The sequence below is a fragment of the Paenibacillus xylanivorans genome (assembly GCF_001280595.1).
GTDB lineage: Bacteria > Bacillota > Bacilli > Paenibacillales > Paenibacillaceae > Paenibacillus > Paenibacillus xylanivorans.
In genome coordinates, this window is record NZ_LITU01000036.1 from 272,904 (window position 1) to 330,574 (window position 57,671).

The 57,671-nt window shown below is 47.8% G+C and carries 56 protein-coding genes, 1 pseudogene and 3 riboswitches (1 of these 60 only partly in view); of the genes and pseudogenes, 14 read left to right on the plus strand and 43 right to left on the minus strand.

The features are described from left to right. The 26 genes and pseudogenes from AMS66_RS05325 to AMS66_RS05450 all read right to left on the minus strand — a co-directional run. Window positions 1–442 (minus strand): PadR family transcriptional regulator (locus AMS66_RS05325; RefSeq protein ID WP_053779859.1); only part of this gene is annotated, 442 nt, incomplete at its 3' end. A 112-nt stretch (window positions 443–554) separates the two neighbouring features. Next, a complete protein-coding gene (locus AMS66_RS05330) occupies window positions 555–1,772 on the minus strand; it encodes a YhgE/Pip domain-containing protein (RefSeq protein ID WP_053779795.1) in 1,218 nt (405 codons plus the stop codon). A gap of 252 nt (window positions 1,773–2,024) precedes the next feature. After that, window positions 2,025–2,969, minus strand: coding sequence for an L-serine ammonia-lyase, iron-sulfur-dependent, subunit alpha (gene sdaAA / locus AMS66_RS05335; RefSeq protein WP_053779796.1), 945 nt, complete (start codon window positions 2,967–2,969; stop codon window positions 2,025–2,027). Then, on the minus strand, window positions 2,959–3,648 hold the full coding sequence (sdaAB, locus tag AMS66_RS05340) for an L-serine ammonia-lyase, iron-sulfur-dependent subunit beta (RefSeq protein WP_053779797.1): 690 nt from the start codon (window positions 3,646–3,648) through the stop codon (window positions 2,959–2,961). The genes sdaAA and sdaAB overlap by 11 nt, the downstream gene beginning before the upstream one ends. 111 nt (window positions 3,649–3,759) lie before the next feature. Beyond that, a riboswitch (glycine riboswitch) is annotated at window positions 3,760–3,901 on the minus strand. A 4-nt stretch (window positions 3,902–3,905) separates the two neighbouring features. Continuing rightward, window positions 3,906–4,029, minus strand: a riboswitch (glycine riboswitch). Between the two features lie 338 nt (window positions 4,030–4,367). Continuing rightward, a complete protein-coding gene (locus tag AMS66_RS05345) occupies window positions 4,368–5,645 on the minus strand; it encodes an MFS transporter (protein WP_053779798.1) in 1,278 nt (425 codons plus the stop codon). Window positions 5,646–5,674: 29 nt separating this feature from the next. After that, the gene (locus tag AMS66_RS05350; RefSeq protein ID WP_160319666.1) at window positions 5,675–6,766 is read right to left on the minus strand and encodes a phosphotransferase enzyme family protein; all 1,092 of its coding nucleotides are present in this window, start codon (window positions 6,764–6,766) and stop codon (window positions 5,675–5,677) included. A 228-nt stretch (window positions 6,767–6,994) separates the two neighbouring features. Beyond that, the gene (gene pstB / locus AMS66_RS05355; protein ID WP_053779800.1) at window positions 6,995–7,750 is read right to left on the minus strand and encodes a phosphate ABC transporter ATP-binding protein PstB; all 756 of its coding nucleotides are present in this window, start codon (window positions 7,748–7,750) and stop codon (window positions 6,995–6,997) included. Window positions 7,751–7,762: 12 nt separating this feature from the next. Then, the gene (gene pstA / locus AMS66_RS05360; protein ID WP_024632234.1) at window positions 7,763–8,650 is read right to left on the minus strand and encodes a phosphate ABC transporter permease PstA; all 888 of its coding nucleotides are present in this window, start codon (window positions 8,648–8,650) and stop codon (window positions 7,763–7,765) included. 2 nt (window positions 8,651–8,652) lie between these two features. Continuing rightward, window positions 8,653–9,561, minus strand: a complete 909-nt coding sequence (pstC, locus tag AMS66_RS05365; protein WP_144424412.1) for a phosphate ABC transporter permease subunit PstC — start codon at window positions 9,559–9,561, stop codon at window positions 8,653–8,655. Window positions 9,562–9,703: 142 nt separating this feature from the next. Beyond that, window positions 9,704–10,627, minus strand: a complete 924-nt coding sequence (locus AMS66_RS05370; protein ID WP_053779802.1) for a phosphate ABC transporter substrate-binding protein PstS family protein — start codon at window positions 10,625–10,627, stop codon at window positions 9,704–9,706. Between the two features lie 620 nt (window positions 10,628–11,247). Next, complete coding sequence (locus tag AMS66_RS05375; protein ID WP_053779803.1) at window positions 11,248–12,543, minus strand: arsenic transporter; 1,296 nt, start codon at window positions 12,541–12,543, stop codon at window positions 11,248–11,250. A gap of 188 nt (window positions 12,544–12,731) precedes the next feature. After that, window positions 12,732–14,816 carry a methyl-accepting chemotaxis protein gene (locus AMS66_RS05380; protein WP_053779804.1) on the minus strand — a complete coding sequence of 695 codons (2,085 nt, stop codon included), beginning with the start codon at window positions 14,814–14,816 and terminating at the stop codon, window positions 12,732–12,734. A gap of 229 nt (window positions 14,817–15,045) precedes the next feature. Next, on the minus strand, window positions 15,046–16,089 hold the full coding sequence (locus tag AMS66_RS05385; RefSeq protein ID WP_053779805.1) for an EAL domain-containing protein: 1,044 nt from the start codon (window positions 16,087–16,089) through the stop codon (window positions 15,046–15,048). A 213-nt stretch (window positions 16,090–16,302) separates the two neighbouring features. Beyond that, window positions 16,303–18,561 carry a bifunctional 2',3'-cyclic-nucleotide 2'-phosphodiesterase/3'-nucleotidase gene (locus tag AMS66_RS05390; protein ID WP_053779806.1) on the minus strand — a complete coding sequence of 753 codons (2,259 nt, stop codon included), beginning with the start codon at window positions 18,559–18,561 and terminating at the stop codon, window positions 16,303–16,305. Between the two features lie 479 nt (window positions 18,562–19,040). Further along, a pseudogene (locus AMS66_RS05395) lies at window positions 19,041–19,456 on the minus strand (pyridoxamine 5'-phosphate oxidase family protein). Between the two features lie 402 nt (window positions 19,457–19,858). After that, on the minus strand, window positions 19,859–20,317 hold the full coding sequence (locus AMS66_RS05400) for an NUDIX domain-containing protein (protein WP_053779807.1): 459 nt from the start codon (window positions 20,315–20,317) through the stop codon (window positions 19,859–19,861). Between the two features lie 64 nt (window positions 20,318–20,381). Further along, window positions 20,382–21,149 carry a LamB/YcsF family protein gene (locus tag AMS66_RS05405; protein WP_053779808.1) on the minus strand — a complete coding sequence of 256 codons (768 nt, stop codon included), beginning with the start codon at window positions 21,147–21,149 and terminating at the stop codon, window positions 20,382–20,384. Further along, complete coding sequence (locus AMS66_RS05410; RefSeq protein ID WP_053779809.1) at window positions 21,146–22,174, minus strand: 5-oxoprolinase subunit C family protein; 1,029 nt, start codon at window positions 22,172–22,174, stop codon at window positions 21,146–21,148. Before AMS66_RS05410 ends, AMS66_RS05405 begins: the two co-directional genes overlap by 4 nt. Continuing rightward, window positions 22,171–22,881 carry a 5-oxoprolinase subunit PxpB gene (gene pxpB, locus AMS66_RS05415; RefSeq protein ID WP_053779810.1) on the minus strand — a complete coding sequence of 237 codons (711 nt, stop codon included), beginning with the start codon at window positions 22,879–22,881 and terminating at the stop codon, window positions 22,171–22,173. The genes AMS66_RS05410 and pxpB overlap by 4 nt, the downstream gene beginning before the upstream one ends. A 63-nt stretch (window positions 22,882–22,944) precedes the next feature. After that, window positions 22,945–23,535: a histidine phosphatase family protein gene (locus AMS66_RS05420; RefSeq protein ID WP_053779811.1), complete on the minus strand. Its 591-nt coding sequence runs from the start codon at window positions 23,533–23,535 to the stop codon at window positions 22,945–22,947. Beyond that, a complete protein-coding gene (locus AMS66_RS05425; protein ID WP_053779860.1) occupies window positions 23,532–24,122 on the minus strand; it encodes a DUF1572 family protein in 591 nt (196 codons plus the stop codon). Before AMS66_RS05425 ends, AMS66_RS05420 begins: the two co-directional genes overlap by 4 nt. A gap of 33 nt (window positions 24,123–24,155) precedes the next feature. Further along, window positions 24,156–24,485: a DUF952 domain-containing protein gene (locus AMS66_RS05430; RefSeq protein ID WP_053779812.1), complete on the minus strand. Its 330-nt coding sequence runs from the start codon at window positions 24,483–24,485 to the stop codon at window positions 24,156–24,158. Window positions 24,486–24,536: 51 nt separating this feature from the next. Beyond that, window positions 24,537–25,094 (minus strand): GNAT family N-acetyltransferase, encoded by a 558-nt coding sequence (locus tag AMS66_RS05435; protein WP_160319667.1) that lies wholly within the window; start codon window positions 25,092–25,094, stop codon window positions 24,537–24,539. 20 nt (window positions 25,095–25,114) lie between these two features. Beyond that, window positions 25,115–25,513 (minus strand): ribosomal maturation YjgA family protein, encoded by a 399-nt coding sequence (locus tag AMS66_RS05440; RefSeq protein ID WP_053779814.1) that lies wholly within the window; start codon window positions 25,511–25,513, stop codon window positions 25,115–25,117. 6 nt (window positions 25,514–25,519) lie between these two features. Continuing rightward, a complete protein-coding gene (locus tag AMS66_RS05445) occupies window positions 25,520–26,071 on the minus strand; it encodes a GrpB family protein (protein ID WP_053779815.1) in 552 nt (183 codons plus the stop codon). A gap of 132 nt (window positions 26,072–26,203) precedes the next feature. After that, window positions 26,204–27,310, minus strand: a complete 1,107-nt coding sequence (locus tag AMS66_RS05450) for an Ig-like domain-containing protein (protein WP_053779816.1) — start codon at window positions 27,308–27,310, stop codon at window positions 26,204–26,206. Between the two features lie 262 nt (window positions 27,311–27,572). Here AMS66_RS05450 and AMS66_RS05455 point away from each other — a divergent pair, with 262 nt between their 5' ends. Then, window positions 27,573–27,776 (plus strand): hypothetical protein, encoded by a 204-nt coding sequence (locus tag AMS66_RS05455; protein ID WP_053779817.1) that lies wholly within the window; start codon window positions 27,573–27,575, stop codon window positions 27,774–27,776. A 71-nt stretch (window positions 27,777–27,847) separates the two neighbouring features. Then, window positions 27,848–28,162 (plus strand): hypothetical protein, encoded by a 315-nt coding sequence (locus AMS66_RS05460; RefSeq protein WP_144424414.1) that lies wholly within the window; start codon window positions 27,848–27,850, stop codon window positions 28,160–28,162. 54 nt (window positions 28,163–28,216) lie between these two features. Here AMS66_RS05460 and serS read toward each other — a convergent pair whose 3' ends face one another. Beyond that, entirely contained in the window at window positions 28,217–29,515 is a 1,299-nt protein-coding gene (gene serS, locus AMS66_RS05465; protein ID WP_053779819.1) for a serine--tRNA ligase, read from the minus strand. Between the two features lie 381 nt (window positions 29,516–29,896). Between serS and AMS66_RS05470 the strand changes: the two genes are divergently transcribed. Then, window positions 29,897–31,132, plus strand: a complete 1,236-nt coding sequence (locus AMS66_RS05470; protein ID WP_053779820.1) for an MFS transporter — start codon at window positions 29,897–29,899, stop codon at window positions 31,130–31,132. 183 nt (window positions 31,133–31,315) lie between these two features. Here the strand turns inward: AMS66_RS05470 and AMS66_RS05475 are convergent, their stop codons facing one another. Beyond that, a complete protein-coding gene (locus AMS66_RS05475) occupies window positions 31,316–31,804 on the minus strand; it encodes a hypothetical protein (protein ID WP_053779821.1) in 489 nt (162 codons plus the stop codon). Window positions 31,805–31,990: 186 nt separating this feature from the next. Here AMS66_RS05475 and AMS66_RS05480 point away from each other — a divergent pair, with 186 nt between their 5' ends. The 7 genes from AMS66_RS05480 to AMS66_RS05510 all read left to right on the plus strand — a co-directional run bounded on the left by AMS66_RS05480 (window position 31,991) and on the right by AMS66_RS05510 (window position 37,601). After that, on the plus strand, window positions 31,991–32,377 hold the full coding sequence (locus AMS66_RS05480; protein ID WP_053779822.1) for a VOC family protein: 387 nt from the start codon (window positions 31,991–31,993) through the stop codon (window positions 32,375–32,377). Between the two features lie 16 nt (window positions 32,378–32,393). Continuing rightward, the gene (locus AMS66_RS05485) at window positions 32,394–33,149 is read left to right on the plus strand and encodes an NAD-dependent epimerase/dehydratase family protein (protein ID WP_053779823.1); all 756 of its coding nucleotides are present in this window, start codon (window positions 32,394–32,396) and stop codon (window positions 33,147–33,149) included. 146 nt (window positions 33,150–33,295) lie between these two features. After that, window positions 33,296–33,408: riboswitch (TPP riboswitch) on the plus strand. 227 nt (window positions 33,409–33,635) lie between these two features. Continuing rightward, window positions 33,636–34,676 (plus strand): ABC transporter substrate-binding protein, encoded by a 1,041-nt coding sequence (locus tag AMS66_RS05490; RefSeq protein WP_053779824.1) that lies wholly within the window; start codon window positions 33,636–33,638, stop codon window positions 34,674–34,676. Between the two features lie 31 nt (window positions 34,677–34,707). Continuing rightward, complete coding sequence (locus AMS66_RS05495) at window positions 34,708–34,998, plus strand: thiamine-binding protein (RefSeq protein ID WP_024632265.1); 291 nt, start codon at window positions 34,708–34,710, stop codon at window positions 34,996–34,998. Continuing rightward, window positions 34,998–35,756: an ABC transporter permease gene (locus tag AMS66_RS05500; protein ID WP_024632266.1), complete on the plus strand. Its 759-nt coding sequence runs from the start codon at window positions 34,998–35,000 to the stop codon at window positions 35,754–35,756. Before AMS66_RS05495 ends, AMS66_RS05500 begins: the two co-directional genes overlap by 1 nt. 43 nt (window positions 35,757–35,799) lie before the next feature. After that, complete coding sequence (locus AMS66_RS05505; RefSeq protein ID WP_236703201.1) at window positions 35,800–36,699, plus strand: ABC transporter ATP-binding protein; 900 nt, start codon at window positions 35,800–35,802, stop codon at window positions 36,697–36,699. Between the two features lie 95 nt (window positions 36,700–36,794). Then, the gene (locus tag AMS66_RS05510) at window positions 36,795–37,601 is read left to right on the plus strand and encodes a TatD family hydrolase (RefSeq protein ID WP_053779825.1); all 807 of its coding nucleotides are present in this window, start codon (window positions 36,795–36,797) and stop codon (window positions 37,599–37,601) included. Window positions 37,602–37,675: 74 nt separating this feature from the next. On the opposite strand, the gene nfsA is transcribed toward AMS66_RS05510, so the two are convergent. From nfsA to AMS66_RS05555, 9 genes are all read right to left on the minus strand, one after another. Continuing rightward, on the minus strand, window positions 37,676–38,419 hold the full coding sequence (nfsA, locus tag AMS66_RS05515) for an oxygen-insensitive NADPH nitroreductase (RefSeq protein ID WP_053779826.1): 744 nt from the start codon (window positions 38,417–38,419) through the stop codon (window positions 37,676–37,678). After that, window positions 38,403–39,011 carry a TetR family transcriptional regulator gene (locus AMS66_RS05520; RefSeq protein WP_053779827.1) on the minus strand — a complete coding sequence of 203 codons (609 nt, stop codon included), beginning with the start codon at window positions 39,009–39,011 and terminating at the stop codon, window positions 38,403–38,405. Before AMS66_RS05520 ends, nfsA begins: the two co-directional genes overlap by 17 nt. A 230-nt stretch (window positions 39,012–39,241) precedes the next feature. Further along, entirely contained in the window at window positions 39,242–40,402 is a 1,161-nt protein-coding gene (locus tag AMS66_RS05525; protein ID WP_053779828.1) for a YhgE/Pip domain-containing protein, read from the minus strand. Between the two features lie 334 nt (window positions 40,403–40,736). Beyond that, window positions 40,737–43,265 (minus strand): heavy metal translocating P-type ATPase, encoded by a 2,529-nt coding sequence (locus tag AMS66_RS05530; RefSeq protein WP_082350576.1) that lies wholly within the window; start codon window positions 43,263–43,265, stop codon window positions 40,737–40,739. Between the two features lie 161 nt (window positions 43,266–43,426). Continuing rightward, a complete protein-coding gene (locus tag AMS66_RS05535; protein WP_053779829.1) occupies window positions 43,427–43,627 on the minus strand; it encodes a copper ion binding protein in 201 nt (66 codons plus the stop codon). A 48-nt stretch (window positions 43,628–43,675) separates the two neighbouring features. Then, on the minus strand, window positions 43,676–44,077 hold the full coding sequence (locus AMS66_RS05540) for a metal-sensitive transcriptional regulator (protein WP_053779830.1): 402 nt from the start codon (window positions 44,075–44,077) through the stop codon (window positions 43,676–43,678). A gap of 157 nt (window positions 44,078–44,234) precedes the next feature. Beyond that, window positions 44,235–44,717, minus strand: a complete 483-nt coding sequence (locus AMS66_RS05545; protein WP_053779831.1) for a GNAT family N-acetyltransferase — start codon at window positions 44,715–44,717, stop codon at window positions 44,235–44,237. 98 nt (window positions 44,718–44,815) lie between these two features. Further along, window positions 44,816–45,001: a hypothetical protein gene (locus AMS66_RS05550; protein ID WP_053779832.1), complete on the minus strand. Its 186-nt coding sequence runs from the start codon at window positions 44,999–45,001 to the stop codon at window positions 44,816–44,818. 123 nt (window positions 45,002–45,124) lie between these two features. Beyond that, on the minus strand, window positions 45,125–46,015 hold the full coding sequence (locus AMS66_RS05555) for a DMT family transporter (protein ID WP_053779833.1): 891 nt from the start codon (window positions 46,013–46,015) through the stop codon (window positions 45,125–45,127). Between the two features lie 210 nt (window positions 46,016–46,225). Between AMS66_RS05555 and AMS66_RS05560 the strand changes: the two genes are divergently transcribed. Next, the gene (locus AMS66_RS05560) at window positions 46,226–47,113 is read left to right on the plus strand and encodes a LysR family transcriptional regulator (protein ID WP_053779834.1); all 888 of its coding nucleotides are present in this window, start codon (window positions 46,226–46,228) and stop codon (window positions 47,111–47,113) included. Window positions 47,114–47,422: 309 nt separating this feature from the next. On the opposite strand, the gene AMS66_RS05565 is transcribed toward AMS66_RS05560, so the two are convergent. The 6 genes from AMS66_RS05565 to AMS66_RS05590 form a co-directional block, all read right to left on the minus strand. Beyond that, a complete protein-coding gene (locus AMS66_RS05565) occupies window positions 47,423–48,181 on the minus strand; it encodes a nucleoside phosphorylase (RefSeq protein ID WP_053779835.1) in 759 nt (252 codons plus the stop codon). Between the two features lies 1 nt (window position 48,182). Next, window positions 48,183–48,854, minus strand: a complete 672-nt coding sequence (locus AMS66_RS05570; RefSeq protein ID WP_053779836.1) for a sulfite oxidase-like oxidoreductase — start codon at window positions 48,852–48,854, stop codon at window positions 48,183–48,185. A gap of 46 nt (window positions 48,855–48,900) precedes the next feature. Next, entirely contained in the window at window positions 48,901–49,824 is a 924-nt protein-coding gene (locus tag AMS66_RS05575; protein WP_024632282.1) for an ABC transporter permease, read from the minus strand. Continuing rightward, window positions 49,808–50,875 carry an ABC transporter permease gene (locus tag AMS66_RS05580; protein WP_053779837.1) on the minus strand — a complete coding sequence of 356 codons (1,068 nt, stop codon included), beginning with the start codon at window positions 50,873–50,875 and terminating at the stop codon, window positions 49,808–49,810. The genes AMS66_RS05575 and AMS66_RS05580 overlap by 17 nt, the downstream gene beginning before the upstream one ends. Next, the gene (locus AMS66_RS05585) at window positions 50,872–52,371 is read right to left on the minus strand and encodes an ABC transporter ATP-binding protein (protein ID WP_053779838.1); all 1,500 of its coding nucleotides are present in this window, start codon (window positions 52,369–52,371) and stop codon (window positions 50,872–50,874) included. The genes AMS66_RS05580 and AMS66_RS05585 overlap by 4 nt, the downstream gene beginning before the upstream one ends. 111 nt (window positions 52,372–52,482) lie before the next feature. Then, the gene (locus AMS66_RS05590) at window positions 52,483–53,514 is read right to left on the minus strand and encodes a BMP family lipoprotein (RefSeq protein WP_053779839.1); all 1,032 of its coding nucleotides are present in this window, start codon (window positions 53,512–53,514) and stop codon (window positions 52,483–52,485) included. 276 nt (window positions 53,515–53,790) lie between these two features. Here AMS66_RS05590 and AMS66_RS05595 point away from each other — a divergent pair, with 276 nt between their 5' ends. From AMS66_RS05595 to AMS66_RS05605, 3 genes are all read left to right on the plus strand, one after another. Next, window positions 53,791–55,233, plus strand: coding sequence for a hypothetical protein (locus AMS66_RS05595; protein WP_053779840.1), 1,443 nt, complete (start codon window positions 53,791–53,793; stop codon window positions 55,231–55,233). A 239-nt stretch (window positions 55,234–55,472) separates the two neighbouring features. Further along, window positions 55,473–56,105 carry a DUF5317 domain-containing protein gene (locus AMS66_RS05600; protein ID WP_053779841.1) on the plus strand — a complete coding sequence of 211 codons (633 nt, stop codon included), beginning with the start codon at window positions 55,473–55,475 and terminating at the stop codon, window positions 56,103–56,105. A 253-nt stretch (window positions 56,106–56,358) separates the two neighbouring features. Beyond that, window positions 56,359–57,671, plus strand: the 5' portion of a protein-coding gene (locus AMS66_RS05605; protein WP_053779842.1) for a bifunctional diguanylate cyclase/phosphohydrolase. Its footprint extends 520 nt past the window's final position; 1,313 of the gene's 1,833 nt are visible here — the first part of the coding sequence; it begins with the start codon at window positions 56,359–56,361; its stop codon lies off the right edge, out of view.

The window sequence follows — 57,671 nt, forward strand, 5'->3', positions numbered from 1 at the left end:
TACATAAACGCTGTGCAGGTGAAATCTGTTCGCCCAATTGCTTCATCTGGCGCTGCAGCTCGGCATACAGCAATTCTTTACGATTCAGCTCTGACCGCACCCACCCTGCGACGGTATCTTCATCCGCCAGCTCTCCGAAATATAGACGCATCAGAAAATCAGAACGGAACACTTCGGCTTCCAGGGGACTCATCAAATAGGTATTGAACTCTGTAGAACCTTCCGGTGTTAATGTATACACATTTTTGTCAGGTTTCCCTTCTTGTCTAACGGATTCCTTAGTCAACAACCCTGACTTTTCCATCTTGGCGAGTGTGGGATAAATGGTGCCAAAGCTCGCATCGAAAAAAAACGAAAAATATTGTTCAAAGTACTGCTTGATCTCATATCCGGAACATGGCTGATTGTGCAGTATTCCGAGGATGACATGCTGCGTGTTCATCGGTGTACCGCTCCTTTCGAATTCTTCTTAACGTACCACATCCTCCCTCATACGTTCAACATCATCGGGCGTTCATGGATTGGTCTACCCGGCGTACTAGAGTGTATTACCGTTATCCACGATCAGGTGAAGGTAGGTTTCCAGACAGAGCGGCAACTGTCGCAGCAGAGTTAGATTCCAAAGGAATGCCGGATTTTGCAGAACCTGAGCGTTTGATCCACGTGCACACAGCTCCCAGAACCAACGTCGCCGCCCCAATCACCACCAGGAACAGAACATCATGACTGATTCCATCGCCGCCAAGCACCAGATTCATCATGCCCTCCACCGCGTAGGTTGCCGGCAGATAATGACCGATCTGTTGATAGAAGTCAGGCATGACATCGCGCGGAATGGTTGCGCCCGATGACAACATCAGCAGAGGCAACAATGCACTGTTTAACCATGCTCCAGCATTTCCAAGCAGCAGCAAACTCAATTGCGCCATGAATAGAAAAGATAAGGTAATCAACAACTGAAATAGCCATAACATCCACCATCCATCTGCTGATGATACACCCATAACATGCATCATCCCCGCTCCAACGAGTGATACGATAAATGCAGCACCCAGGTTGATGATATTGCGTGCCCAGAAGCGTTCCCATTTCCCCGCCTTGCTACTTAGTTCTCCAGAAACTTTTTGCAGATTCATACCAAGCAGCATCGCACCTGTAAACGTAGACGTCACAATTAACATCGGTACCATGGAAAAGGAAAAGTTATGAACTGGGTTCAGCCGTTCCACCTCTGTCTCCACCCGGGAAGATAACCCCAGCGCCAGCGCATTCGCCTGATCGGTAGCCATACCCGACTGATCCAGCACTCCACGAATGCCATTTTGCTGCACTTCACGGTTCAACGTCGCTGTAACTTGTGCGGATACGTTCTGCATCACACTTTTCACGGTAGCCACGTTGGATTCATTCATCACATACTTCACCTTCACCGGTTTCGATAAATCTCCCGCCTGCTGCATGAAACCAGATGGAATCTCAATAATCATGTATACATCCCGGTCGGTTAACAGCCGTCTAGCTTCTTCCATCGATTCGGATGGTTTGATCACAAAGTTAAGACCCGCTGCAAGAGACTTCGCTACAGGCTCAGCCGCGGCCCCATCTTCATTCACAATGGTCACCGCAAGCTCAGTCATCCGTGCATTTACCTGATCGTACCCACTAAGCCAGATGGTATTAAAAAAAACTTGAAATAATACGGCCGTAATCAACCCGACAATCGTAGCTCCATTCTTCATAAACAGAAGACTCGTTTGAAAAACACTTTTCATCTTATTCATCTCCTTAAGTTGTATAACGTTATTTCAGCTTTTATATCGTATTGATATATGTCAGTTAACAATATATCTAATCGATATATAAACGTCAACATTTTTTTATTTTTCTTTGTTGGAACACCAAAAAAAAAGCCGATACGACTTCTTCACCAGGAAGAAGTCGTATCGGCTTTCGTATTAAGATGGGAGCAACATCACCGTTTATGATCCAGGCTCCACGATTTAATTCAGTTCATCCCATGGATGTTATGCCTTGGTTTCTGTATCTTTTTCAGAAAGAGACTCAGCTTCGGCTTCAGGCTCTGCACGCTTCGCCTTCGGTTTGGCAAGCTTCTCCATCATTTTCCGTCCCGTCGGCGTTTGAGCCAGCCCACCTTGGGCCGTTTCACGGTGCCTGCTTGGCATGGCACTACCCACTTCCAGCATGACATCAATGACTTCGTCAGACGGAATGGCACTTCGTACTCCGGCCAGCGCCATGTCTGCCGCAGCCAACGCGGTTACGGCACCCAGTCCGTTACGGATGATGCACGGAATTTCCACGAGGCCTGCCACAGGATCGCAGATAAGGCCCAGAGTGTTTTTTAACGCGAGACCAACCGCATGAACCACTTGCTCCGGCGTTCCTCCACGCAGCTCTACCATAGCTCCAGCGGCCATGCCGATGGCAGAACCCACTTCAGCCTGACAGCCGCCCTCGGCACCGGAGATAAATGAATTGTTGGCAATGACGTAACCGATCGCTCCCGCACAGAACAGACCGTTCACCAGATGCTCGTCACTCCAGCCAAAACGCTCCTGGGAGCTGATAAACACACCCGGAATGATGCCGCAAGAACCGGCTGTCGGTGTGGCTACAATCCGGCCCATGGAGGCATTCACTTCCGATACACAAAGGGCATACGCCATAGCTAGTGCAGAGGCATCTCCAGAGCAAGTCTCGCCTTTACGAATGTACTCGGCCATTTTTTTGCCGTCTCCACCAGTCAAACCGCTACGTGAGGTCGTATCTTCTGTCAGCCCTTTGTGTACAGCTTCCTTCATCACCTGATAGTAATCCGACATCTGCCGTACAACATCCGCTTCCGGGATATTCGTCTCCTGAACCTGCTCTTCGATCATCAGCTCGGCAATGGTTTTGGACTCTGCTGTACAGATGGTATTCAGTTCATGTAGATGTTTAAACCGCATCAGGCTCGACCCCTCTCTTTAAATCAATCACGCGAATGTCCAGCATATGATCCAGTGACCGCAGACGGTTCAGCATCTCAGGATTCGGCACACCATCCATCTCCATCGCTGTCAATGCTTCACCATCCCGGGCTTTCCGATCCACTTGCATGTACCCGATGTTCACTCCGGACGAACTGATTGTGGAGGTTACCGAAGCGAGCACCCCTGCTTTGTCCGAATGGCGCAGTACAAGTGTGGGAAACTCTCCGCTGATCTGTACACGAAAATCATTCAATGCATGCACCGATACACTACCACCGCCGATGGAAGCACCGATTAGTGAACATTGGCGGTCTCCGTGCCACAGTTCAATCTTGACCGTATTCGGATGAGGAGCAGGCAGGCCACTTGTGAAAAACTCTACCTCCATACCCGCTTCCTCTGCGTATTGCTCTGCATCCGGAATCCGTGGATCATCCGTCACATAATCAAGCAGGCCACCGATCAATGCGAGATCCGTACCATGTCCCTGATACGTGTCGGCGAACGAGCCATACAGCGTTAATCGGGCACGTTCAGGCGTGCTTCCCAACCACTGACGGGCAATTCGACCCAATCTTGCTGCTCCAGCCGTATGTGAACTTGATGGACCTGTCATGGACGGACCAATAATTGAAAAAACGTCTTTAAAACGCATCGCAAACCCTCCATTTATAATCGTCATTTTCATCCAGACCTACACCCATAATGTTCCTTTATTACTGAATGATGACATAAGAAAAGGACAGAAGAAGGCCCTAAGCCCTCTCTCTGTCCTCGATACCTGAGAGTTTCATGATAAGAAGCGCGGCGGATTGATGCATACCCTGTATTCACAGGTAATGTCCCCTGCACACCGTGCTGCTTGACCATATACCCCTTGGGTGGCGCATATCGCGCACTCTCCAGAGTTGCGTCCAACGATGGTACATTTACCTGAGAGATTAACCGCTGCGCCGGGTGCGTAGCAGCTTGCTCCTTCGGTGCCCGACAGCTGCCTTTTTACTCGGCATGCCCAGGTCTCTCCCGCTCGCTATCATTCGCTTGTATGGAACCATTCTGATCGTGTACCAGAACGATAATTGAAGTTTTTATTACTTTCTCATTAAGATTAATCGACCGGAAGATCAGTGTCAACAAACTTAACGATTTCTTTGTGAATATTTACTTTTTTCCATTTTATACACAGGATGAATCAATAAATTGTAAACTTTCATCACATGAATGTGTTAATGCGTTTCACCTCGAAAGCGTATACATTTTCTGTTTTTCTACTGCTCAATATCTGTGCTTAATACTATCTATGTTATGTTCCTCAGAACGGTCCGGGTATTCAGGCAACCATTATGTTGTACAGAATTTCCGTATTTTTTCCTGTCACCCTACCATCGACTTCGGCTTCGCCGGTTCGTCGTAATACCTGCTTCGGGAAGGAAGCATACTCGCCACCCATAATCCCAACGCAGCCAGCACCATAATCCCAGACACAACCGTATATACCATACGAAGCGACAACTGCTCTGCCGCCACTCCTGCAATCAATATGGAGGCCACCTGCAGCACACTTAATGCCAGTCCAAGTACACTGCTCATTCGCCCCATCAGATCGACAGGGATATTATTTTGATAAAAGGTAACCAGGCCCGTGTTCGCCAGTGCCGAGCACAGACCGAGCAGAATAAAGGCAAACGCCGCCAGCTCAAACGAGAATGAACAGGCGAACAGGAAATAACCCAGCGCGACCAGAAGTACACCGCCACCCATCATATGACGGATCGGCAAATGTTTGGCGAACAGCCAAACCAGCATGGAGCCTGCCAAATAACCAATCCCTGTGATACTCATTAATGCTCCGTACTGCGATTCAGGCAGGTTCATCACCTGACGGATAAATACCACTTCCTGGGCATCGAGCGACATGCCGACCACCAGAATAATTTGGAACAGGGCATATATACCGACCACGTAGCCCGACTTCCGGCTGAAGCTAAGTACAGCCCTCCAATCCTGGGCAATCATCCGAGGTGTCAGTCTGCTTCCCGTCCCTATCTTCTGTTCTCCAATGCCCAGTTTGGGAAGAAACATTAGAATCAGCGCAGAGGCTGCAAAGGAAACCGCATTGGCATAAATCGCTGCCGCCGGAGATAAATACATCAGCATCACTCCTGCAACTGCTGGGCCGGTAATAAATGCACCAGAGCTGATCAGGGCCTGCAAGGAATTGAAGCGCTTACGCCGTTCAGCAGGTACCAGCCGGGTAATGTATACCTGAGAGGAAGGGACAAATATGGATGAAGACATGCTGATCAGAAACATCACTGCGTACATCATCCATAGACTGGACATCAGTGGGAGAGTTGCTACCAACACTGCCCGTAGCATATCGGCACCAATCATCAACTGCCGCTGATCATAACGATCAATCAGGCTCCCTGACCAAAACTTAGTGCACACCGAAGCAATCGGCGAGATAATCCATAACCCTGCGACTGCCGCTGGGGACTGTGTCATATTCAATACCATCAGGTTAATCGCCACAATATATATGAAATCACCCAGATTGGATATGCCCACTCCGCTAAGTAGCAATCCGGCATGCTTCCAGCCACCAGACTGCCCCTTCGATGCAACTCGCTTTGCACGAATGTTCTTCATAGCGCTACCCACCCACTAGAAATCACAAATTATAACTCATAGAAAATACTCTCATTCTGTAGATATGGTTTGCAAAATTTGCTGCATATAAGAGGCATGCGATCTTTCATCCATTCGTACCTGGATTCATTCTCCATCTGGAATGCGAAATAGCCAAACGTAAAGATCAGCATGAATCCTTCCATTAACCGAATATCACGCTTCGTCAGTGGTCCTTTCTGCTCCGTATAACCCGATAGGAAGACATCCCGTTCCTCCCGATTGAAAATAAGAGCTGCACCTCCGGCATCAAAGAGATAGTAGCCATAACCGTATAAACAAAAATCAATCATAGATATGCCCTGATCCGTAACTAACAGATTGCCGCGGGTAATATCGCCGTGAATCACTCCCCATGTCTCAGCATTATGCGGATACGTTTCGAGTTGCCTGTTAATGTTCTCAAACGTCTCGCGAATTAGATCGAAATCTTCAGGAGTAAAGATGCCACGTCTAACGCCTTCCTCCAATTGCTCCAACATGACCAGATTCTCTTTGATCGAGCCGTAGGCAGGTCTAACTCCCGTTTGATCCAAGGCGGGGCTATCGGTATATATCTCTGGGATGATCGCCTTATCAGCATGCTGTTCACGGTCATTCACCTGCTGTCCGCTTTCAGGCTTCTGTGAACCCACCTGCGGATTGGGAGCTTCCTTTGGTCTTCGTCCATATTGATGCAACGTCTGCAACTGTACACCCATATCATGAATCTGCGCTGTTGTCAGACGTTCTCCCTGCTTGATATCCCTGCCCTCAATCCATTCCAGAACGGTACAACAGATCTCTTCTCCAGTTTGGTCCAACCAGACGGAGACCCACTCATCCGATGTATTTCGCACAGGTGTCTGCACTCGCAATGGGCTGGTAGTCCGTAATTCATGAAGTAGATTCATCTCCGCTTCAAGAGCAGGTCGTGTATGCTGGATGCCCGTCATGCTTGCAAAAGCGGCTTTATGTATACGCAGTAAATACTTCTGTCCGGTTACATCATCAACCACCTGGTACGTTAGATTTTCATTATGTCGGATAAAAGAAACAGATGGCTTTTCTATGGAATAATGCGAAATAATTTCAGTTGCCATGTTGTCTTGGAATATCTTATGGGTAGTTATGATCCACATCTCCTTCTCTTATCAAATTAAAGGTGGTGCTTGAGAATATCGTAGCATGATTGTTTTTATTTTGGCAAACTATTCCATATACAGGATTATATAAAAAAAGCATAACCCCCGAACTGCTTCGCCCGAGTGTTATGCTTCCTTCTATCTCTATAAATCTATCTCTATCTCATACTCCATCCAATATAACAATTAACCGAAACGTCCCATAATATATTCTTGTGTCAGACGATTGTCCGGGTTGGTGAAAATATGTTCCGTATCCCCGTGCTCAATCATGCTTCCCAGATAAAAATAAGCTGTATAATCCGAGATGCGTGCCGCCTGCTGCATATTATGGGTAACTATCACGATCCGCAGCTCCTTTTTGAGCTCCGAGATCAATTCCTCCACCTTGCCCGTAGATACCGGGTCAAGCGCAGATGCCGGCTCATCGAGCAGCAAAATCTGCGGATCAACCGACAACGCGCGGGCGATACAGAGCCTCTGCTGTTGTCCACCCGAGAGGGACAGTGCTGACTCGTTCAGTCTGTCCTTCACTTCGTCCCAGAGCGCAGCGCGGCGCAAGCTTTTTTCCACGATTTCATCCAGTGCCTTCTTACTCTTCGTACCACGATAGCGGGGGCCGAACGCGATATTGTTGTAGATGGACTTGTGGAAAGGATTCGGCTTCTGCCACACCATGCCAATCTTCTGGCGAAGCTTGATCACATCCGTGCCCGGCGCATTCAGATCGTTACCATCCATCCAGATATGGCCCTCTGTGCGGGACCCGACGATCTCGTCGTTCATCCGGTTCAACGAGCGCAGGAACGTGGATTTACCACAGCCAGATGGTCCAATGAGAGCCGTTACACTGGCTTCAGGGAAAGTCAGGCTGATCTGCTTAACAGCCTGAAAATGCCCATAATATATGCTTAACTGTTCCGTACCGAAAGGTATGGCCATGTTGGTTCCTCCTTATTTCGAAGCTGTCATGCGGCGGTAGACTACCCGACCAATCCAGCGTGCACTCAGATTGAACGCCAGCACGAGAAGTACAAGCACGGCTGAAGCCCCAGCTGCTACTTCTTTGGAGTCTGGGCCAATGCCTTCACTGTTCACTTTCCAGATATGCACCGCCAGCGTCTCTGCCGGACGCAATGGATTGATCGGTGATCTTGGACTCGTCGGATTCCAGTCCGTGAAGTCCAGCGGTGGACTACTCATACCCGCTGTGAACATCAGGGCTGCTGCTTCACCGAAGATCCGGCCCGACGCCAGGATCGTACCCGTGATTAGGCTGGGCAATGCCACAGGCAGCAGAATGGAAGTAATAATCTTCCATTTGGACAATCCGAGTGCAAGACCCGCTTCCTTCTGCTCTTTCGGAACGGCCCGGAACGCTTGCTCCGTTGTCCGCACCATGAGTGGAAGATTGAATATAGCCAAGGCCATGGCACCCGATAACAGGGAGAATCCGAGACCAAATGTATTAACAATCAGCAAGAGTCCGAACAAACCAATAACGATAGACGGGAATGAGGATAACACTTCGACAACCAGTCGAATAAAACTTGTAATCCGGCCCGGCTTGGCGTACTCGGCCATATAAATACCGCCGCCCCAACCGAGCGGAATGGTAATAATCAAGGTCAGAACAAGCAGGAATATCGAGTTGAATAATTGCGGTCCAATCCCGCCTCCACCTTTGAGCAGCTGTGGTGCACTGGTTAGGAAGTGCCAGTTAATCTGCCCAATTCCACGTACCAAGATGAAGCCAAGCAAACCGAGCAAGAGAACAACAATGAACAGGGCCAGAACAACGATAATGGAAGTGGCAACTTTATCTACCGTTTTAGCCTTCATTTTCATACCCGGTTCCTCCTTTCAAGCAGGCGAACCAGAATGACAAAGACAAAGGTCATCACCAGCAGGACAAGCGCCATACTCCACAGTGCATTATTATGAACAGATCCCATCGTGGTGTTACCCATACTCAGGGTGATTACACTCGTTAACGTTGAAGCTGATTCGAGCAGGGATGTCGGCACATGCGGTGCATTACCGATAACCATCTGTACGGCAAGAGCTTCACCAAATGCGCGAGCCATACCAAGTACAATACCTGTCAGCAAAGCTGGAAGAACCGTCGGGATAATGACCCGATAGATCGTTTGCCAGCGGGTTGCACCCAGGGCGTAAGACGATTCACGCAGACCTTTTGGCAGTGCAGACAGTGCATCTGCCATAATACTTGTTACGGTAGGCAAAATCATAACGGACAGAACCAAACATCCGGCTGCAATCCCGACGCCGGCTCCGCCAAACATGTTGCGCAATAAAGGAACGATAACACTGAGACCGATAAACCCGTATACAACGGAAGGGATACCGGACAGCAGTTCAATCGCAGGTTGCAATATCTTTTTACCTTTACCCGGTACTATCTCGGTCATGAAGAGCGCTGCACACAAGCTAAGTGGACTTGCGATCAGAGCAGCAAGCAATGTTGTTATGAATGACCCCGTAATGAACGGCAACGCTCCGTAGGCAGCGGGTTCCCCCGTTGGATTCCACGTTTTGCCGGATAAAAATTCGCGTAGACTTACGCCATCCTGGAAAAAGGTCGACAAGCCTTTGGACGCTACAAAATAAACGATGGAAAACATGACAACGATCAGGAAAACGACACAAATCGACGTATAGATCCGTCCCGTCCACTCTTCCCAATAATGCTTCTCTCTCAAGGGCCGGCGCGGTTTCAACTTGTTGTTCATTACCGTTCCCCCTTCGGTCTGTTCCATAACAACCATCCTTCTATAGTAGAATTCATGCAAAATATGGGATTATTTCAGAGCAAACCGCGCAAAGAGGCAGGACCTGGGTCCGCCTCTCTCGCTGTATGCGCAAGTTCAAAGATTATTGAGTCACAGTGCCTGCTGCGTCACGTTTTACTTTCATGCCGGATACTGGGATGTAACCAAGCTCCGTCACGTCGTTTTGTTGAATTTCGTCACTCAGGATGTAATCGAGGAATGCTTTTGTTGCTGCATCCGGGTCACCTTTGGTGTACATGTGCTCGTAAGCCCATACCGGATAAGTTCCTGCTTCTACGTTCTCAACTGTTGCTTCTACACCTTCGTATTTCAAAACTTGCAGGCTGTCATCCAGGTAGGACAGAGCCAAGTAACCAATTGCGCCCGGCGTTTCAGCTACGAGCTTTTTAACTGTCCCGGAGGAATCTTCCTGAATCGAACCTTGGATATCTTCCACTTTTGTTCCCAGTGCAAAGTTCTCGAATGTTGCACGAGTACCGGAGCTGCTAGGACGGTTTACGATAACGATGGCTTGATCTTTACCGCCAACATCTTTCCAGTTCGTAATTTTACCAGAGAAAATGTCGATCAGTTGTTGCTTCGTCAAATCTTGCACACCTGCATCTTTGTTGCTTACTGGAGCGATTGCTACAACAGCCACTTGGTGGTCTTTCAGTTCGCTTACTTTTGCTGCGTCATCGATTTTCTCTTCTGCAAACACGTCAGAGTTACCGATTGTAGCTTGTCCTTCGGATACTTGCGTCAGACCTGTACCACTACCTCCGCCTTGTACTTGTACCATCACGTTCTTATATTCATCAACTGCCATAAATTTTTGTCCAGCTTGCTCTACCAGAGGTTGCAGTGCTGTTGATCCAACAGCCAGAATGTTACCACTAAGTTCAGTAGCAGTTTCTCCTGTGGAACCGTTGCTTCCCTCTGTACCAGCGTCATTTTTCGATCCGCATGCTGCGAGAACCAGTACGAACGTTAAGGTCATCAAAATGAACGGCAACTTTTTAAACATGTTTTGTTTTCCTCCCCCAATTTAGTGACGGTGATTTGCTTTTATTTTTGTTCACCATCAACTCTTTATTCATTGTAGTTTCGTTATGTCATCTCAAAATCAATGTTTTGTAAACGCAATGTTAAAAATGTTGGGCTGTGAATTGAGATATACTTTTGAGAAAAGCTGCGCTGAAGGGGCCGCTCCGGGAACGGACGTTGCTTCAATCCTTATTGTGTCCAGATTTTTATCACATAATGAATAAATCGCTAATACTTTCGGGTGGCCGTTCCGGTGTTTTATCTACCCATCAAGAACAAATGATAATTTTGATCTTTTCTTACAGGGGAAATCCTTACACAGAATAAGCTTCGCTTTTACACAATCGTTCCGTTCCCTGCGCTGTATCAGCGCTGGTTGTGTCCCAGGCATTTAATCCTCAGCCTGGGGGATGGCAAAAAGAGAAGGCCAACCCTATAGAAGGCTGGCCTTTGTGTAAAAGCTTCAATGAAGAGAGAGAATTTGTTTCTTCTATAGAAGAAACAAAAAACTGCCTCATAGCCAGTGTGGAGCACCAGCGAATGGAGCAGCTTTTTACAATAAGTTGGATCATATGATGATTGCTAATGTAAAACACGATTTTACAAACCCAAAATCCATAGCCATAATGCCAATCCGGCTAAGGTGATTAATAGTGTGGGAATGGTTAAGATAATGCCTGCCTTGAAATAATATCCCCACGTAATCTTCACACCTTTGCGGGAAAGCACATGCAGCCACAATAATGTAGCAAGAGAGCCGATTGGCGTCATTTTGGGACCCAGATCGGAACCAATAACATTGGCATAGATCAGCGCCTCACGCACAACGCCTTCGGTGTGTGCACCCTGAATCGCCAATGCGTTAATTAACACGGTGGGCAAATTATTCATTACGGATGACAATACCGCTGCGATCATGCCCATCCCCACTGAAGCAGCCAACAGACCATGGTTTGCTATGGCATCAAGCCAGCGGCTCAGGTGATCGGTTAATCCGGCATTACGCAATCCATACACCACGATATACATGCCCACCGAGAACACGACAATGGACCATGGCGCTTCCTTGATTACGCGTTTCAGGTCCACCGCTTCGCTCTTTCTTGCCAATATGGCGAACAAAAGTGCTACTGCACCAACGATAACGGATACCGGAATCGGCAAAAACTCACTGGAGGCATAGGCCACGAGCAGTAGCACCAGCATGAACCAGGCGATGCGGAACATTCGTGGGTCACGAATGGCTTCCCGTGGATCACGTGCTGCAGAGATATCGTAGCGTAATGGGATATTTTTGCGATAAAACAAGAACAACATCCCAGTACTCGCCACGATGGAAAACAGATTGGGTACAATCATCCGCACCGCATATTCCACAAATGTAATACCGAAATAATCCGCAGATACGATATTTACCAAATTGCTGACCACCAGCGGCAACGACGTTGTATCCGCGATAAATCCACTAGCCATCACAAAAGCAAGCACCATACGCTCATCGAACTTCAATGCACGTACCATCGCGAGCACAATCGGGGTGAGAATTAGCGCTGCACCATCATTGGCGAAGAGAGCTGACACTGCCGCCCCGAGCAAAATGGAATAGATGAACAGCCTGCGGCCATTTCCTCCTGCCAGCCTCGCCATATGAAGAGCGGCCCATTCGAAGAAACCTGTCTCATCGAGTATTAACGAAATCATGATGATGCCGACAAAAGCCAGTGTTGCATTCCATACAATGGATGCCACGTCAGATGCATCGTTCAGACTGACAACACCACATATTAAGGCCAGCAAAGCCCCGCCCATTGCCGACCATCCGATGCCCAATCCACGAGGCTGCCAGATAACCAGCGTGATGGTCAGGACAAAAATCAGAATTGCTACATATGTCATAAAGCCTCCTGCGCCGCTATATTCATCATGTTTGGAGCATGATATGAGATTGGTCTGCCAGATATGATTACACTGCAATTCATACGCGTAAACCAGACGCTATAGTTATACAGGGCAACAAGAGAAATGTCTATCTTTATTTTCTTCTAATTTCTATAGAAACTGCGGTAAAAGATATCGTCTAATGGTTAGGACTTATCCCCATCCTTCGGTGTGTCCTCCACCATTTTGAACATACCCAACAACCCTTGTAATTGCTCCGCCATACTGTTCAGATGTGCTGAAGACGAAGCAATCTCCTCTACAGATGCCAACTGTTCCTGAGAAGATGCCGAGACGGATTCCGTATTCGCAGCAGATTCTTGGGTCACGATGGAAATATCGTTCATTGCTTTGGCAACCTTGGAAGCACCACTCTCCAATTGCTTCGTCGTTTCGGACAAATCATCCAGCGTATGAGCAGCATCTTCCACAGCCTCCCGAATCTGTGCAAAGGATTGTCCAGATGTGTTCACAGCTTGAAGTCCGTCTCCAACCCGAGTCTGAGCTGCATTCATAGCGTTCAGAGCAGCATCCATATCCTGACGGATATTATGAACCAGTTCACCAATTTGCGCTGCCGAGCTTCCCGATTCTTCCGCAAGCTTGCGTACCTCTCCCGCTACGACAGCGAACCCACGGCCAGCGTCACCCGCTCTAGCCGCTTCAATGGAAGCGTTCAGGGCTAGCAGGTTGGTCTGCTTCGAGATTGTGGCAATCACATCTACCATGCTGCCAATCTCAAGGGACCGTGCATTCAGTGACTGGATCACCGTCGCCAGTTGTTCAACCGTGTACTGAATGCTATTCATCTGCTCCACCGCCTGACCTGCAGCTTCATTACCTGAATAAGCTGCTCCAGATGTATGCCGCATGTTCGTAGTAATGGATTGCACACGCTCAGACATCATGCCAACATCTTCTGCCATTTGGCTCATTTGTCCTGATCCATCTTTTACGCTCTTCACTTGCTGCTCGGCACCCTCGGCAAGTTCCTGAATGGCCATCGTTGAGTGCTCAATGGCTTTGGTTGTTTGATCTGCACTGGCAGACAATTCTTGTGAGGAGGCAGAGACCTGCTCTGCGGTTTCCTGTACACCCAGAATCATCATGCGCAGATTGTCGACCATCCGTTCGAAGTACTTCGCCAGGTCGCCCACCTCATCTTTGCGCCTGGTCTCCAATTTCACTGTCAGGTCGCCTTTACTTACGGCTCTCGCGGATTCCTGCAGACGTTTGATTGGACGCAACATGGAACGCGTAAGCCAAATAATGAAGATCAGAGTAAGTAATGTGGCAGCCAGGATAACCATTAAAGTAGCCATCCGAATGTCTTTACTTGCATTGGTTACTTCACTTTGGAACATTGTGCCGCCAATCTTCCACCCGGTTTCCTCATTAGTAGAGAAAATCATGGTTTTGGCATCATCATTATAGATATAGCTGAACTCACCTTCTTTGCTTCCATACATTGGATCCAGCACAGTTGTCGGTTCTTGTGTACCAGCTTCCACGACTGGAGATACGATATAATTTTTGTCCGCATCCATGATGATGATATACCCTTCTTTGCCAACCTTAATGGATGCCTGTTCTCGCAGCTCTGTTAGATTCATGGACAAACCAATAACACCGGATTGATCATCAAGCGTTTTGGAGACAAAAACAACAGCAATGCCGTCCGTATTCTTGGATACAGGTGAAACTACTGTAGTACCTGGCTTCTCCATTGCGAGCTTGTACCATTCACGTTCCCGGGGATCATAAGCGGACCCTTGTGAGCTTCCCGCAGATTCCTTGCCACGGACCATGACTCCTTCTTTGTTTCCCGCAAAAATATTTAAAGCATCCGGATGTAAACCCAGATACTGTTTCAACTTCATTTCAAGCTCAGGACTTTCATTTTGTCCTTTAATCATGTCTTTCTCAATCAAACTGGCAAAATAATTGATATCATGAATCTTCGCATCCACATGTGTCCCGATGATTGAATTCGTTGTATCTACACTTTGTTTCGCACTGTCCATCAGTTGATCTTCCACCGTATGATCAGCGATAATCAGCGTAACAATCCCAATGGTTAGACTCGGCACGAGCAGAACCGCCAGGAAGGATACCAATAATTTGTTTCTTATGCTCCAGACAAAGCCTTTTTTCTTTTTCGGTTTATTATCTTTTGGCTTGGCTGGCTTGGTTGCTGCCTTTTCTTGCTCATTCCCCCGAATGTTACTCATCTTGCTTCTCCCCCTCCAAATATAAATCTGCCCTTTTTCTTTTTTTATGTAGGACCTCTCCAACCTGATTAAATAAGGTGTCTTATAGACACCACTGTAATCTGAAGGCCTATCCTATATATCGGCTGAATGAGCGTATTTATTTGATTGTAAAATTCACATGGCATGTCAAACAAGCCACTCCGATAACGCGAAGTGACCTGTTGGTACATCTAATTATTTATTACATTCAGGCAGAGGTTTTTCCGTAGGGACCTTGTGGTGGATATGCTGTTGGCTTACCAAAGTAATACCCTTGTGCCAAGTCGATACCCACGGATCGACAAAAATCAAATTCCTCGATTCGTTCGATACCTTCCGCAAGTACCCGTCCGCCAAATTGGCGTGACATTTCAACAATATCGATAATTTGCTGCTGTTTCGTTAAGTCCTGATCACAATGATCAACGAGACTCCGATCTATTTTGACAAAATCCGGCTCTAGCCGGTTCATTACTTCAATCGTCGAGAATCCGGCTCCCACGTCATCCAAGGCAACCGACATTCCATGAGAACGATATACCTCAAAAATATGCTGCAAGATGGACATATGTTGAATCTGTTCTGTTTCCACCACTTCAAACACAAAATCCTTAGGGTCTAGCGAAAGACGTTCAATCGTCTCAAATGTGTGTGTCAAGCAATATTCGGGGTTATAGATGGAGGAAGGCAGGAAATTCACGAAACGTTTGACACCATGCGGTAAAAGAACAGCACTCGTCTCAATGGCAGCAATACGTGCTGTCCGATCCAGAAAAGAATGCAATCCGGTATCCCGTGCAACTTCGAATAGTTCATATGCACTGAAGGGTCTACCCTGTTCAGTAGGACGAAGTAAAAATTCAAATCCGATAATCTGCTCCGATGCATCTACGATCGGCTGCATATGACTGCTGAATTGATGTTCCAGGATAATGGAAACCAGATCAGCATGCTTGAGGCGAGCTTCCTGCATGGAGAGATTAATCCAGCTATCGTCGTCTGCCTGGCCATACAGCGGAGTGACCTGAACCATTAACGTATCCGGCAGGGTCGCTTCAATTTTCAGGATATCCTCAATACAACGTTGTACAGATTCAAGATTCAAAAAATGCATCCAGATGAGTTCATCCGAATGTTCGACATGTCTTCCCTGCATTTGCAGTGCTTCCAGCAAAGCGGGGGAGATGGGACGCATATACAGGGTACCTTGATCCTCTATAGGATGAATTGGACTGCAGCCACTGCAATTCATGTAGAACCCCCTTGCCAGTTTGTGTTTCTATCTCATTAATGTTTACTGGTATATACCCAAAGTTTGTAAATATTATAGCATGGCGCTTCAAATTTATCTCTACTGTTTTGATGACTTCAACTATGATGGTTACTGATGCATTAACGGATCTTCATAGCATGAAGAAGACCGACAGTCTGATGACTGTCGGTCTTCATTTGCCGCTAATTCATCTTAAGAAGCGGGAATTACGATTTTTTGTCCAACTTTAAGATTGTGCACATTTGTAATTTTGTTTGCGGAAACCAGCTTGCGCCAGTCTACACCGTATTTCAAGCCGATGCGGTAAAGGTTATCTCCTTTTTTCACTACATATACCACTTTGCCGCCTGCTGGTTTCTCAGGTTGTGGCTTAGTTGTAGGTTTAGTTGGAGTTGGGTCTGGCTTCGTAGGCGTTGGAGTAGGCTCCGTACCTGTTTCTGGAGTAGTCGTTGCTTCTCCTGTCAATTTCAAGCCATACTCAGCAAAACCGTCTTTGTTTGTCCCAATGAAAGACATCGCTGGATTCGCTTCTACCAGAGCTTTGGCATCAGGCGAAGACGCAAACACCACTTCAAGATCGTTAAGTGCTGCTGCCGTCACCCCTGCTGAAGGCTTAATTGGTGCAAGTGACCAGTTGCCGTCTGCTGTCGGGTTAATCGTTTTGTTCTCACGGATGTAATCAATGATCACTTGACGGTTCTCATCCGGTGCAGCCAAGACGATACGTTTACCATCTGGGTTAGCCAGTTTGGATGAAGAAGCACGATAGTTATTCGTTGCCACGATGAATTTTTGTGCTGGATCAACCGGTTTACCATTGAAGCTCAGGTCTTTAATCCGGTTAGCCGATGCATTTACAATTGTAGCTTTGCCATCGTATTTAGCTGGCTGAGTTACATCAATTTGGTACGTAACACCATCGATAACGTCGAAGTTATACGTTGGGAAGTCCATATTGACCAACCGTTGCTGTCCGCCTTTTGCCGGGTCGATCTGATTGAATTGGCCAGCAGACCATTCCAACCATTCTTTCAGCTCAGCGCCATTAACCAACACGGCATGTACCGTATTTGGATACACGTACAAGTCAGCTACGTTTTTGATTGCGATTGTGCCTTTAGGGATATTCGTGTAATACGACGCACCTGAACGTCCGCCTGCTTTGAACGGAGCTCCTGCAGACAATACAGGAATATCTTCATATTCTGTTCCTTGCATATGTTTTTCTACATACCATTTCTGTGCATTCGTTACGATCTGAATGGATGGATCATCCTGAACCAGTGCAAAGAAGCTGTTGATTGGAGCTGTCGTTTCGCCAACTGGGCCACGCACATACTCAAGCGTACCTTCATGTTCGTCATGAACAGCATCAACGATCTCTTGATCAGCATCTACCAGAGCTTTTTTGTTAGCTGTGTCATAGATAGGGCGTGCTTCCACTTTGGAGTCTGCCACTTTCCATTTGCCGTCTACCAGTTCCAGATCCAGATCAATAATTCCAAGGTGGTCACCCCAGAAACCTGGCTCTACAGCAGGAACACCATTAATTGTACCTTTTTCAAGGTCTACACCTTTTTTACCGGCAAAATCAGCGCTCGGGAATACTTTGTGGGCATGTCCGAACAAAATGGCATTAATGCCTTCAACCTGGCTCAGATACAATACCGAGTTTTCCATCAGATCCGTTTGTGGAATATCTTCAAAACCGGAGTGAGGAATAGCCACAATAATGTCGGCACCTTCAGCCTTCATTTTAGGGATGAATTTTTTCGCAGTAGCGATAATGTCTTTGGCAATGACTTTGCCTTCCAAATTAGCGCTGTCCCACTGCATAACTTGTGGCGGTACAAATCCGATGACACCCACCTTGATGGTGTGCTCTTTGCCACTCTCGTCAGTCACTTTTTTGTCCAAAATTTTATACGGGGTGAAATAGTTCTTGTCATTTGTCTCATCGTCGTCGCCATCATCTACATAAACGTTGGCATTGATGTACGGGAAGTTCGCGCCTTCCAGCGTCATGTCAAGGAAATCCAAGCCATAGTTAAACTCATGGTTACCGATGTTTCCTGCATCATAATCAAGCAGGTTCATCGCTTTATATACAGGGTGAGTCTCACCCTTTTTGAGTGGATCAATCTTCGCTACATAATCCCCAAGCGGGTTACCTTGGATCAGGTCACCGTTGTCGAAAAGCAAGCTGTTCTTTGCTTCGTCACGAGCTTTTTTGATCAGCGTAGCCGTCTTCGCCAGACCATACTGGTCTGTCTCTTTGTCGGAATAGTAGTCGTAGTTAATCAGGTTGTCGTGAATGTCTGTTGTTTCCATGATCCGCAATTTAACCTTGGTAGCGTCCGCAGCCGATACAGGTACCGGAAATACCGCAAGCACGTTTAATGCAACCAAAGCGGCAGTCAGGCTCGATAATACTTTTTTACTCTTTCTCAAAATAACCCCTCCCGGTTATGTACATTGAATCATGCATTAGTGAGCAAACGAATAAGCGCAGAAATGCGAAAGATCTCATGGGTTGTGCGTACTGATTTTCTGATCATATGTATCAGAATTCCAGGTTAGTTTATCTCACATGAACATCTATTCATATCTGTGCGTATCGTTTACATTCCAAATCATAACGCAATGTTCAGCCATTGAAAAGCATTATTTTTTACGTTATCCGCACATACCTGACCCAGTTTACATTATCATGCGTGATTTCGACATATTTCGCATGTTTTTGGATGAAAATAGTTTACTCGTGCTGTTAAAAACGTATATTACATGTTGCTTACATCTATATCCATATTAGCTAAATTCGTTCATATCAAAAAACCGTGAAGCCTTCTGGCGTTCACGGTTGGCTATGTCTCTTTCGAATAGTCGGCACTGCCTCCTACTCTGAAAAGGTAATTTTCAATATTGATATATTACTGCTCCCACACCTGATGCTCATGATCTTTGCCAGTGTATTCAATCCGATTTGGGGTAATGTCCAGAATAACATAATTGGGATCGTTCGGGCCGTCAAACCAAGCTTTTAATTCATCATTCCATACTTGTTCGCGCAAACCTTCATTTTTCGTCACTTCGCATGTTCCTTCGATCTCAACCACTTCCTTGGATCCACCCGCTTCATAACCTAGCAAAAGGCTGACGTTCGGATTATTCTCCAGCTCCTCTACCTTGTGCGTACGGCGGTTTGTCGCCAGATGAATGTTCATTCCATCGTTAAAAAGCGCCATGTAGCGGGATTTCGGTTTACCGTTCTCCACTGGGAGAAACTACAAAAAGGGTTGTTTTCCAATGCTTTTACAATGTTTTGTTCCAATTCAGTCTGGTTCATGGGAAATGCTCCTTTCGATTTGGGGGATATTCGAAGAACCTTGTAGACGGTCGTTACGGGTACGGATCGTTCTTTCGATCGCTGTTATCCCCAGTTTTTTTTTGAAATCCTATTTCATAGGATAAAATCCGGGGATAAAGGCGAACGCTACCGCTTCTTCAGAATCGATTCCGTCCCCTCCACTACTTCCACTGTTCTTCCAAATTGAGGAGTGGGTAAGCTAAAGTTCAAAGTGAAACCTGTCAACGCCTAAACTTTGCAGGTTTCGCTTCTTTAGGTTTTATCCGCTCCGTTGCTGTGTGTAAGTACAGTCAACTTACGTTAGATGTAATAAGCCTGTACTTATAGTGTACCCACCTCACCTATGGTGAATCCGTGAACCCATTCGTAAACGTGACAGTTTTAATTCAAATCTCCCAGGTAAATGCGTGATGAATTCTTATTCTGCAACAACTCACCAATTGTTTTTGGATATAAACGAACCTGAGACAGCTCTTCAAGGGGAATCCATTCTACGGCTACCTGATGGTCGTCTGGACTGGAGCCTTCAAAAATCGTAGCTTTCGGATCTATTAACTTGCATTCAAAATAAAACTCAACCTGGTGAACATCGGCATCCCACTCGGCAAATTCGTGATTTTTTCCAATGTACTCCCGAATATGCAACAGTTCTCCCACGATTACCGCCTGTCCAATCTCCTCCAGACATTCACGGGCAACCGCATCCTTGAGCTCTTCGCCTTTCTCCTGTCCTCCGCCGGGGAAAACATAAGCTGCACCATATTGATCCTCCAGTCGGATCACCAGCAGACGTCCATCCTGTACGATGACTGCCTTTGCCGAATTACGTATCGGTTTCATGGTTATAATTTCACTCCTTACAAATTCGTATAGTTTGACCTCTTGCCTCCTGTTACTGATGCAATCATCTAGCAACTCCAGGTGCAGACAGCTTAACTCCCTCAGATTCAAGCAACGTACGTATCTCTTGAGCAAATGCAAGTGCATACGCTCCATCGCCGTGGATGCAGATCGTCTCTGCCTTTATGGAAACAAGTGTACCTTCCGTTGACACAACAATTCCATCCTTCACCATGCGCAGCACTTGAGCAAGGGCCTGTTCCGTCTGCTGAATGACAGCCCCGGCCTGACTGCGCGGTGTTAATGTCCCATCCGATGCATAGGTTCGATCCACAAAAACTTCACTCACACTACGCAGTCCAATGCGATCCGCTGCCTGTATCATTGAACTTCCGGCCAGGCCATACAGATACAGATCCGGTTGTACTTTATAAATGGCCTCGGCGATTCCCTCAGCGAGCCGATCATCTTCAGCAGCCATGTTATACAAGGCTCCATGTGGCTTCACATGATGCATGCGCCCCCCGCATGAACGGACAAAAGCATCCAGCGCGCCAATTTGGTACACAACCATGTCATAGGCTTCCCGTGCTGTAATATCCATACGTCTTCTGCCAAACCCCTGCAAATCCGGTAGACCCGGATGGGCGCCTATCGTGACCTGATGCCCCAATGCTTGCTGCACCGTTTGACGCATCGTTGCCGGGTCACCCGCATGGAACCCACAAGCGATGTTGGCTGAGGTGATCAGCGGCAGAATTGCCTCATCCGACTCCATCCGATACACCCCGTAACTTTCACCCAGGTCACAATTGATATCCACCGCGCTCATTGATGGTCCCCCATTTCTGCCAATCTCCTGCGAACCAGCTGATCGGTTAGCCTCCAATCCAACTCCTGTTCTAGGAATAGTTGCTGTGCTTCTTCGTATGTAACCCGTTCAAAAGTAACCCGTGCCCCTGGCCTAGCCTGTGCCAATATCGGCAAATCTACGCAGGCTACCTGTGCGATCACAGGATAGCCCCCAATAGTCTGATGATCGGCCATTAGTATAATGGGCTGACCATCCGCTGGCACCTGCACCGTGCCATAAGTGACAGCTTCGGACAAACGCTCCATCGGTTGACCGAGTTCCAGCTTAGCACCCTCCAATCGATAACCCATCCGATCCGATTGGAGAGAGATCACATATCGTTCTTGATGGAATCGTTCCAGGCTATCTTCATCAAACTCTGCACTGTCTTTGCCCGGCATGACACGAATGACAGGATCAGCTTGGTAGGCGGGCCATTCCCTGCTAGACAAATACCAGGCAGGTGCATCCATTCGTCGGTTGTTCTTTTCAGCGTGCAGGCTCAGACTATGCAACGTCGCTTGCACTTCGCGAGAAGCTTCCCCCACAGGCAACCTGTCGCCCACCTGTAAGGCACGCCCTTTCAGCCCACCAAAACCTGTTTTGAGATCCGTGCTTCGGCTGCCCATGACCTCAGGTACTGCGATTCCACCAGCAACCGCCATATAGGCCCGCAAGCCGGAGTGGCACCGACCAAATCTCAGCACACTTCCAGCAAGCAACACGAATGGACGCCATAGTGGAACAAACAGGCCATCCATCGTTGCCGTCAGATCCGCACCACATAAAGAGATCAGCCGATTTTCATGGAAATGAAGCTCCGGTCCCGTCATCGTCATCTCAAGCACAGCCGCATCACGGGAATTTCCAACCAGTACATTAGCTGCTCTGGCTGCAAAGGTATCCATAACCCCGCCTGGATGTATCCCATACCGGCGAAATCCCGTTCTTCCTTCATCCTGCACGGTGGATAACAGACCTGGGCGAATGACCTCAATACTCATCGTTCGCCCTCCTTCTGTTCCAGATACTCCTGGATTGATATCGACACAAAACGAACCCGATCACCCGCTACAAGCAGGCTCGGCGGATCTTCCGTCGGACGAAACAGCGCCAGCGGCGTTCGACCAATGCATTGCCACCCGCCGGGAGTCGTTACCGGATAAACTCCCGTTTGTTTGCCACCAATGCCTACAGTTCCCGCTTCAACCCGAAGCCGCGGTGTGGGTCGTCTGGGCGTAGCGATCCTCTCTGATAATCCGCCAAGATAAGGAAAACCCGGTGCAAATCCGAGCATGTGAACCAGATAATCCCCGGATGTGTGAATGGCTATGACCTCATTTGGCGTAAGCCCGTGTTCAGTAGCGACGTGTTCCAGGTCAGGGCCTAGTTCATCACCATAACATACAGGAATAATAACTGTTCTGGAGTGATCCTCCGCTGCTTCTTCCATTCTATTCAAATGATGAAGCAGCACCCTGCATACCTCGTGGTACGGAGAAATCAACGGATCATAGAACAGCGTGACCGATGCAAACGAAGGTAACCATTCGATGACACCCGGTATAGGGCTCTTTTCCAGCAAAGCACATACCGACATCACCCTGCGATGCACCGCTTCAGATATGGCATCCCCACAACGGATCATAACTCCTGTTTCGCCCAGAGGAGACAGCAAATCCTCAGTCCATGAATACGGCAGTTCGGTCATGCTATCACCCTCCTTGTCCAAGAGTTTATAATCCTTTTATCATTTTTTCTCCAAAGCCATCTTTCACAACTCCTTGGAGGAATTCAAATGTACACTGCAATTGTATAGCTCGCATTGCCAAGACTCCGTTTCCCAAGAAATCCGGGTGATCGACGTGTTGGACAGCTTTGCGCTCACATCAAGTTCAGGCACCAGACCTCGCAGTGTATTACGAAGAATGGCGCCATGACTGACAACGATCACTCTTCCATTGGGATGCTGGCGTACAATATCTTCTATCGCGGCACTGCCCCGAATCGTACCTGCATCCGCAAGCTCCCGGCCCAAATCGAGATCACTCCAATTCGCTCCCCATTGAGCTACACGTTCAGCTTCAGTCGTACCTTCCACCTGCCCACCGCCCATTTCACGCAACCTTGGGTCCATATGAATCTCCTGTATTCCCAAACGATCTCCGATGATGCGGGCCGTCTCACTTGCACGCTCCAGGTCACTTGCATAGATGGCATCCCACGTTTCCTCACTCAGTCTTGCAGCAAGTAATAACGCCTGTTCTCTTCCTTCCTGATCCAGCGGATTATCCGTCTGTCCCTGGGAACGTTTTTCTTTATTCCACGCCGTGCTTCCATGGCGAATCAATGCGATCTGTGTCATTGCTGTTCCTCACCTTTACCTTTTTCTATGCGTAATTCATCATCTGTAAAATGTTTTCGTGCCTTCGGTTTGGCAAATTTGCCACCATTATATTGATCCGAACCATTTCTCGGAATGGAAAGACTGTTCCATGAGGTTTCTTTCAGCATTTTGGCTGCATAGATAATCTGTCCCACATGATAGGGATAGTGCGCCAATTGCCGGATGATTGCCTCCATAACGGTATGTCCTTCATTGCGAATATATATAATATGAGACAGTTGCTCAGGTGTAAAAGAACGAATGGCTCCAAGCAGACAGTTCCAGCCTTCCTCCCATTTAGCGAGCAGCTCTTCTCGGGTCGAGATATCATTCACGAATTCGGCATCTCGCTCACGCCACGGTTTCTCTCCATCAGTTGTCAGTACATCCGTCCAACGGGAGAGCATATTGCCCCAGAGATGCTTCACAATAACCGCAATGCTGTTGGCATCTTCATTCCAGGATTGAAACAGCTGCTCAGACTCCAGTTGCTCCATAGCCTTCTCCCCAAGCTGCTTGTAATACAGAAATTGCTTCTCGGCTGTATCCAGAAATACCTGATTCATGTCCACGCGTTCACAACCCTTCGCAAAATGTCTTTATTCAGGAAAAGAAAATGTCCCGTCCTCATTCGGTTCAAAGGAAATAACTTTTCGTACAGCGTCCAAATTAAGTTCACCATAAATATGTGGAAAAAGTTCGTTCAACTCATACAGGTCCTCATACACCAGTTCCGGCTTCAAGTCCCTCTCATCAATACCAAGCAATACCAAATCCGTACGCCCTTGATAAAATTGAGCGGCTACCCATGGAATCTGTTCTTTGGTGGAACAATGAATGAAACCGTCCGTCTCCAGGCTATCCGGTGCATACACGCTCTGCTTGGATACCTGCTCCCATACCGCTCGGGAAATAATACTGTAGATCATTGTTCCGCCTCCTTCAATTTCTTCTATGTATCCTGCACGTCATTGGAAGTATTATAGATCATCCCGGATACGTGAGTACAATTTTTGATCTGTAAATATACCTTTGATCTTCAATTGTTTGCGCAGTAAACCTTCAACTGACATGCCCAGCTTCTCCATCACTCGTGCAGATCCGATATTGCCTGCATTACATTTCCCCTCCAGCCGATTGCAGTCCAATTCCTGAAAACAGTATTCAACAATTGGCTGCATCGCTTCTGCCGCGAGGCCTTTGCCCCAATAACTGCTGGCTATCGCGTACCCCAGTTCGGCACTCTGCATGGGTTCATTAAGATGAAAAATACCGCCTCGACCGATCAGCTTCCCCGTTTCCTTCAGAATAAAGGCCCATAGATAGACCGTTTTCTTCTCATAATTGTCCAACACTCTTTGCATATATTGAACGGAGTCGTCCAACGTCTCATGGCAGTTCCACAAACTTTGCTGACTCACCCTCGGATCGGAGGCAAACATAAAATAATCATCGAGGTCGTTAAGCGTAAGACGTCTCAGTACCAACCGCTCTGTCTCAAACTCAGGTGATTCTGCAAAAAGCTTCTCAATATTCACGTAATCCCCACTCCCCATTATCAAGCCTTCTTATTTCTCAGGAAATAACGGTCAATCCCATACACAAACAGAATGCCGACAGCATACCTCAGCAGATCCATCGCCAGAAATCCATGTCCCAAAACAAGCGCACCCAGCACCGTTGAACGCACTTCGTTCAGCCAAGGGGTCTGAATTATTTGTGAACATTCGATGGCCCAGCTGAACATCAGGCTAACTATCATCGCCCACTCTCTGCTGCGATTAATCCATAACATGCGTATCCCAAAATAGATCATCCCTGCCCACAAGGCGTCACCGAAATGCTCACGCACAAAAATCGGCAAAAGTGCACCAAAGTGCCTGGACGCCAACCCTGCCGCCATGGTTATGATCACTGCGGTGAAATAAATGAGCCTGTCTTTGCTAAATACGGTCATCACGAATTAAATGCCCTCATCGAGCACTTTTAGAATGAATTCCGTTTTGGCAGTGGTATAAGCTTCTCTATCATTCTGATTCTCATCAGCAAGCTTAACCTTCAGGGCTGCGTATACCTCAACCAGATCCGGGCGTTGTCTCAGCACGTCCCGAAACTGGATTTGGCGATCCCAACGTAACTCTTCTGGGCGCATCAGATGAAGATGTACAGCTCTCTTGCCATCTTTCACCCTGACCCAGAATCGTCTGTATTCCCGACCATCCAGTTCAGGGGGGACATAGTTCCATCCTACCGGATTCAACTGATCAGCAATCAAGTCCATGTCATCCCAGGATTGCACCTCTGCCATCAAATCAATAACGGGCTTAGCGGGCAATCCCGGAATGGACGTGCTTCCGATATGTTCGAATCTATGAATATTGAGCTGCAGTAAACGGTCTCGGAGTTGCCGGATTTCTTCCTGAGCCAGTGAGCCCCACATGGGATTAGCCTCAACAATCTGTACCGATTCTGTCGCCCACGCAGGCCAATTTTTCGGTTGCAAGTGATCTGTCATTCAGATGCTCCCTCCTTTTCGTGATTGCTTTTTAGAATTTTTTATACCTAAAAGGGGCGTATGTCTACGCCCCATCTGTTTCTGTTCACGATGATGAAAATACCTCAAATTGATATGCTCAGTGTTGAAACTTTATTTTACCGTTACCGGTATGGTAACTTTTTTATTGCCCCATTTGGCGGTGATTGAAGTTTTGCCTTTACCTACAGCCACAATCTTGCCGTCCGTTACTGTGGCTACACTTGGTTTGGTGCTGCTCCACACGGCACTGCTCGTTACTATCGTGGTCTTGCCTGTATCATACTGCGCCATCACACTCAGTGTTGTGCTTGCCTGCGGCGATAACACGAGTGTTTTCTGGCCTGTAATCAGCTTTTTGAGCAAAGGAACGACGGTAACCTCTGCCTTTATTGTCTGATTTTGATAAGTTCCTGTCAAGGTGGCTTGCCCTTCCGTCAGTGTTCTTACTGTACCATTTTTGACGGTCGCTACAGTATTGTTGGAAGAAGTCCAAGTCACCTGTTTCGAAAGATTAATCGTTTTCCCATTGGCATATGTACCGATGACCTTCAACGCTTTCGATTTCTTAATATTCAGCTGCATCACGGCAGGAGTCACTTCGACTTTGGTAATCTCGTCCGTGATGGCTACGGGAACTTTAACCGTCTCTGAGCCATATTTGCCTTGTAACAGCACTCTGCCAGGCGTAATTCCTTTAATTTTACCACTCTCCAGCACAGCGGAAGCACTGGATACCGTCCATACGATCTCGGACGTGACGTCTTCTTCCTTGCCATTTGCACGCACAATGCTTACTTTGGGAAGCGTACTTTCACTCCCTTTGACAAAATTATAGGAGTTTGGCGAAGCTTTGATGCTTTTAATTTTATCCTGAACCTTAACCAGCAATTGCGCTTTGGCACCATCTACCTGTGCATATATCGTTGCTTCTCCCGCTGCCACAGCCTTCACTTTGCCTTTTGCTATGGTGACAACAGCAGCGTTACTCGTGGACCATGTGACTCCGCCGGTAACATCCTGTTTGTTATCAAATCCTTCAATAACCGCCATCACTTGCAGTGTAGTTGTCTGGGACACACTCATCTGTTGCGGACTGCTGTTTGTAATTTCAATGGATGTCACATCACCCGTGGCTGCCAGGGCAAGCGAAGGGGCCAGTACTGCCAATACTAAAATAAAGGCCAAAACGCCTCGTATTGCTTTTTTAATTCCATTCATTGCAATCTTCATCTCCTGTAATCCAATATTTTACTTCTATTATATTATATCGGAAACACATTACATAAAAGTGAATCATATTGGAGCAGAATCTCGGATAAGAGGAACATTCGACATCTTCCTAGATGGTGTTGAAAAATATTGTTAATGGATGAACTCGTAACCCATGATTGAGGAACAAATTTAAAATGTTCAGTGTATAGTGAATACAGGTGGAGTAATACTATTTTAGTATAAACCTCAAAAAGTGGAGGGGATTTATATGATTGAAGTGAACATACTTGATATGACGGCCCCTAAAAACAACCGGAAGCGTATGGAAGTTATTATCACTTCGTCATCCAGCAAAATTCGTTCCGAGGACGAAATGATTCTACTGATGAAAACAGCTCGCAATCGTTTCAAAAAAAGCCTTGAATCCGGACGAATCGAAATCATTAACGAGCGAGAATGGAAGCTGCGTTAAGAATATGGGTGAACTATGGACCGAATAGAAACGCCTGAAATGCAGGAAAGAATCAAGTGGGACATTATTACGTGTCCGAAATGGACATCCCAATTGAAATCCCTTCTGATACACTAGAAGGTTCAAAAGATAAGATTATCAAATTAATCACACCAGAAGGTTACTGTTATGTAATTGGAATAGATGACCTTATTTTGGATCGCTTAAGAGCATCCGAGTATTGGAGTGATGCTCGAAGTTTAGAGTGGGCACGTTACCTGATTTATAGCCAGTTTGAGTCCATAGACTTAACATATATGAGAGAAGTTGCATCCAAAGAAGATCCCAAACTTGCAGCGCGATTTGAACAAGAATACCAATGGGTCACACTCCATATGTTTAAATAACAGGAACCCCAACGAAGGGGTTCCTGTTTGCTTTCTATTTTAGCTGACAACCTTTTAATTCTCTTCCTCCTGGTGTGGCAAAATCAAATATTCGGTACCGCCCATATAGGGCTGAAGTGCGGCTGGGATGCGAATGCTTCCATCCGCCTGCTGATGATTTTCCAACAATGGAATCAGGATGCGTGGCGAAGCCACAGCCGTATTGTTCAACGTATGGCAGTATGCGAGCTTGCCTTCGGCATCGCGACAGCGAATATTCGAGCGCCGAGCCTGGAAGTCATGCAGATTCGACGACGAATGTGTCTCTCCGTATGCATTGCGGCTTGGCATCCAGGTCTCAATATCATACTGTTTGTACGTTTTCTGCGACATATCGCCTGTACACACAGCAACCACACGATAAGGCAGTTCCAGCAATTGCAGCAATTCCTCGGCGTGTCCCGTAATTTCCTGCAGCATTCGCTCCGATTCTTCTGCATCCGGTGCACAGAGAATGACCTGTTCCACTTTGGCAAATTGGTGCACTCGGTACAACCCTCTTACATCCCGGCCACCCGAGCCGACCTCACTGCGGAAACACGTCGATACGGCAGCCAGCTTGATTGGCTTCTCCACATCTACAATCTCATCTGCATAATACGAGACCAGCGGCACTTCCGATGTTCCCACCAGCCACTTGTTCTCGCCTTCCAATTCATAAACCTGATCCCGGCCTGTGGGGAAGAACCCCGTATTCAAGAGTGTATTCTCCCTCACCATCAATGGAACCTCCATTGGCGTAAATCCATGCTTCAGCAGCAAATCAAGCGCAAGTTGCTGTACAGCCCGATGCAGGAGCAATCCTGCTCCTTTGAGCACGTAGCTTCGTGTTCCGCCGATTTTCACTCCACGTGGGATATCGATTAGATCATGCCGTTCACCGAGTTCTACGTGATCCTTGGCCTCATAATCGAATACCGGCAGCTCACCCACACGTCTCAGCTCCACATTATCCTCATCCGATGCGCCAATTGGCGTATCCGGCGATACGACATTGGGTACCAACCATTGCAGCCTTGTTACTTCCTCTTGCACAACGGCAAGCTTGGCTTCTACCTGTTCCAGTTGATTATTGAGCTGTTTCACCTGTTCCCTTAAACCTTCGGCCTGTTCACGCTCACCGGCTTGCATCAGCTTGCCGATATCCGCAGATAACGAATTACGCACTCTACGGCCTTCTTCCGTTTCCAGTAAAAGTGCTCTGCGCTCTGCGTCCCTTCCCAACAATTCATGAATACTGATATTGATTCTCTTTCCGTCTGCCGCAGCTTGCACCTCTTCTGCATGCTCCCGAATCCACTTCATTTCCAACATGGTCACCGTCTCCTTTGGCTGTAAAAATACAAAGAGCGCCCTCATCCCTTGGGACGAGGAGCGCTCTGCTCGCGGTGCCACCCAACTTGCCGAACCAGAATATTCTGGTTCAGCCTCTTGGTCCGCGATAACGGGCGGTTCCGGTTAACTTGGGGATTGGTTCGCTCCCCTGGCGAAAACGCCTCCGAGTTGGATGCTCTTCAACGGCATGGTCCGATCTGTAATTGTTGTTTTTCAGTATATACGAACTTTCGTCTCCATTGCAAGTTATTCGTGCACACCCTTACATGTCCTGTTATGATAGAGATTGTTTGTTTTTAGGAAATGCTCCTGAATGGCAGACTTACTACATAAACATCATATTAGAAGGAGTTTTTCTTCATGAAAAAATTGCTTTGGATTGGATGCTTGTCCTATTTCCTCATCGGGCTTGCCCACGTGGTTCTCGGCTCCATCCTGCCCGTTGCCCTTGAACATTATGGAAAGGATTACAGTCAGGGAGGTACACTGATATTTGCCCAATTTGCCGGGTTCCTGGGTGGTGTACTGTTATCTCCGTGGTTGAATAAACACTTTGGCAAACGAGGCGGTCTATTAATCGCCGCGGCTCTGCTATGCATTGCAGAGTTATCCTATATGTTGCTGCCTCCTTGGGGCTGGATGTTCGTTATTGCACCTGCAGCCGGATTCGGATTCGGCATGATCGAGGCTGTCATTGGTACAATCATCATTGCTGCAATTAAAGATAATACAGCGGTCGCCATGAGCCGACTTGAGGTGTTGTTTGGTATCGGGGCCATGATCATGCCGCTCATTGCCAGCGGTCTGATTTCTGCCGGATACTGGCGTATGTCATTTCTAGTGGTTGCCGTCTGTGCAGCGATGACTTTTATCTTCTGGGCCAAAAGTTCATTTGGCGAGCTGGATAACGAGCTGAGTCGACGTAGCTCAGACCAGACTCCTGAACACACTCACACTGCTGAGTCGCCAAATGGAACGAATCCTGGAGACATCAAGCCAACCCGTTCAACCTATCGCGGCCGCAATTTGGCTCTTCTGTCTTTATTTGTTCTATTTTTCTTTCTCTATGTCGGCACCGAAATGAGCCTTGCCAACTTCATGCCAGCCATTCTGATTGAGAAAATGAACATGAAGGAAGCAGGTGCCGCGCTTAGTGTTACCTGCTTCTGGATCGCCATGTCTGTTGGACGACTGTTTGCCGGATATATTGCGGAAAAATTTCAATATCGCGTCTACGTTCTGTACAGTTGCTTTGCAGCAGTTGTACTGCTGATGATCTTTCCTTTTACCAACCAGATCTGGTCGGCATTTCTAATCATTCTGTTACTCGGGCTTGCACTGTCGGGCGTGTTCTCCATTGCCCTCGTTTTCGCCAGCAAAATGCTGCCTGGAACAGAAGAATCTACACCCAGCATACTGATTGCATCAGGTGGGGTAGGCGGTGCCATTCTGCCTTTGGTTACAGGCTGGAGTCTGGATCATCTCGAAGTTAACCAGTCCGCATGGATGCTGGCCATTTTTGCAGTCGGTCTGCTCATTATTAGCGTGATCGCCTATCAATGGCAGCGCAGGTATGCTATAAGTTCAGCATCGTAACATCTGCCAAGCAGAATATAATTAGGATTCAATTGAATATAGCTGTAACAAGATTGGCTTCGTAGCAGTAAATGCTATGAAGCCTTTTTAATTTAAAAATGAACAATTACTTCTTTATCTTAGAGCAGTGGACGATTGCCCAGGAAATACTTTCAGGTGCTTTAAATCCGGAACTAATGTTACTTAGGTTGAAGGGACTACACTCCCTTTTTCCTTAATGAATTTACCGAATACATATCGAACGAGTGGTCCCAGAATAATAATTTGGTAAGGAAGCGCCAGGCTGAGATTACGAGCAATCGTATGAAGATACGTACTTAGTACGGATGCTCCATTTGACTGATTCGCAAGATAAGCGGAAATCATTCCGTACAAGGACATGATCAGAACCATTCCAATGACCATGAAAAATGACATAGCGAGCACGCCCAAGATTTTGTTGGACTTGTCAAAAGGTAAGGAAAATGCAATTTTTCTCGCTACAGGTCCAACGATGAAGGACTCCACCAGGAACGCAATGATAAAGCACAATATGAATTGAAGCAGTATTTCAAGCGGGGACATCTTGCTCAATAACCCATTGTGCCATAAATTGAAGGTCATCATGACGACAACCATCCCTGTGCACATCATCAATCCAAAATAAATATGTTCCTTTTTCGTTGTTGGCAATGCTCTCATCCTTTCTGTTTATCTTCGTAATTATAGAGATCACATCCCCCTCTTCATAAGTGAACATTCTGTGAACAATTCTAACTTTTCCAAATATAAATCGGATTTGACAACCCCGTAGTCCAGCCCTATGATATTCCTTAAAATGGAAGAATGATTCATCTACTATTAAGGAGGATTTTGATTATGAGTTTTCAAAAACGCATTGACCATATCGGCATCGCCGTTCGTGATCTGGAGACCACACTCCGTTTCTATACGGAGATTGTTGGTCTTGAATTAAAAGACCGGGTAATCCATACCAACGGCATCATTCAGCTTGCCTTTCTCGGCTTCAATGGAAGCAACGAGACCGAGATTGAGTTGATTCAGGGATATAGCGACAAGCTGCCTTCTGAAGGAACGGTGCACCATTTTGCCATCCATGTGGATGACCTTGAATCCGAATACGAGCGTATTAAGGCGACCGAGGCGGAGTTTATTGATGGTGAGATTATTACACTGCCCAACGGTTACCGTTATTTCTTCATCTATGGACCCGAGAAGGAATGGATTGAGTTCTTCCATCGCTAAGAATTGGAGCTGATTTATGAACATTTTAATTACCGGAGCAGCCGGAAAAATTGGACAGGACTTGTCCCAACATTTATCAGAGGCATTTCACCTTCGACTAACGGATTTGAATATCGACAGACTGCAAACGTATCAAGGGACAAGCCATGAGATCATGACACTTGATGTAACAGATCCCGAAGCCTGTCAGCACGCTTGCGAAGGCATGGATATGGTTGTACATCTGGCGGGAGATCCTTCCCCGCATGCAGGGTTTTATGAATCTTTGTTGGATATCAATATCAAGGGTACATTTAATGTATTCCGTGCAGCTAAAGACCAAGGTGTGCGGAGAGTCATTCTGGCAAGCAGTGCACAGACGATCGAGGGATATCCCATTGATGCTCAAGTCTATCCGGACATGCCGACACGCCCACGGAATTTGTACGGGGTTAGCAAATGTTTTGGTGAATCGCTCGCTTCCTACTTTGCATATACCGAAGGTTTACAAAGTGTTGCGATACGTATTGGGGCATATGATGATTTTCAACCGGATGGGCCGCCGCTGGAGGCTCGTGATATGAGCGCGTATATTAGTCCGGCCGACTTGTGTGATTTGATGTTCAAAGCAATTACAGCTACAGATCTGGAGCCTTTCACCATACTTCATGGGATCTCGAATAATCGGTTTAAACGATTGAATCTGGAAGCCACGCAGAAACAGGTAGGATATAACCCGAAATCCGATGCTTTTGCACTCAGTCAGATTTCCCTATACGATACGCCACGATAAATTGTTGAAAATGATACATCGAGAGAGGCTGTTATACGTATGTATAACGGCCTCTTTGTTTACTGTACTCGTCCCTCCATCCAGTTCCTGACTGGACATGCATCGGCCTCTGGCCTATAATTACACCTAGTAATGCCCGTAACTTCATAGTTTCCCAGGGGAGTCGGAATTGGCCGGCTGAGAGTGTATCCCACCAAGATACTGACCCTTAGACCTGATCTGGATCATGCCAGCGTAGGAATCGGAGTATATCGAATTGGCCCAGCCTAGCCTCTTTGCTGAGTGCCACATCTCTAACGCCTGCACGCGTCCCGGATTAACGGGGCGCTTTTTTAATGTTCTTTTATATAGCCAGAGAGCTAAAAAAAAGTGACGTCATCCGGATCATAGCTGGTATAAATCTGTCGATTTATGCAAGAAGCTTGGATATGAAGCCAAGGAGTACCCCGCGCCACTGGCCGGACAACATGAAGGAGAGATTCAAAGATGAGATGGCGTAAAATGACGGGACTGCTGCTCTTGTGCGTGATGCTGGTAACTGTGGCCGCTTGCGGCAGCAAAGAAGCTGCACCTTCAGGAGAGAACAGCAGCAGCAACACCGAAAACAGTAGAGACGGTGACAATGCAGCCCTCAAGGACATTAAAGTGGTGCTGGACTGGACACCAAATACGAATCATACCGGCCTGTATGCGGCCGTAGATCAAGGTTTTTATAAAGCTGAGGGCTTAAATGTGGAGATTGTACAGCCGGGTGCCGGAGGCGCGGATACAATGGTGGCTTCGAATGAAGTGCCTTTTGGCGTAAGTTATCAGGAGAGTGTAACCCAGGCCCGCACACAGGGCGTACCGCTCGTGTCCATCGCTGCAGTTATTCAGCATAACACGTCCGGATTTGCAGCTCCGGTTGATCGGAACATCAAGTCACCCAAAGACTTTCAAGGTAAAACCTATGGTGGCTGGGGCTCCCCGGTAGAAGAGGCCGTGATGCAGTCCATTATGGAAGGCGAAGGCGCCGATGTATCCAAAGTAAAAAATATTAGCATGGGCGATGCAGACTTTTTCACCGCTGTGAAACGCGATATTGATTTTGCCTGGATTTTCTACGCATGGACGGGTATTGAAGCCGAACTTCGCGGAGAGCCGATCGACATGCTGTATGTGAAGGATTATTCCGAGGCACTGGACTACTACACACCTGTACTCGTTACCAATGAAAAGACGATTCAGAACGATCCCGAGCTGGTTAAAGCGTTCTTGAAAGCAACTTCCGAAGGATATCAATATGCGATTGAACATCCCGAAGAAGCTGCCAACATTCTGATCAAGGCCGTACCAGATCTGGACAAGGACCTTGTACTCGCAAGCCAGAAGTGGCTGAGTCCGAAATATCAGGATGATGCACCGCGCTGGGGTGAGCAGAAGCAGGAAGTATGGCAGAACTACACGGATTGGATGTTTAGCAAAAAACTGCTCGATGAGCAGGTAGATGTGTCCAAAGCGTATACAAACGAGTTCTTACCCCAATAAAAATCCAACCCGAAAGGAAAAGTGATCTTTCATGGCAAGCACACTACTTAGCATTCAAGTCATTCCCAAAACGCCAAATGGCGAAAATTCCTATCCTTACGTCGATCGTGCCATTGAAGTTATTCAGCAATCAGGCTTGAAATACCAGGTCAATCCACTCGATACCACGATGGAGGGAGAACTGGAGGAGCTACTGGAGGTTGTCCGCAAAATGCACGAAGTTCTCGTGGAAGCCGGCAGCCCAAGCATCATCTCACAGATCAAGATCGCCCATAGCCCGAGCGGCTTCAGCATGGACACCCTGACGGAGAAATATCGCTAATGCCTGCCTATTGGAAAAGCGTATGGCCGCCCTTTGTGGCGGTTATTCTCTTTATAGCGGTATGGCAGGGCGCTGTCTCCCTGTTCCATATTGAGAAATGGATGCTGCCTGCTCCTTCGGACATCGCCCATGAAGCGGCGTCTCAGGCCGAGCGACTTGGCATGCATGCATGGGCAACAATCCAGCTGACATTGATTGGGTTCGCAGCAGGCACACTTACGGGATTGCTGATTGCGATGGTGCTACATTTGATTCCATTTTTGAAATCTGCACTCTATCCATTACTTATTCTTAGTCAAAATATACCGACCATTGCGCTTGCCCCGCTCTTGCTGATCTGGTTCGGATTTGGGCTGCTGCCCAAACTGATTACCATCATCCTGGTCTGCTTCTTCCCGGTGGCTGTAGCCGCCATGGACGGGTTAACCCGCACCGATGCAGCGATGATGAACTATATGCGCATGGCTGGCGCCAAACGCGGCTCGATTTTCTGGAAGCTTGAGCTTCCACATGCGCTGCCTTCGGTGTTCTCAGGGATCAAAATTGCCGCTACGTACAGCGTCATGGGTGCGATTATCGCCGAATGGATCGGTGCAGATAAGGGCATCGGGTATTATATGATGCTGCAAAAATCGGCCTATCGGACGGATCGTCTGTTCGTGGCGATCATGATTATTGTGGCACTGAGTCTGCTGCTCTTCCTGCTCATTGCGCTACTGGAGAAGCTGCTCGTTCGCTGGCGACCGCAAAAGCGATAACTTTGAAATAAGCCCCATATAAAGGTTAGGAAGTGATGACGAGATGACACTCGAACATAACAAGCGGGGAGCTGCTGCGCCGGATGCAGGTGCAACCACTCCAACTGGTAGCGGAGGTCCTGAACATGGAGCCGTGACCTTAAATGCACATCATTCATCACCAGCGTTGGAAGTATTAAACGTGAATGCTTCGTTCCGAGAGCGACGCAGCACATTGCCCGTTCTGGATGGCCTGTCCCTGACCGTGGAACAAGGAGAATTCGTAGCCATCGTCGGTCCATCCGGCTGCGGCAAAAGCACCCTGTTTCACATCATCGGCGGTCTGCTGAAACCATCGGAGGGCCAAATCCTGATGAACGGTCAGGATGTTACCGGACAGCGCGGCAAGATCAGTTATATGCCGCAGCAGCCTGCCCTCTTCCCATGGCGTACCATTGAAGACAATGTGCTGCTTGCAGGTGAAGTGTCTGCGGATGCACCACCCCGAGCAGAAGCGCTTGCAGATGCTCGGAAGTGGCTGAGCAGTGTCGGACTGGCCGGATTTGAACAAGCCTATCCGCATATGTTATCGGGCGGCATGCAGCAGCGGGTTGCCTTTCTGCGCGCCCTGCTCAGTCCGCAGGAGCTGATGCTGCTAGACGAGCCTTTCAGTGCGCTGGATGCACTGACCCGCAGCGACATGCAGCGCTGGCTGCTCGATATCTGGGAACAAAACCGCCGCTCGGTGCTGTTCATTACGCATAATATCGAGGAAGCATTACTGCTTGCTGACCGCATCTATGTTTTATCGAATCGGCCTGCGGCTGTACTTCATGAGGTCGATGTTCCCTTTGATCGTCCACGTCGCGAAGCGATCACGGAGGAATCTGCTTTTCTTGAACGGAAACGGCAGATTTCCCAGTGGATGAGAGAAGAACAGCAGAAAACCCGCCTATCCAAATAGCGCGGGTTTTTAAGTTATTATTCTCCTATTATGGGTGATCCAAGACAAACTACTCTGCGTATCATTGGTAAAAGACAAAAAGGAGGAATCCATCCATGCAATCAACAGCTTTTGCACCCTTGATCGATGCCCATCTTCACCTGGACAAATATACACCTGAAGAACAACGTGAGATGCTGCATTCCTTCCCATCCCAGCAGGTTGAAGCCGTCATTGCCGTTTCCATGAATCTGGCTTCTGCTCATACCAACCTGGAACTAGCTTCACAATACCCCCGTACCGTATATCCGGCCTTTGGTTTCCATCCCGAGCAGCCCCTGCCTTCCCTGGCAGAACAGGATCTGTTCTTCCACTGGATCGAAAAGCATATGGGACAAGCCACAGCGATCGGGGAAGTTGGATTACCTTATTACAACCGGCAGGAAGCCGAACAGGCAGGACAATACTTTGATCAGAGCGGCTATATCGATCTGTTGGAGCGATTTATCCAGCTGGCGAAACGGCACGGTAAACCGATTGTACTGCACGCTGTATACGAGGATGCCGATATCGCCTGTGACCTGCTGGAGCAATATCATCATCGCCGGGCTCATTTTCACTGGTTCAAAGGCTCCAAGCGGACCGTCCAGCGAATGGCTGACAACGGATACTTCGTCTCATTTACACCTGATATCATATACGAAGAGGAAATTCGCGAATTAGCTCGCCAGTATCCTTCCGAGCAGGTTATGGCAGAGACCGATGGACCTTGGCCTTTCGAGGGACCTTTCCAGGGAAGAATGACGCATCCAGCCATGACGAGACAGGTTATTCAGGCGTGGAGCGAAGTGACCGGTATGGGAACGGAGCGGGCTGCGCGTCTTTTTTATCAGAATACGAAACGCTTCTACGGTCTTCCTTAGACGTATTCGTATGATAGAGCACCACAAAAAGAAGTCAGCCGGCATCCGCCGAACTGACTTCTTTTGAATTCACCTTAACGCTTCAGAAATCCTTTGCCTTCGAGGAATGGCTTCATCTGCAATCGTGTCGGCTCTGTAAGACGTTTCGCCATCAATTCGGACCACGGTGTAGCGCGTTCCCCTTGGGTACGTTCCTTCATGTATGCAGCGGTCGTTTCGTCATAGCTCTCCACGCCCTTGAGAGTCTGCTCGGCGTTATAGCGACCATGGTGGAGCACAGCATCAAGCGGCAGACGCGGACGAAGACCTGTCTCCTGATCAGCAACACCAATGCACATGCCATAGACTGGATAGACGCCGTCAGGCAAGCCCAACACTTCGCTGACTTCTTCAATGCGGTTACGCAGCCCGCCAATATAGACAATACCGAAACCTAACGACTCTGCCGCAAGCGCAGCATTCTGCGATGCGAGTGCAACATCGATTGTTGCCACCATAAAGTTTTCAGTCGAGTCCTCATAGGATTCCTTTTCAGGCAAATGACGCTTGGCAGCATCACTCAGTCGATAAAGGTCAGCACACCATACGAGAAACACAGGGCATTCGTTGACGTAAGACTGATTGCCTGCCAATTCAGCCAATTTGGCCTTCTGCTCCTGTTCGGTAACTGCAATTACAGTATAGGCCTGCACACTACTTGAAGAGGAAGCCATCTGCCCGGCCGCCACGATTGCTGCCAGCTGCTCCTCACTTACCGGGTCTGGCTTGAATTTCCGCACAGAGCGGTGCTTCATCATCAATTCAATGGTTTCGTTCATTGCTATTCACTCCCAATCCTCGTAGTACAAATTCAATGGTCTGCTCGGCCAGCTCATCTGTGTTCATGTCCTGATAATCAAAGCTAAATCGTGAGTTCTTGGCCCGTTTGTGCGCCAAAGCTACACCCATGACCTGAAGCATCGCATAAGATACGGACTCGATCTGAAACACGCCCTGCTCCTTGCCTTCTTGCAGCAGTTCCCTCACTTTGGTCCAGACGGGGTCCAGAAAACGAAACACGGTATCCGTACGATGGGTACGCAGCGTAATTTCAAGCTGCACAATATCGCTCATCTCCCGGTCCGTCATCGTAAATTTTACGACTTCACCTATGATTCGTCGGATACCCTCCACAGGGGAGGACATGGACTCTTCAGCCAACTCGTTCATCATATGATCAGGAAAAAAGTGCTCAAATAATGCTTCGAATACCTTTTCTTTTCCGCCAAAATGATACGAGACCAGCGATACATTCGCACCCGCCTCATCACAGATTTGACGAACACTTGTCCCGTCATACCCCTGCTGTGCAAAAAGCTTCTTGGCTGCAAGCAAAATCCTCGTTTTTATATCCAATTCCGGTTCCGTCATTCCGTCCGCTCCTCTTGTCCGTTCTATTCATTTGTTGCTCCAGCTCACCGGGCTGCAGCGAGACTACTCTATCGTTTCATTATGAAAGTTTGTGCATCAAAGCGCAAGGTGTGTCGCCTGTGGTCCTACAAAGCTAGCCACCTCAACCTACTAATAAACCAAGCACCCCGGTGAAAATCACCGGGGTGCTTGATCATATCCTATAAAGAACAACCATTATGTCTGCAATATTAGCTGTTCATTTGAGCCGGGCTTGGTGCCCCAGCTGGCATGCGTTGTTTTTTCAACGACGTCACCACCAGGGAGAGGGCTACAGCAACCAGCAATACAATGGCAATTGAGCCAGCAGCGGATTGAACTCCAGGTCCACCCAGTTGAGCGCTCAGAACACCTTGAACTGCATATGTGGCTGGCAGATACTGACCAATACCACTGTAGAAACTGTTCAGCAATTCACGTGGCACCATTGCACCGGAAGATACCAGTTGCAGCGACAGTGAAATGATGTTGAACAAGCTTCCCGCTGGTCCAAAACAGATCAGGAAGAACTGGGAGAAGAACATGAACGTGCAGAGGAACAACGCCTGGAACAACCAGAATACGATAAATCCTTGCTCGATCTGTCCGCCCAGCGACACAATCAGTGATGATCCCAGCAGAGAAACCACAAGAGCAGACCCAAGATTAATGACTACTCTGGCACCGAACAATGTCCAGCGGGAGTGAGTAGCCGACAGCATTCCCATCGCTGTCTGCAGGTTCATACCCATAATCATGGCTCCCACATAAGAAGCGAGTACCATCATCATCGGCACCATCTGGTTGTTCATACCGTTAACCGGATTAATGGAAGTAGTTGTACCTTCAACGCGGGTAGTCAGGTTGGTAGCAGCTTCAGCTGCCTGATCCGCAGGCGCTCCAGAAGCCGTCAGCACAGCCTGCACACCTTGAGCGGTTGCTTGCTTGTTAATCGTATTCGTCACGCTTTGCGAGACACCTTGCATCATGCTTTTGATTGTAACCGGGTTCGCCTCGTTAATGGTGTACTTGATTTCGGCAGTGGAACCGGCTGTCTGAATCAGCTCGTTAAACCCTGCAGGAATATTCAGTACCATATGAATCTTGCGATGGTTTAACTGGTCAAGTGCTTCGGCAGCACTCAGATTAGTTACGGTATGAAAAGAAAGCGTCTCAGCCATACGATCTGCGATCCCCTTGGACTGCTCTCCATCCTCATTGACAACGGCAACCGTCAATTCATTCATCCGGTCATTCACTCCGGAATATGCTGTCATCCAGATCACGCTGAAGATCACTTGGAACATAAGTGCCGTCACGATCCCCACAATTACTGGCGGTTTTTTCAACAATATACGTAAAGCCTGCAACATAAATGATGTCCTCCATTACTAATTAGTTCGAATTTGATGTAAACGATTGTTTAAATCAAACGATCGTTTTAAATTTTAAGTCTATATGTCTATATTGTCAATCAATTTCTGAAAGGTTCAGAAAAGATAAAGATGTGTTTCGCAAACAATGGTCATTCTTTTCATAAGAGGACATCACTTCATAAGTCCGCCTTCTATTAACAAGGAACGGACTTTTGCTTTAACCTTTCCAGGCAATCTTTTCTCAACAAAAAAACACGGTCCGCCGTAGCGGACCGTGTTTGTATTTATGGTTTTTGAAGAAAGAAACGTTGAGCCCTTCCATACAGGGTATTCAGTCATTCCGTTTCAGTTTCATTCGTTGCAGACGTAGCGAATTCAGTACAACCGACACAGAGCTGAACGCCATGGCCGCACCTGCCAGCCAAGGAGCCAGAAAACCCACTGCCGCAATAGGAATACCAATTACGTTATAACCAAGTGCCCAGAACAGATTCTGCTTGATATTTCCCATGGTGCGTCGGCTCATCTCGATCGCATCTGCAATACTGTTCAGATCGCCACGCATTAGTGTAATATCCGCTGCTTCCATCGCTACATCGGTTCCGGTTCCAATCGCCATACCAATATCGGCTGTAGCCAGGGCTGGAGCATCGTTAATTCCATCCCCAACCATGGCTACTTTGAGGCCACTCTCCTGAAGCTTCTTCACTTCCGCCGCTTTACCCTCAGGTAATACCTCAGCCAGAACTTTATAGATTCCGGCCTGTTCTGCCACGGCGCGAGCTGTTCGCTCATTGTCTCCCGTAATCATGATGACATCGATTCCCATGCCTTGGAGCCGCTGAATGGCTTCTCGTGAAGTTTCCTTGATGGTGTCAGCTACAGCTACAATCCCTGCCCATTGACCATCCACCGCGATCAGCATGGCAGTACGTCCTTGTTCTTCAAGGTTGTTCATCTGCTGCATGGTTTCCTCAGAGACATTCACCTTCGCATCAGTAAGCAGTCGGCGTGTCCCGACCAGGATGTCTTGTCCCTGAACCCGGGCCCGCACACCATATCCCGGTATATTCTCAAACTGCTCTGGCTGGGTCAGTTCCAGGCCTTTACCTCGGATTCCTTCCACAATCGCCTCAGCCAATGGATGCTCCGAACTCTGTTCTGCCGCTCCCACCCGCTGAAGCAGATCTGCTTCCGTCCAATTTGGAGCCGTCACTACATCCGTAAGCACGGGCTTTCCTTGGGTAACTGTACCTGTTTTGTCCAGTACAACTGTCTGGATCTGCTGTGCCGATTCCAGATGTTCGCCGCCTTTGAACAACACACCGTATTCAGCCGCACGTCCTGATCCAGCCATAATGGACGTTGGCGTTGCAAGGCCAAGCGCACAAGGACAAGCAATCACCAGTACAGCAATTGCCTTCTCCAGCGCACCAGCAAAGTCGCCGGGACTGGCGAACAGATACCAGATCAGGAACGTCACTACTGCGATGCCTACAACAATCGGAACAAAGATGCCTGAGATCACATCGGCTATCCGCTGAATGGGTGCTTTGGAGCCCTGTGCTTGCTCAACCACTTTAATAATCTGCGATAACGCCGTGTCCGAGCCTACTCGGGTCGCACGCAGTCTTAATACTCCATTTTTGTTCAGCGTAGCACCTGTAACGGTATCTCCCGGTTTTTTATCAACGGGCAGGCTCTCTCCGCTTAACATGGATTCATCGACAGAAGACTGTCCTTCCTCCACGACGCCGTCCACCGGAATACTATCTCCGGGTTTCACAAGAACCAGATCACCTACTGCGACATACGCCGACGGTACAACAACCTCCTGACCATCACGAATCACTCTGGCTTCACGCGGAGCCAATTCGATGAGACTCTTGATTGCCTGAGAGGAGCGCCCCTTGGCTACGGCCTCGAACCATTTCCCCAATAGGATCAACGTAATCAGAATTGCACTCGTCTCATAATAAAGCTCCACGGTTGGCATGGCTGTTGTTGTCATTCCTGCCCCGCCATGATCCATCATGGTCGAGGCTGCATTGCCACTGGTCAGGGTCAGATACAGACTGTAGAAGAAAGCCGCGCTTGTACCCAATGCGACCAGTACATCCATATTGGCACTGCCATTACGGAGCGCTTTATAGGCGCCCACATAGAACTGCCAACCTATCACAAATTGTACCGGAGTTGCCAGTACCAGTTGGAACCATGGATTCATGAACAAGTCGGGTACCCATATCCAAGATGTGAACGAGAAATGGCCTACCATCGCCCACAACAGGGGTAAAGATAACAAGGCAGAAATCATCCACTTCCATTTTTTGCGCTGTAACTCACGTTCACGCACCGATGTCGTCTCTTCTTGCGTCTGTTGCAGCTCGGCTCCATAACCAAGTTGCTTGATCTTCGCCGTAATATCGGATGCCTTCAATGCTCCGGCAACGTATTCCACATGCCCTTTCTCCAGCGCCAGATTCACGTTTGCACGGGATACACCCGGTAAACGAGAGAGGCCCTTTTCGATTCGAGCAGAGCAAGCAGCACAGGTCATGCCTGTAATATCCAGATCCACCGATTCCGTTACTGTACCATAGCCAAGCGCCTCCACCTTATCCCGCAATGCATTAATGTTCGTTGTCTTCGGATCATAGGATACCGTTGCTTGTTCGATGGCGAGGTTAACATTCGCCTGATTGACCCCTTCCATTCGGGACAAACCCTTCTCAATCCGGGTAGAGCAGGCAGCACAGGTCATGCCTGTAATTTGCAGTGTTGTCTGTAATCCCGCTGCTTCCGGTGATGGTACGGGTTCTGAGGCTGAGGTGTTTTCCGTTGTCGATGACTTATCCATGTGATTAGCTCCTTTCTTAATGAAATATTTTTATTTATTCAATACCCCCAAGGGGTATATAAAAGACGAAAAATCAGGCTTAAACAATGAACTCATTTATTGGAAAAGATCTATTGAATTCCTTTCCATGCAAAGGGAAGTTCAGTTTAAGCCTGCAATGATTAGACTACGTCATACCCTTGATCTTCAATGGCTGCCTTGATCTGATCCACATTGACTTTTTGCTCGTCATATTCAACTGCGACAGTTCCTGCTGCCAAATCAACCTGACCATTCGCACCCGCATTCTTCACAGCTTCTTCAACCGATTTCACACAGTGATTGCAAGACATTCCTGTAACGTTCAATGTAATATTAGACATGGATAGTTCCTCCTTGGATATATAAATGATAAGTTCATTCAAAAATAATTACTTCATTAACTTCCTTACCGTTACCAACAATTCATCCACGACCTCATGTTCTCCGGCCTGAATGCGCTCAACGATACAGCTCTTCATGTGACCTTCCAGCAGCAGCTTGCCTACCGAATTGAGAGCAGACTGAGCCGCAGCGATCTGCGTCAGCACATCATCACAATAGGTGTCTTTCTCGATCAATCCCTTGATTCCGCGAATCTGTCCTTCAACACGGTTCAAACGAGAAATCAGGTTGCCCTTCATCTCTTGGGAGTGATGGCTCTTGCGCACATGTTTCCCGTCACTGCCTGCCGTATGACATGAAGTGACTTGCTGATCATCTGTGTGTAAGACTTCACTCACCTCTGTTACGAATGACTCTGAAGGTTCCTTGGGATGGCTCTGATGCTCCATCACGAACACCCCTTTTCTTTCGTTCTGTTATAACCATAACATACCCCATAGGGGTATGCAAGAGTATTTCATTATTTTGCTCAAAATGGATGTTTTTCATGCTTCCTACGATTGCAATATTGCGCCAGACATCCCCATTATTCTTCGTACAGGCGCGCTATAGTATGTATTCCATTCTGCTGCTGCGTACAGCCAAACCCAACTGCTCATAGAAAGCCTGAGCACCAGTATTAAATGTAGACACCGTCAGTTCAACGCTGTCGACCTGAATTTCTTTGCCAAGTTCGATTAACTCCTGCATCAACAGTTTGCCTGTCCCATGTCCGCGATGTTTGCTGCCAACGATGATCTCATTGATGTACAGCATCTTTCGATCCTTTAACAAATCCACATTCTGAATTACATTCAACTGTGCGCTCGCATATCCAACAGTCTCATCCTGATCCAGCAATTCCGCAACATAGAGATAACGATAATCCGTTTCCAGTAGTTGTTCATATTCCTTGTGGCTCATTCTCGTCTGCAACTCTCTGTATACATCTGGTCTAGCCTCTACATGCAAGTGATGAAGTTCATCCATTAATGCAGATACTCCTGTGTAATCTCCAATGACAGCCCGTCTAATGTTAATCTCACTCAACTTCACATTCTCCTCTCACAAACGTTTCCCATGATTATACAATAAAAAGCAGATACCTTAACGGTACCCGCTTCTTTTCAAACTATATTTGGTTCCTCTTATTCTTTCGATGATTTACCTTCATCAAATGCTACAGGTGACGGTTTGGCAGACCATTCGTCCGCTTGCGGCTCAATATCTACACCGCTCAAAATTTTCTTTTTCTCCATCAAGGAATCCCCGTCTTCATCCAGTTTGTTGCGAATTGCCGCCTCATCCTGAGGTTGATTGTTCTGTTGTGTCATGCTGGAGTCCTCCTTTTTCGTATTCATGGTGATGTTCCTATATATAACTTACCCATTTTTTGCATTGTCATTCTGAATGTATACAAGGTTCAACAACCAATTGAAGAAAATTCGTCCCAAACTCTATATTTTCGCCACCTTGCTGGCTTTCACTTTAACGTTCACGAGCAGGATGCTGGCAATAATCATGACCAGACCTGCGATCAGATTAACCGTTACCGACTCTCCGAGAAACAGCACACTGCAAAACAGGGCAATTAGCGGAATCAGGAACGTGAATGATCCTACTTTGCTGGCTTCGCCGGAGCTGACCAGTTTGAAGAATGCAAGCCAGCCCATCGCAATGACAAACACCGAAATAAACAGCATATCCAATATAAAAGGAAGCACCCACTGCACATCAGCCCAGCTCTCTGTGACCGTACCTGTCAACGTCAGAACAACTCCGCCGATCAGAATCGGAATGGCTGTCATCCAGATTCCATCGACCTTCATTGAAGTTCGCTTCATATATACAGTCCCGATTGCCCAACTAATTGCACTAAACAGCCCCAGCATAACCCCTTCAGGTGAAACTTTCCCTGTCATGCCGCCTATACTGATCGTAGCCACCCCTGCAAAACCGAGCACCAACCCAGCGATTTTCATTCCATACATGGACTCGCCAAGCCACAACCAAGCCCCAATCCCAAGCAGCACAGGCTGTAGGAATACGATGGATGAAAATAATCCTGCCGGCACTTCCGTCAGTCCCACGGTCTGAAAGCCGTAGAAGAAGATAATGTTAAGCACCGCAGATATGGCATAGATATGCCATGTTTGCTTCAGTCTCAGCGTTTTGTAGCGGGGGAAAGCATACAACCCAAGCACCAGTCCTCCAATTAACAGGCGCATACCTGCGAATATAAGCGGCGGTGTAAAATTTAATGCGTATTTGGTCAGGGGCCAGTTTACTCCCCACATGAGTACTAGAAAAGCCAGGACCCAGCCTGCTTTTGCACGTGATAAAGCCATATGTTTATTCTCCTATCCGGCACACATCTACAAGCGCAGTTTAATCAATCGTACACTTTATCCTGCGCTCTCTCGGTGCCTGCAAACCATTTGGACTCCGCTCAAGACCAGTTATACATCTGTTCTTTGATCGTTCCGTTTCTCCATGATACAATAATGATCATAATAATTGAAATGCATGTTAATCATAAGGAGCATACCAAATCTGATATGAACAATTCACAGTTGCAGTTATTTGTGAAAATTGCAGAAACGGGAAGTTTCACCCGTGCAGGCCAGGAACTGAATATGACACAGCCCGCAGTAAGTCGGGCCATCTCTTCGCTGGAGAATGAACTGGATGTGACTCTAATCATACGGGATCGCAGGAATGGCATCGTGCTTACGGATGTGGGACAGCGGATTTTGGTCATTTTCCGCCGGATTTTACAACAATTTGATAAGATACAGCAGGTCGTTGCCGCTGAAAAAGGGCTGGAGATTGGTACGATTCGTATTGGCTCTTTCCCCATGTCATCCGCCCATTTGCTGCCGAAAATTATTCGCTCCATTCGAGACCGCTATCCTCAGATTCAATTTGAGCTGTACGAGGGGAACATCCTTGAAATTCAGGAATGGTTAAGCTCAAGGGCCATTGATGTGGCTCTCATTATTGCAACAGACAAAGAGCCATTAGATATGGCTTATGAGACGCTTCCGCTTTATAGTGAGGAGATTCTCGCGGTGTTTCGGGACGATGAGCCTTTTGCGAATCTGGAGGTATTACCTGTACAAATGCTGGACAAGCACCCTATGATCATTTGCAAAGGCGGTTACGAAGTACCGATTGTTGACCTATTCAATCGAGCAGATGCAGAATTACATTTCGGATTTGTAGTGTATAACGTGAACACTTGTCTCAGCATGATTGAGCAAGGACTCGGAACCTCTATGCTGCCTGTAATCTCTCTATCCTGGCTGCCTCCGGGTGTCAAAGCACTCCCCACAGAGCCTAAAGCCTACCGTAATATTGAGATTGCCGTTCCTTCACTTGTTGATGCTTCTCCCGCATCCCGGTTATTTATTGAGACGGCACAGCAATTGTTTGGACAACGCTAACGAATAGATTGCACCTTCCAATGAAGCGCCAGTCGGTCCCTGTTTCCAGTTAAAAAGGGCGTCCCATAAGGTCATGTTCATGACCTTATGGGACGCCCTTTTTATATTATCCACCTCAGATGGACATCATTTACGTGAGCATTTTGCATAAATCCAAGGAGCGTCTTTCAATCAGCACGATATAGATTGAAATGCTTTCATTCGTCTATATCTTGTACCCGGAAGCGAGTTGAATCGAATTATGCAAAATGCTGACGTGTTTTGCTTTTTACCAGCAGCAGCATCATAAAATGCCTGAGGATCTCAGCTTTACGCCTGATCCTGGCGAGCAAGTGCAGCCAGCGCGCGCAGCGCCGCTTCGATCTCACGCTCAACCGCATCAGCTACCGCATTTGTATGCGGGTCATACTCGGCAGCCAAATCACTGTCTGCGAAACCATCGATAGCTACAATTGCCCCGGCACGTGCGCCGCGCAGTGTACTAACAATGTAGAGCGCTGCAATCTCCATCTCAGCGGCAAGAGCACCCGCCAGCTTGTACTTGCGGTGAGGAATCTCTTCCACCCCTGTGAAGAATGCATCCAGCGTAACGGTAATGCCCACGCCAACTTTACCCGCACTAGGAGCATCCGCTCCACTTGCATGCTCACGAGTCGCCTCGATTAACGCTTGCGTAACGCCAAGGTCCGCTACCGCAGGGAAACCATCCGGTACCAGCTGACGTGTCAGCCCGTCCGTACGAACAGCGGCCGTGCTGACGATTACACTGCCCGCTGGGTAATCCGCGGTATACGAGCCCGCTGTACCTACACGAATCAGGGTCGTTACCCCTGCCCGGATCAGTTCTTCGAAGCAGACGGCTGCTCCAGGTGAACCTACGCCATGGCTGACCACGGCCATTTGTACACCTTCGTACAATCCTACAAACGTGCGATACTCCCGGCTGAACGCCAGTTCTCTCGCCTGCTCCAGCTTGCGGGAAATTTTCTCCGCACGTGCCGGATCACCACAGACAATGGCATATGCAGGCATATCTTCGGAATGAATCTGCAAAATAGGCATCAACATCTTAATCAAACTCCTTCTTCGTCCATTCGTCTTCCGGAATCGGAATATCTTCACCAGAGAAGCGTTGCTCCTTGAATGGATCGGCAAAATGATGGAAACCATTGACTTCCCAGAAGCCATTGCGATCTTCTTTCATGAATTCCAGACCTCGTATCCACTTCGCGCTCTTCCAGAAGTAAAGTTGTGGAACAACCAAGCGCAATGGATAACCGTGCTTCGGTGTGAGCGGCTCACCGTTAAATTTAAAAGCAAGCAATACATCGTCATGCATCAATTCTTCGAGCGGAACATTCGTCTCGTAATCATGATCCGCGTGGATCATGACGTATTTCGCTTCCGGTTTGACGCCCAGAAGCTTAATGAAATCCGAGAACCTGATACCTTCCCATGGTGTATCAAACTTCGACCAGCGAGTTACGCAATGAATGTCGCTCACCGTGTTCACTTGAGGCATCGCCTGAAGCTCGGCGAAGGAGAACACCTTCTCCTCCTCAACCTCACCGAATACCTTCAAATCCCAGGTGGAAAGGTCGTATTCTGGCACTTCACCTTCATGCAGAATCGGGAATTTCTCGGTCAGTACCTGCCCCGGTGGCAGTCGGTCTCCGTGCTCAGCACCCGCTTTGGGTGCCGGGCTTTTCGTTTTTTTCAGACGTTCAGCCTTATTATGCAAGCGTGATTCCTCCTTCTTTATATGCTTCAAGCATAACATTCAGGATTTAACGCGAGCTCCCGCCCGCTTTTAGTGCGTCTTGTGCATAAGTACGGTCCTTGAAGAAGAACATCGCCACCAGTGTCACAATATACGGCAGCATCATGGTAAAGTGAGTTGGCAGCGCAAAGCCCTGCAATCGGATACTAAGTGCTTCCATGAACCCGAACAGCACACTGGACCCCATAACGCCAAGCGGATTCGCTTGACCCAACATGGTTGCTACCAATGCGATGAAGCCACGGCCTGCGGTCATGCCCTCGGTAAACATCGTAACCTGACCGAGCGATAGCTGTGCACCCGCCAGAGCGCATAATACGCCGCACATCAGAACTGCACCATATTGAATGCCGCGCACCTTGATGCCGATACTTTGTGCTGCAACTGGATTCTCGCCAACCGAACGAAGACGGAAACCGGAGACACTTTTGAACAGATAAAACTGCAAGGCAATTACGATAATAATCCCAAGATATACGAGCGGGCTATGCCCTGAGATGACATCGCCTACCCACGGAATGTCCTTAATCAGAGGGATGTCCCATTTGGGGAGTCCCACCATATCCTTGTCGTAGTAAGCACCTTTTACATCAAAAATCGCACGCAGCGCAAAAGTCGTCAGTCCTGTCGCCAGAAAATTAAGCGAGATCCCGACCACAATGGCGTTGGCCTTCAGATTAATACTGATAAAGGCAAATAGCGCAGAGAACAACATGACGATTACAATCGAGAATATAACGGCCAACAGTACATTGCCGAACAGATAGTTACCCACAATAGCGGAGAAAGCACCGATCAATACGAGTCCTTCCAGACCCACGTTGAACAGACCGACACGAGAGCATAAAGCCCCACCGAGCGCTGCAAGCAGGATCGGCGTCATAATCCGCAGAGTAGAGCCAAACATGGCTGCATCAAACAGTTGTTGCATTGGACTTCTTCTCCTTTCTCCGCTTCAGGAATGAATATCCGATCTGAGCCGATACAAATAACGTCAATACCGCTTGGATGACACTGCCGACTTCCAACGGCACATCCGTATTCCGTTCCATCCCCATGGCACCTGTCTGCAACGCTGCAAGCAGGATTGCCGCCACAGCTGTTCCTAGCGGATGCGAGCGGGCGAGCAATGTCGCCATAATGCCGCTCCATGCATAACTTGCCGATGACAACGATCCATCAAGGAAACGGTACTGTGTACCCAGCACTTCCCCTGCACCTGCAAGGCCTGCAAGTCCACCACTGATGATCATGGAAAGCATCATCATGCGAATGCGGCGCACGCCACCATACGTTGCAAACGAAGGATTGCTACCCAACATGCGGATCTCATAACCGGTTACCGTCTTGTGTGTGAACCAATAGATGAGAATGGCCGCTACGATGGCAATGATGAATCCAGCATGCAAGCCCATGCCCTGGAACAGCTTCGGCAGCCAGACACTCTGATCAATCATTGGCGTCTGGGCCATCGCCGCCGATCCGGTGCGGTCTTTAAACGGATAGGATACCATGTATCCTCCAAAATAAATCGCAATATAGTTGAGCAACAGCGTCGTGATCAACAGATTCATGCCAAAGCGGGCATCCAGCCAACCTGCAAACAGCGACCAGACTCCACCGGCGATGATCCCCGCCACAATGGCTGCAATACAGACAAACCAGCCTGGACCCGGCAGGTAGAGCGCCGTCAGCGCTGCACTAAGTCCGCCGAGAACCATCTGTCCCTCGGCACCCATGTTGAAAAATCCGGCGCGGAACGCCAGTGCTACGCCCAGTCCCGCGAGAATAATTGGCGTCGAACGCGCCAAGGTGTTGGTGAAGAAGTAGAAGTTGCCGAAGGCCCCTTTCCACATCTCCGCATACGTATCCACCACGGACCCGCCAACGATCAGAATGGCTACAGCACCTGCCAGCAAACCGATAAATACGGCAAGCAGCGGCTGTAGGAGTCCGCGAAGTGTTTCTTTTACCCGATTCATATCCGCTCTTTCCCTCCTGCCATCAACAAGCTGATCTGTTCTTCTGTTGCTTCATCTGCCTTCAGTTCCCCGGCGATTCCGCCTTCATACATGACAATGATTCGATCAGATAATTGCAAAATCTCGGACAATTCGGAGGAAACGAGTAGAATACCCGCACCCTCATTCCGCTTGCGCAGCAATTCGGCGTGAATGGTCTCCATCGCTCCGATGTCAACACCCCGTGTCGGTTCAGCCGCAATCAGAAATGGCGTATCCTGGGCAAATTCACGCGCGGCAATCAGCTTCTGCAAGTTTCCGCCCGAGAGGAATTGTGCCTTCGTTTCCGCAGAACCGGTCTTGATGCTGAACTGCTTGATCCAGTTCTCGACCATGGTTCGTGCTGCCTTCGCTTTAATGATCCCTTTTGATTGAAGCCGGTGATGATGGCCCATCAGTCCATTTTCACGAACGCTTGCATCCTTCGCCGCTCCCCACATATAGCGGTCTTCCGGAATATGGGCAAGTCCATGTTCCCGAATGCGACGCACCGGCCAGTTCGTTGTATCCTGCCCTGACAGCAGGACGCGGCCGCTGTCTGCCTTGCGCAGCCCGGCAATAATCTGGATCAGTTCAGACTGACCGTTCCCTGAAATACCCGCGATTCCCACAACCTCGCCTTTCCGAACTTGCAAATGGATATCCTTGAGTGCAGAACGGTCCTCTGCTCCTGACAGATTTACCTCTTCCACCTGAAGCACAGCTTCTCCGGGAACGGATGGCTGCTTGTCCGTGCGTACCAGTTCACGCCCTACCATGAGGCGGGACAGTTCCTCTACATTCGTGTCTTTTGCTTCCAATGTACCTGTCACCTGACCATCACGAAGAACCGTGATTCGGTCTGCAACATCCATGACTTCCTGCAGCTTGTGCGTGATCAATACAAACGTTTTGCCCAGCTTGGCAAGGGATTTCATATTCGCGAGCAGTTCTTTCACTTCCAGTGGTGTCAGTACCGCTGAAGGTTCATCCAATATAATGATATCTGCGCCCTGATGCAGCACCTTGAGTATTTCAACACGCTGCTGCATTCCCAGAGGGCATTCAAATACTTTTTTCCACGGATCAACTGGCATGCCATACGTTCTGCCCAACTCATTCACCTGGGCCGCTGCCTGTTTGCGGTCAAATACACCTGCCGCAGACGGTTCACGGCCGATCACGATGTTCTCGGCAACCGTAAAGGAAGGAAACAGCATGAAATGCTGGTGCACCATGCCGATACCGCTTGCCATGGCTTGAGACGGGGTAGCGAAGCTTACCTCGCGTCCACGAACTTTGATTGTGCCTGATGTCGGCTGCTCCATTCCATACAACATTCGCATAAGGGTTGTTTTACCAGCCCCGTTCTCACCCACGAGGGCATGAATTTCTCCTTCTCGCAAATTAAAACGGATGTCCCGATTAGCGGTGAACCCGCCGTATTTCTTCGTAATCTGCTCCATCTCCAACAGCATATCTCGCGTTCTCTCCTCTCGGCCTCGGGCATTAAATAGCAGCAAAACCGGCTGCCTGATCGGGCAGCCGGCTGATCAACTCAATTACTCAATCCTATGGAACAAAGAATACTACTGTTGCAATGGATCTTTCACAACGATTTTGCCGGATACGATATCATCCTTGATCGCTTTAACTTTGTCGATAACCTCTTGTCCAACAAAAGCATTCAATGGAGTTTCGCTATCACGTGTTACGTAAGTCAAGCCTACGCCATCTTCTTTCAAGCCATAGTTTACAGCACCCGCCTTGAAGTTTCCTTCCACGAAATCCTTCACCGTTTGGTAAGAAACTGTATCGGTTGACTTTAATTGAGACAATACGATATGTTCCGGATCCTCAACGGTACGGTCTGTATCCTGACCGGAGGTATAGAAGCCTTTTTCTTTCGCTGCTTCGAACACGCCCAGATCGCCTACAGCAGATGCTGCGGCAATGAAGTCAGCGCCTTTGCCGAATTGCACCAGCGCCAGTTCTTTTGCTTTGGCCGGGTCATTGAATCCGCCAACGTAGTTCATGAGAAATTCCGCATTCGGGTTAACTGACTCCAGACCAGCTTTGAAGCCTTCAGTATATTTCTTCATCAATGGAACGTCCATCGCGACAATCATGCCGACTTTGTCTGTTTTCGTAGACAGTCCAGCAGCTGCACCAAGCAGGTACGCTCCTTCATATTCATGGAAACCAACGCTACGAACGTTAGGAAGATCAACCGTTGTGTCCACAATAGCAAAGGACTTGTCCGGGTTTTCAGCAGCCACTTTTTTCAATGCATCTTCTGCCTGGAAAGTTGCTGTAATAATCAGATCATAGTTCTCAGCAACTGCAGCACGCAGGTTTTGCTCAAATGCAGCCGGGTCAGTCGATTCAATCGTCTTGGTATCTACCTTGAATTCCTCGCCTGCTTTTTTAAAACCTTCATCCATCTGTACGAAGAACGGGTTGACCCCGATTTTTTCAGGAAGTACAAGCGCCATGCGAAGTGATTTTTCACTGTCGCCACCTTGGGCCGATTGTTCGTCTTTGGAACCAGAATTTCCACAAGCCGCCAGTAAAATAGCCAACATAATGATCGATAAGACGAACGATGAACCTCTTTTCATTTTGAAAATTCCCCTTTTCACAATTCTTTTTTATAATCCTAGCGGATACTGTCGATCCTTGTCAATAAATCTTTGAGCGTATACACTAAATGGAATATAATAGTTGATTTTCCCACCACAAGGCCTCGAAAGGCTTTCAATACCAAGGTTTTTTCCGTTGACATCCAGAGCTGCTCCATGCTAAAGTCAATCCAATTATTATATTCAGATAGGATTTGTCAGAATTATAACGCAATCTTGTTTATTTTCCAACCCTATTTTGAGGAGGCTATTCATTTGAAAAAAATCACCCAGATCACACTGGCCGCTCTGCTCGCCGCTCCAGTTACACTCGGCAGTCTCAGCTTGCCCGCTTCGGCATCCGCAGCATCGGCTAATCCCTCCGGACAAACTACCTCGCAGGCTGTGAAAGGACCGGTAGCACAAGCTCCAGCAGTCTATACCGAGAGCGCAGCCGATTACGCCCAATTCCTGCAAGCCAAATACAATATCCAATTGCCGCAACAGTTAACCAAGGGTGACTTCATCAAAGCGATTGCTGCCATTCTTGATGCCGATCAAGCTACTCCTGCTACAGATGAAGCAAGTGACAGTGAAACTAAGGCCCCTGCCTTTACTGATCTGAGCTCGAATGACTCTGCGTATAAAGCTGCTGTTTCCTTATATAACAACGACATCCTATCCGGTACGGAAGTGCGTGCCAATGACAAACTGAGCACTTATGCTGCTGTCTTCATCGCAGTCAAAGCAGCCGGATTCAAAGAGCTGGCATATACATACCCTGAAGACAAAACAGCGAAGGCACTTGCAAAACTGGGCATTAGCTCAAGTCGCGTTCAGGGACAAGCTGCGCAGGAACTGGCCGCTGCCATTGATACCGGTCTGATCCCAGAAAGCCTGTACCCCGCTCTCCGTAAGGGCGGCGAAGCAAGTTCTGATTTTTCTAACATATTGCTTGGACGGGTATTGACCAGTCAGGGCAAATATAAAAATGAAATTGGCCGTTCCGGCGATGCTGACATTTACTCCAAATTGTATGCCGCCTATCGCACTGCTGATTTAATAGAAGCCCCAGAACTTCGGACCATTGTGGATCAAGCTCTGCGGAATGATCTCGTCACAGGTTACAATCTTAAGGACAGTCGCTTTGATTCCAACTTCATTGATGAACTGACTTTAACTTACGGACATGATGATATTAAGCACGCGGTGCAATTAATTGGACTGTTGCGCAGTGAAGGCATCGATACCGACGTACAGTTTCAGCCGAAAACATCTGCCTTCATCTATTTGAAGGAATGGGGGGAGCCCAAAGAAACGCCGGATTACAAAGTAACCCAGATTGAGAATGGCAACTACATTGCCTATGCCAAAGAATATGACATTCAGTTCGAATTCAATAACACAGCGGATAAAGCCCGCTTCGACGACATCATATTGAAGTATGCCAAAAAGAATAGCGATGACACCTCTGCCTTAATTTATGCTTCATGGTGGCAGCCACTGTATTATTCATCAACCGCTCTGGCGGAATATCCAGTCATCGCCAACAATAAAATTTCGCTTGGCAACTATTATGCACAATCTTTCTCCCTTAAAGAGAATTCCAAGGCAATTCAGGAAGGATTCCGTAAGCTGGCCCCTGATGCGGACATTTCCAGTTACACCTTCTGGGTTGACCACCCGTTCTTCAATTATCTGAATGGGGAATCGGAATAAACAGAACATCTGCCAAGTGAATTAAAACTCACATTTTGACATAATATAAAGCCGTCTTTACCGAACTTTCCCATGGATTCGACCCATTGGTTCGTAAAGGCGGTTTTTTATTTATTTTTTTGCAAATTTCTTCTCAAAAAAATAATTACCCTTGCAGGATTTACCAGTAAAAGGTCGAATAACATAGGTACACAAACACGCAATTACATTTACACATATCTGTAAGACAGGAGTTAATCATGGTATACGACGGCATTCTGCTCGGCTTGATCGTTGGACTGTTCCGGGGAGGATTTCGGTATGGTCTCCACCAGTTTGCAGCTCTCAAGCTGCGAGGCGGATGGATATTCCCGCTGTTGCTGCTGGCCCAGTTCTTCATCTTTTTCTTGCAGGAAAGGCTTGAATGGGTTGCATCCATCAACGGCTACCTGTTTGCTGCCGTTTATGTCACAGGTTTAGCATTTTTGTGGCTTAATCGACGTTACAAGGGTTTTACGCTGATCTGGATCGGTGTTTTTCTCAATTTTATCGTCATGGCGGTAAATGGTGGGCGTATGCCAGTTTCCGTGGATGCCTCCGCTGTTCTTGGGCCCTATTATGTGGATATGCTGCGTGAAGGCGGAGCGGTATCAAAGCACTATATGATGGATGCTTCCACACATCTTTCATTCCTAGGTGATATCATCCCGCTGTCCAGCCCTTATCCGCGGACCCAGGTGATCAGCATCGGCGATGTGGTCATGAACATTGGCATATTCCTGTTTATCCAGTACATGATGGTGAATCGAACCGGAGAAGCTGTGCAGCCAGTGAATTCCATCAGGCCTGAAGAGATTCGGACAGACTCCAAGGAAGGGAGGTCTTTTCCATGAAAAAATTCGAAGGTATTAAATATTCCCGTCTCGTCATCAACGCAATCATCGTAGCTTCTGTCGTTGTAGCATTGACTTCGGGATACAAGCTGGGCGGCTAGTACATATACTCGCCAACCAAGACAAACAGGCTGCCAGCGGCCTGTTTTTTCTTTCTGGATTTTTGGGAGGTAACTTGTTATGTTATACATCAATATAGTACAAGCCGATATATTCACATCAAGAGCAGACTAAACCAAGCAGGAGAATTTTTATGAACTTTATTCGTAACCTTATCCATAAAGCAGATCGGAGCAGCATGTATGTCGTGTTGCTGAGCTGCACCGGCATCGGTATTTTTCTGTATATGAACAAGTTGTCTTATCTCCATCTATCCTCTGATGAATGGGTGATGGTATACACGATGCTCGGTGCGGCGCTGATTTTGGATTACTTCACGTTTCAAATTCCGCCCAAAGGCAATCAGCAATCCATGGACTCTTCCGTGTACCTCGCCTGTATCTTCATGTTTGGTGGTGCATTCAGTCTGTCTGTACTGCTGCCCGTTTCCCTCATTCTGTTAATCAAGGATCGCAAACTCACCTGGTGGAAACATATCGTCAATTTCAGCATTTATAGCCTCATGATTGCTGGAGCGGCTTATGTATTTACTTGGACTGGAGGAATTCCGGGAGCACTGGATGGATATAACCTGCTGCCCTATTTTGCGGCACTTGCAGCCTACTTCATCATTAATACAATCACGCTTGGCCTGTTCTTTCATTTCTCAACAAAGGATGCATTACAGCAGATGAAGCGTGTTTTCGTTACCGAATCACTGCTCGTCTATTTATGTACATTGATTTTGGCGCTTGTGCTGACCATTCTCGTTGTGCATAACGGCGTTCTGGGCCTGCTGCTCTACCTCAGTCTTAGCATTCTGCTATCGCATGCGTTCAAACAGCTGTTTGTGATGTATCAGAGTATTGAGGAAAAGGCGAATACGGATCAACGAACAGGTTTGTTTAACCACAGTCATTTTGAAAGTATGCTGGAGAGCGAGCTTGGTAACGCCCGTTCCCAGGGAACCCCGCTTTCGCTAGGACTCATCGATATTGATGATTTCAAAAAATACAACGACCGCTTCGGTCATCTTCAAGGTGACAGCCTGCTGGCTCTTCTCGGAGATTTCCTCAGTCGGAAGACGGAAGGCAGTCCGGTAACCGCCTTTCGTTATGGTGGAGAAGAGTTCACCCTGCTCATGCCAGGCATCGATCTGGACGAGGCTTATGCGTTCATGAACAAGCTGCGCAAGCAGCTGAACGACACACCTTTTGAAGGAGTTGAAGTGTTTCCACACGGTTGTCTCTCCTTTTCCGGGGGTGTTGCACGTTATGAGGTTGATATGTACAACAAGTCACAACTTGTGGATCAGGCGGATAAAGCGCTGTATTATGCCAAGAAACAAGGCAAAAACAATGTGCATCGCCACGGCAGCAATGACGGCATGGAGCATGAGATTGATCTGGTGCAGGATGTGCGCGATATTGAGCAACAGCTCAACTTGTTCAGATATAAGGATATGGA

What these genes read in the sequence shown, in the direction of transcription:
- AMS66_RS05405 (WP_053779808.1), bottom strand. Translation starts at nt 21,149, where the DNA reads ATGAGCGCGGTGGATATCAATTGTGACCTGGGTGAAAGTTACGGGGTG.
- AMS66_RS05470 (WP_053779820.1), top strand. Translation starts at nt 29,897, where the DNA reads ATGAAAAAATTGCTTTGGATTGGATGCTTGTCCTATTTCCTCATCGGG.
- AMS66_RS05580 (WP_053779837.1), bottom strand. Translation starts at nt 50,875, where the DNA reads ATGAATCGGGTAAAAGAAACACTTCGCGGACTCCTACAGCCGCTGCTT.
- AMS66_RS05560 (WP_053779834.1), top strand. Translation starts at nt 46,226, where the DNA reads ATGAACAATTCACAGTTGCAGTTATTTGTGAAAATTGCAGAAACGGGA.
- AMS66_RS05530 (WP_082350576.1), bottom strand. Translation starts at nt 43,265, where the DNA reads ATGGATAAGTCATCGACAACGGAAAACACCTCAGCCTCAGAACCCGTA.
- AMS66_RS05550 (WP_053779832.1), bottom strand. Translation starts at nt 45,001, where the DNA reads ATGACACAACAGAACAATCAACCTCAGGATGAGGCGGCAATTCGCAAC.
- AMS66_RS05330 (WP_053779795.1), bottom strand. Translation starts at nt 1,772, where the DNA reads ATGAAAAGTGTTTTTCAAACGAGTCTTCTGTTTATGAAGAATGGAGCT.
- sdaAA (WP_053779796.1), bottom strand. Translation starts at nt 2,969, where the DNA reads ATGCGGTTTAAACATCTACATGAACTGAATACCATCTGTACAGCAGAG.
- AMS66_RS05380 (WP_053779804.1), bottom strand. Translation starts at nt 14,816, where the DNA reads ATGAGTAACATTCGGGGGAATGAGCAAGAAAAGGCAGCAACCAAGCCA.
- AMS66_RS05575 (WP_024632282.1), bottom strand. Translation starts at nt 49,824, where the DNA reads ATGCAACAACTGTTTGATGCAGCCATGTTTGGCTCTACTCTGCGGATT.
- AMS66_RS05500 (WP_024632266.1), top strand. Translation starts at nt 34,998, where the DNA reads ATGCCTGCCTATTGGAAAAGCGTATGGCCGCCCTTTGTGGCGGTTATT.
- AMS66_RS05555 (WP_053779833.1), bottom strand. Translation starts at nt 46,015, where the DNA reads ATGGCTTTATCACGTGCAAAAGCAGGCTGGGTCCTGGCTTTTCTAGTA.
- AMS66_RS05370 (WP_053779802.1), bottom strand. Translation starts at nt 10,627, where the DNA reads ATGTTTAAAAAGTTGCCGTTCATTTTGATGACCTTAACGTTCGTACTG.
- AMS66_RS05485 (WP_053779823.1), top strand. Translation starts at nt 32,394, where the DNA reads ATGAACATTTTAATTACCGGAGCAGCCGGAAAAATTGGACAGGACTTG.
- AMS66_RS05590 (WP_053779839.1), bottom strand. Translation starts at nt 53,514, where the DNA reads ATGAAAAGAGGTTCATCGTTCGTCTTATCGATCATTATGTTGGCTATT.
- AMS66_RS05455 (WP_053779817.1), top strand. Translation starts at nt 27,573, where the DNA reads ATGATTGAAGTGAACATACTTGATATGACGGCCCCTAAAAACAACCGG.
- AMS66_RS05350 (WP_160319666.1), bottom strand. Translation starts at nt 6,766, where the DNA reads ATGGCAACTGAAATTATTTCGCATTATTCCATAGAAAAGCCATCTGTT.
- AMS66_RS05440 (WP_053779814.1), bottom strand. Translation starts at nt 25,513, where the DNA reads ATGACCGTATTTAGCAAAGACAGGCTCATTTATTTCACCGCAGTGATC.
- AMS66_RS05540 (WP_053779830.1), bottom strand. Translation starts at nt 44,077, where the DNA reads ATGGAGCATCAGAGCCATCCCAAGGAACCTTCAGAGTCATTCGTAACA.
- nfsA (WP_053779826.1), bottom strand. Translation starts at nt 38,419, where the DNA reads ATGAACGAAACCATTGAATTGATGATGAAGCACCGCTCTGTGCGGAAA.
- AMS66_RS05520 (WP_053779827.1), bottom strand. Translation starts at nt 39,011, where the DNA reads ATGACGGAACCGGAATTGGATATAAAAACGAGGATTTTGCTTGCAGCC.
- AMS66_RS05430 (WP_053779812.1), bottom strand. Translation starts at nt 24,485, where the DNA reads ATGATCTACAGTATTATTTCCCGAGCGGTATGGGAGCAGGTATCCAAG.
- AMS66_RS05425 (WP_053779860.1), bottom strand. Translation starts at nt 24,122, where the DNA reads ATGAATCAGGTATTTCTGGATACAGCCGAGAAGCAATTTCTGTATTAC.
- AMS66_RS05480 (WP_053779822.1), top strand. Translation starts at nt 31,991, where the DNA reads ATGAGTTTTCAAAAACGCATTGACCATATCGGCATCGCCGTTCGTGAT.
- pxpB (WP_053779810.1), bottom strand. Translation starts at nt 22,881, where the DNA reads ATGACCGAACTGCCGTATTCATGGACTGAGGATTTGCTGTCTCCTCTG.
- AMS66_RS05495 (WP_024632265.1), top strand. Translation starts at nt 34,708, where the DNA reads ATGGCAAGCACACTACTTAGCATTCAAGTCATTCCCAAAACGCCAAAT.
- AMS66_RS05490 (WP_053779824.1), top strand. Translation starts at nt 33,636, where the DNA reads ATGAGATGGCGTAAAATGACGGGACTGCTGCTCTTGTGCGTGATGCTG.
- pstB (WP_053779800.1), bottom strand. Translation starts at nt 7,750, where the DNA reads ATGGCCATACCTTTCGGTACGGAACAGTTAAGCATATATTATGGGCAT.
- AMS66_RS05400 (WP_053779807.1), bottom strand. Translation starts at nt 20,317, where the DNA reads ATGAAACCGATACGTAATTCGGCAAAGGCAGTCATCGTACAGGATGGA.
- AMS66_RS05445 (WP_053779815.1), bottom strand. Translation starts at nt 26,071, where the DNA reads ATGACAGATCACTTGCAACCGAAAAATTGGCCTGCGTGGGCGACAGAA.
- AMS66_RS05510 (WP_053779825.1), top strand. Translation starts at nt 36,795, where the DNA reads ATGCAATCAACAGCTTTTGCACCCTTGATCGATGCCCATCTTCACCTG.
- AMS66_RS05565 (WP_053779835.1), bottom strand. Translation starts at nt 48,181, where the DNA reads ATGTTGATGCCTATTTTGCAGATTCATTCCGAAGATATGCCTGCATAT.
- AMS66_RS05410 (WP_053779809.1), bottom strand. Translation starts at nt 22,174, where the DNA reads ATGAGTATTGAGGTCATTCGCCCAGGTCTGTTATCCACCGTGCAGGAT.
- AMS66_RS05585 (WP_053779838.1), bottom strand. Translation starts at nt 52,371, where the DNA reads ATGCTGTTGGAGATGGAGCAGATTACGAAGAAATACGGCGGGTTCACC.
- AMS66_RS05345 (WP_053779798.1), bottom strand. Translation starts at nt 5,645, where the DNA reads ATGAAGAACATTCGTGCAAAGCGAGTTGCATCGAAGGGGCAGTCTGGT.
- AMS66_RS05535 (WP_053779829.1), bottom strand. Translation starts at nt 43,627, where the DNA reads ATGTCTAATATTACATTGAACGTTACAGGAATGTCTTGCAATCACTGT.
- serS (WP_053779819.1), bottom strand. Translation starts at nt 29,515, where the DNA reads ATGTTGGAAATGAAGTGGATTCGGGAGCATGCAGAAGAGGTGCAAGCT.
- pstC (WP_144424412.1), bottom strand. Translation starts at nt 9,561, where the DNA reads ATGAACAACAAGTTGAAACCGCGCCGGCCCTTGAGAGAGAAGCATTAT.
- AMS66_RS05375 (WP_053779803.1), bottom strand. Translation starts at nt 12,543, where the DNA reads ATGACATATGTAGCAATTCTGATTTTTGTCCTGACCATCACGCTGGTT.
- AMS66_RS05600 (WP_053779841.1), top strand. Translation starts at nt 55,473, where the DNA reads ATGGTATACGACGGCATTCTGCTCGGCTTGATCGTTGGACTGTTCCGG.
- AMS66_RS05450 (WP_053779816.1), bottom strand. Translation starts at nt 27,310, where the DNA reads ATGAATGGAATTAAAAAAGCAATACGAGGCGTTTTGGCCTTTATTTTA.
- sdaAB (WP_053779797.1), bottom strand. Translation starts at nt 3,648, where the DNA reads ATGCGTTTTAAAGACGTTTTTTCAATTATTGGTCCGTCCATGACAGGT.
- AMS66_RS05420 (WP_053779811.1), bottom strand. Translation starts at nt 23,535, where the DNA reads ATGACACAGATCGCATTGATTCGCCATGGAAGCACGGCGTGGAATAAA.
- AMS66_RS05525 (WP_053779828.1), bottom strand. Translation starts at nt 40,402, where the DNA reads ATGTTGCAGGCTTTACGTATATTGTTGAAAAAACCGCCAGTAATTGTG.
- AMS66_RS05505 (WP_236703201.1), top strand. Translation starts at nt 35,800, where the DNA reads ATGACACTCGAACATAACAAGCGGGGAGCTGCTGCGCCGGATGCAGGT.
- pstA (WP_024632234.1), bottom strand. Translation starts at nt 8,650, where the DNA reads ATGAAGGCTAAAACGGTAGATAAAGTTGCCACTTCCATTATCGTTGTT.
- AMS66_RS05385 (WP_053779805.1), bottom strand. Translation starts at nt 16,089, where the DNA reads ATGAATTGCAGTGGCTGCAGTCCAATTCATCCTATAGAGGATCAAGGT.